The 43729-nt window shown below is 36.3% G+C and carries 39 protein-coding genes; 9 read left to right on the forward strand and 30 right to left on the reverse strand.

Going from position 1 to position 43729, the window contains the following annotated elements; genetic code table 11:
* On the reverse strand, positions 1-210 hold a 210-nt coding region (locus tag BMX83_RS04600), incomplete at its 3' end, for a transposase (protein ID WP_177170498.1).
* A 161-nt stretch (positions 211-371) separates the two neighbouring features.
* Between BMX83_RS04600 and BMX83_RS04605 the strand changes: the two genes are divergently transcribed.
* From BMX83_RS04605 to BMX83_RS04615, 3 genes are read left to right on the forward strand one after another with little or no spacing between them, the layout of a single operon-like run.
* Entirely contained in the window at positions 372-1235 is an 864-nt protein-coding gene (locus tag BMX83_RS04605; RefSeq protein WP_091634009.1) for an efflux RND transporter periplasmic adaptor subunit, read from the forward strand.
* Between the two features lie 14 nt (positions 1236-1249).
* Positions 1250-1957 carry an ABC transporter ATP-binding protein gene (locus BMX83_RS04610; RefSeq protein WP_091634012.1) on the forward strand — a complete coding sequence of 236 codons (708 nt, stop codon included), beginning with the start codon at positions 1250-1252 and terminating at the stop codon, positions 1955-1957.
* Positions 1958-3178 carry an ABC transporter permease gene (locus BMX83_RS04615; RefSeq protein ID WP_091634015.1) on the forward strand — a complete coding sequence of 407 codons (1221 nt, stop codon included), beginning with the start codon at positions 1958-1960 and terminating at the stop codon, positions 3176-3178.
* Positions 3179-3326: 148 nt separating this feature from the next.
* On the opposite strand, the gene gorA is transcribed toward BMX83_RS04615, so the two are convergent.
* Positions 3327-4688 (reverse strand): glutathione-disulfide reductase, encoded by a 1362-nt coding sequence (gorA, locus tag BMX83_RS04620; RefSeq protein ID WP_091634018.1) that lies wholly within the window; start codon positions 4686-4688, stop codon positions 3327-3329.
* Complete coding sequence (locus BMX83_RS04625; protein WP_091634021.1) at positions 4685-5548, reverse strand: glycosyltransferase family 8 protein; 864 nt, start codon at positions 5546-5548, stop codon at positions 4685-4687. The genes gorA and BMX83_RS04625 overlap by 4 nt, the downstream gene beginning before the upstream one ends.
* Positions 5549-5713: 165 nt before the next feature.
* Here BMX83_RS04625 and BMX83_RS04630 point away from each other — a divergent pair, with 165 nt between their 5' ends.
* The 3 genes from BMX83_RS04630 (at position 5714) to BMX83_RS04640 (ending at position 7680) form a co-directional block, all read left to right on the forward strand.
* On the forward strand, positions 5714-6298 hold the full coding sequence (locus BMX83_RS04630) for a chromate transporter (protein WP_336622032.1): 585 nt from the start codon (positions 5714-5716) through the stop codon (positions 6296-6298).
* Positions 6295-6858: a chromate transporter gene (locus BMX83_RS04635; RefSeq protein ID WP_091634024.1), complete on the forward strand. Its 564-nt coding sequence runs from the start codon at positions 6295-6297 to the stop codon at positions 6856-6858. The genes BMX83_RS04630 and BMX83_RS04635 overlap by 4 nt, the downstream gene beginning before the upstream one ends.
* Positions 6859-6966: 108 nt before the next feature.
* Positions 6967-7680 (forward strand): MgtC/SapB family protein, encoded by a 714-nt coding sequence (locus BMX83_RS04640; protein WP_177170499.1) that lies wholly within the window; start codon positions 6967-6969, stop codon positions 7678-7680.
* 40 nt (positions 7681-7720) lie between these two features.
* Here the strand turns inward: BMX83_RS04640 and whiA are convergent, their stop codons facing one another.
* The 22 genes from whiA to BMX83_RS04750 form a co-directional block, all read right to left on the reverse strand.
* A complete protein-coding gene (whiA, locus tag BMX83_RS04645) occupies positions 7721-8674 on the reverse strand; it encodes a DNA-binding protein WhiA (protein ID WP_091634029.1) in 954 nt (317 codons plus the stop codon).
* Between the two features lie 49 nt (positions 8675-8723).
* Positions 8724-9740 carry a gluconeogenesis factor YvcK family protein gene (locus BMX83_RS04650; RefSeq protein WP_091634031.1) on the reverse strand — a complete coding sequence of 339 codons (1017 nt, stop codon included), beginning with the start codon at positions 9738-9740 and terminating at the stop codon, positions 8724-8726.
* Positions 9737-10624: an RNase adapter RapZ gene (gene rapZ / locus BMX83_RS04655; protein ID WP_091634034.1), complete on the reverse strand. Its 888-nt coding sequence runs from the start codon at positions 10622-10624 to the stop codon at positions 9737-9739. Before rapZ ends, BMX83_RS04650 begins: the two co-directional genes overlap by 4 nt.
* A 172-nt stretch (positions 10625-10796) precedes the next feature.
* A complete protein-coding gene (locus tag BMX83_RS04660) occupies positions 10797-12521 on the reverse strand; it encodes a phospho-sugar mutase (protein WP_091634037.1) in 1725 nt (574 codons plus the stop codon).
* A gap of 331 nt (positions 12522-12852) precedes the next feature.
* Positions 12853-13797: a thioredoxin-disulfide reductase gene (gene trxB / locus BMX83_RS04665; protein ID WP_091634040.1), complete on the reverse strand. Its 945-nt coding sequence runs from the start codon at positions 13795-13797 to the stop codon at positions 12853-12855.
* A gap of 228 nt (positions 13798-14025) precedes the next feature.
* Positions 14026-15027, reverse strand: coding sequence for an NAD(P)H-dependent glycerol-3-phosphate dehydrogenase (locus BMX83_RS04670; protein ID WP_091634042.1), 1002 nt, complete (start codon positions 15025-15027; stop codon positions 14026-14028).
* A gap of 39 nt (positions 15028-15066) precedes the next feature.
* Complete coding sequence (lgt, locus tag BMX83_RS04675; protein WP_091634045.1) at positions 15067-15942, reverse strand: prolipoprotein diacylglyceryl transferase; 876 nt, start codon at positions 15940-15942, stop codon at positions 15067-15069.
* A 15-nt stretch (positions 15943-15957) separates the two neighbouring features.
* Positions 15958-16896 (reverse strand): HPr(Ser) kinase/phosphatase, encoded by a 939-nt coding sequence (gene hprK / locus BMX83_RS04680; protein WP_091634046.1) that lies wholly within the window; start codon positions 16894-16896, stop codon positions 15958-15960.
* A 283-nt stretch (positions 16897-17179) separates the two neighbouring features.
* A complete protein-coding gene (locus BMX83_RS04685) occupies positions 17180-17515 on the reverse strand; it encodes a phage holin family protein (protein WP_091634049.1) in 336 nt (111 codons plus the stop codon).
* A gap of 3 nt (positions 17516-17518) precedes the next feature.
* Positions 17519-17812 carry a PspC domain-containing protein gene (locus BMX83_RS04690; protein ID WP_091634052.1) on the reverse strand — a complete coding sequence of 98 codons (294 nt, stop codon included), beginning with the start codon at positions 17810-17812 and terminating at the stop codon, positions 17519-17521.
* Positions 17813-17823: 11 nt separating this feature from the next.
* Entirely contained in the window at positions 17824-19536 is a 1713-nt protein-coding gene (gene liaX / locus BMX83_RS04695; protein WP_091634054.1) for a daptomycin-sensing surface protein LiaX, read from the reverse strand.
* Between the two features lie 150 nt (positions 19537-19686).
* On the reverse strand, positions 19687-22524 hold the full coding sequence (uvrA, locus tag BMX83_RS04700; protein ID WP_091634057.1) for an excinuclease ABC subunit UvrA: 2838 nt from the start codon (positions 22522-22524) through the stop codon (positions 19687-19689).
* 150 nt (positions 22525-22674) lie between these two features.
* The gene (locus BMX83_RS04705) at positions 22675-23340 is read right to left on the reverse strand and encodes an HD domain-containing protein (protein ID WP_091634060.1); all 666 of its coding nucleotides are present in this window, start codon (positions 23338-23340) and stop codon (positions 22675-22677) included.
* Between the two features lie 220 nt (positions 23341-23560).
* Positions 23561-24757 (reverse strand): S1C family serine protease, encoded by a 1197-nt coding sequence (locus BMX83_RS04710; RefSeq protein WP_091634062.1) that lies wholly within the window; start codon positions 24755-24757, stop codon positions 23561-23563.
* 164 nt (positions 24758-24921) lie between these two features.
* Positions 24922-25812: a permease-like cell division protein FtsX gene (gene ftsX / locus BMX83_RS04715; protein ID WP_091634065.1), complete on the reverse strand. Its 891-nt coding sequence runs from the start codon at positions 25810-25812 to the stop codon at positions 24922-24924.
* The gene (gene ftsE, locus BMX83_RS04720; protein WP_091634067.1) at positions 25802-26488 is read right to left on the reverse strand and encodes a cell division ATP-binding protein FtsE; all 687 of its coding nucleotides are present in this window, start codon (positions 26486-26488) and stop codon (positions 25802-25804) included. Before ftsE ends, ftsX begins: the two co-directional genes overlap by 11 nt.
* A 398-nt stretch (positions 26489-26886) precedes the next feature.
* Positions 26887-27991, reverse strand: a protein-coding gene (gene prfB / locus BMX83_RS04725; protein ID WP_177170500.1) for a peptide chain release factor 2 whose coding sequence is annotated in 2 segments (ribosomal slippage) — positions 26887-27927 and positions 27929-27991 — 1104 coding nt in all. Because the reading frame shifts where the segments join, the coding sequence is not laid out codon by codon here.
* Between the two features lie 190 nt (positions 27992-28181).
* Complete coding sequence (gene secA, locus BMX83_RS04730) at positions 28182-30644, reverse strand: preprotein translocase subunit SecA (protein WP_091634072.1); 2463 nt, start codon at positions 30642-30644, stop codon at positions 28182-28184.
* 267 nt (positions 30645-30911) lie between these two features.
* Positions 30912-31481, reverse strand: coding sequence for a ribosome hibernation-promoting factor, HPF/YfiA family (gene hpf, locus BMX83_RS04735; protein ID WP_091634075.1), 570 nt, complete (start codon positions 31479-31481; stop codon positions 30912-30914).
* A 151-nt stretch (positions 31482-31632) separates the two neighbouring features.
* Complete coding sequence (locus BMX83_RS04740) at positions 31633-32325, reverse strand: ComF family protein (protein WP_177170501.1); 693 nt, start codon at positions 32323-32325, stop codon at positions 31633-31635.
* The gene (locus tag BMX83_RS04745; RefSeq protein WP_091634081.1) at positions 32322-33671 is read right to left on the reverse strand and encodes an ATP-dependent helicase ComFA; all 1350 of its coding nucleotides are present in this window, start codon (positions 33669-33671) and stop codon (positions 32322-32324) included. Before BMX83_RS04745 ends, BMX83_RS04740 begins: the two co-directional genes overlap by 4 nt.
* A 125-nt stretch (positions 33672-33796) precedes the next feature.
* Entirely contained in the window at positions 33797-34654 is an 858-nt protein-coding gene (locus tag BMX83_RS04750; RefSeq protein WP_091634084.1) for a DegV family protein, read from the reverse strand.
* A gap of 105 nt (positions 34655-34759) precedes the next feature.
* Here BMX83_RS04750 and BMX83_RS04755 point away from each other — a divergent pair, with 105 nt between their 5' ends.
* Both BMX83_RS04755 and BMX83_RS04760 read left to right on the forward strand, forming a co-directional pair.
* A complete protein-coding gene (locus BMX83_RS04755) occupies positions 34760-35395 on the forward strand; it encodes a YigZ family protein (RefSeq protein ID WP_091634085.1) in 636 nt (211 codons plus the stop codon).
* Positions 35396-35546: 151 nt separating this feature from the next.
* Positions 35547-36608: an LCP family protein gene (locus BMX83_RS04760; RefSeq protein ID WP_091634088.1), complete on the forward strand. Its 1062-nt coding sequence runs from the start codon at positions 35547-35549 to the stop codon at positions 36606-36608.
* Positions 36609-36649: 41 nt separating this feature from the next.
* Here the strand turns inward: BMX83_RS04760 and BMX83_RS04765 are convergent, their stop codons facing one another.
* The gene (locus BMX83_RS04765; protein ID WP_245746630.1) at positions 36650-37738 is read right to left on the reverse strand and encodes a glycosyltransferase family 4 protein; all 1089 of its coding nucleotides are present in this window, start codon (positions 37736-37738) and stop codon (positions 36650-36652) included.
* A gap of 138 nt (positions 37739-37876) precedes the next feature.
* Here BMX83_RS04765 and BMX83_RS04770 point away from each other — a divergent pair, with 138 nt between their 5' ends.
* Positions 37877-38899 (forward strand): LCP family protein, encoded by a 1023-nt coding sequence (locus tag BMX83_RS04770; RefSeq protein ID WP_091634091.1) that lies wholly within the window; start codon positions 37877-37879, stop codon positions 38897-38899.
* Positions 38900-39088: 189 nt separating this feature from the next.
* Here BMX83_RS04770 and BMX83_RS04775 read toward each other — a convergent pair whose 3' ends face one another.
* The 4 genes from BMX83_RS04775 to BMX83_RS04790 form a co-directional block, all read right to left on the reverse strand.
* Positions 39089-39811: a glucosamine-6-phosphate deaminase gene (locus tag BMX83_RS04775; RefSeq protein ID WP_281242043.1), complete on the reverse strand. Its 723-nt coding sequence runs from the start codon at positions 39809-39811 to the stop codon at positions 39089-39091.
* Positions 39798-40934 carry an N-acetylglucosamine-6-phosphate deacetylase gene (nagA, locus tag BMX83_RS04780; protein ID WP_091634094.1) on the reverse strand — a complete coding sequence of 379 codons (1137 nt, stop codon included), beginning with the start codon at positions 40932-40934 and terminating at the stop codon, positions 39798-39800. Before nagA ends, BMX83_RS04775 begins: the two co-directional genes overlap by 14 nt.
* A gap of 91 nt (positions 40935-41025) precedes the next feature.
* Positions 41026-41853, reverse strand: coding sequence for an ammonia-dependent NAD(+) synthetase (gene nadE / locus BMX83_RS04785; protein ID WP_091634108.1), 828 nt, complete (start codon positions 41851-41853; stop codon positions 41026-41028).
* A 40-nt stretch (positions 41854-41893) separates the two neighbouring features.
* The gene (locus BMX83_RS04790) at positions 41894-43375 is read right to left on the reverse strand and encodes a nicotinate phosphoribosyltransferase (RefSeq protein WP_091634097.1); all 1482 of its coding nucleotides are present in this window, start codon (positions 43373-43375) and stop codon (positions 41894-41896) included.
* Positions 43376-43729 lie beyond the last annotated feature (354 nt).

Genomic DNA, 43729 nt, shown 5'->3' on the forward strand with positions numbered 1-43729 from the left:
CGTATAATCGCGTTCATAATAGCCATTTCGTTGACTTTGACGTGTAGTTGATCGCTCATATTCATCAGCTTGAATGTATTCTGACCGTTGGTCTTCCATGAGCTGATTAAAAATGGTGGTTAAAATATCTTTCGCTAAATCATCTTTTACAGAATCATTAATTATCTTTTGTATCTCATCAGTATTCAATGTAAAATGTACTTGGGTCATATAAAGTCCTCCTAGGTATGTTTTTGTCGATAAAAACATTGTACCGTAAAAGGAGCTTTATATGGCCTTTTATCTTTTACACAATTATATGGACTTTATCTACTTAAGGAGTTAGTATATTTGTTTGATAATAATATGAATAGAGAAAGGGCGCTTTAGATATGAAAGGGAAAAAATGGATTGGATTAATACTCTTTTTAGCTTTTATTGGTTTTGTAAGTTATAGCATTTACAGTAGCCAGCAAGAAGAAGTAACAGCTACCGTTCGCACCGCCGAGGTTAAAAAGGAGGATATCACAGAAAAGATAGTTACCACTGGGATTATAGAACCAAGTGAATCGCAACAAGTCTTTGGTCAAGGGATCGTCTCTGAGTTAGCTGTCTCTGTAGGAGACTCGGTAACTGAAGGTGATACATTAGTATCATATGTAAATGGCACCTCGTTTGAAGCTGAATTTAATGGAACAGTGACTGAAGTAAACATAAAAGAAGAGTCTAACGATACGAGTGCGCAGCAAGGACGTGCATCTATTGTAGTTGAGAACTTAAATGACTTGCAAGTTGCTCTTCAATTGTCACGTTCAGATGCTGGCGAGGTTCAAGTGGATCAAAATGTCACTATGACTTATAATGACACTGAATTTGAAGGTCTTGTATCTAAAATCGATCCTGTTGCTACTCAGCAGCAAACACAAACGGGAGCTGCTACGTTACTAGGCGCAACAGTTACTTTTGATTCCGACACGTCAGAATTGATTGCCGGCTTTGAAATCGACGTTGATATCATTGTTGATTCACAAAAGAGCGTTATGGTTATTCCGGTAGAAACTCTAAACTATAATGAAAACAATGAGCCCTATGTATACATCGTAAATGAAGGTATCGCAGAGCGTAAAGATATAAAAACTGGTATCCAGTCAGAAGCTATTATTGAAGTTCAAGAGGGATTATCTGATGGCGATAAAGTTATTCTATCTCCAAGCTCTGATGTAAAAGATGGACTTGAAGTGGAACTGGACAATTAAAAGGAGGATATCTTGTGATAGAAATTACCGATATAGAAAAAATATATCGTTTGGGTGGAGAAACTATCAAAGCACTGGATAAAGTTACTCTCTCAATTAAAGAAGGAGAGTTCACCTCCATTATGGGTCCTAGTGGGTCCGGGAAATCCACCCTTATGAATATTTTAGGTTTGCTTGATCGATTTGATAATGGAAAATATATGCTTAATGGGACAGATGTCACCGAGCTATCTGATGATCAACTAGCTGGCGTAAGAAATAAAGAAATTGGTTTTGTTTTTCAATCATTTAACCTAATGGCACGTATGAATGTACTTGAGAATGTCATGCTTCCCCTTGTTTATGCCAAGGTCCCTGCTGACGAACGTAAAAAACGTGCAACTGAGGCCTTAGAAAAAGTTGGACTTGGTGATAGACTTTATCACTTGACCAATGAAATATCTGGTGGTCAAAAACAACGTGTGGCTATTGCGCGTTCCATTGTCAACCGTCCTTCTGTTCTTATGGCTGATGAGCCTACAGGGAATTTGGACTCTAAAACGACGGAAGATATTATGCGTATATTTCAGGATTTAAATGATGAGGGTACAACAATCGTAATGGTTACACATGAACCAGAAATGGCTGCATACACAAAACGTATCGTTCACTTCCGTGATGGACAAATTACCGAAGATGAAACAGTAACACCTAAACAACTCTCAAAAGCGGAGGTGGATTAAGTGTTCATTAAAGAGAATTTCAAAATGGCTTTAGACAGTATTTTCGCTAATAAAATGCGTTCGTTCCTGACTATGTTAGGTATTATTATCGGCATTGCTTCAGTCATTGCTATTTTAGCAGTGGGTAACGGTGCTGCCAAAGAAATCACTGGTACATTTAGTGACCTGGGTGCAACCACAATAAATCTTACCGCTAATGATTCTGATGACTCAAATGCTGCATTGGAACAAGAGGATTTAGTCGTTTTAAAGGATTCTATAGAAGAAATTCAATATATTTCTCCTAATCAGCAGATATCAGGTACAGCTTCTACTGAAATGGATTCCCGCCAGGCTGTTGTCTCTTATGGTACGCCAGATTTACAATATCTCAGTCAAACAATGAGTTCTAATCTGATTCATGGTCGCTATTTTAACCAGATAGATTTTGATGAGAATAACAGTGTCGTTGTTATTGATACAGATGGTGCTGAAGCATTATTTGGTCGAACTGATGTTGTAGGGGAAACTCTTTCAGTAAATATCACTCAAACTCGCTTGGATCTTCGTATCGTTGGCGTGGTTGAAGGTTCCTTTGCTGATATGCAAGGTGCTTTTGATGCCGATCAAATCCCTTTGTTCATGGCTATGCCTCAATCAACCGTTGGTCAACAAGTTCCGCAATTAGCTGGGATGAATTCAGTCATTATCGAAGTTGAGGATACAGAACAAATCGAACCCATTTCTAATCAAATCGTTCGATTACTGGAACTGCGCAATGATGCTGTTGGTGAAAACATATATAATGCTAGAAACTTTCTCCAAGCTCTTGACCAAGTAAACAATGTTCTAAGTCTGTTTATTAACTTCATTGCTGCCGTAGCTGGAATTGCCCTACTTGTTGGCGGTATAGGCGTTATGAATATTATGCTTGTATCTGTAACAGAACGAACAAGAGAAATCGGAACGCGTAAGGCTCTCGGAGCAACGACTAAAACGATATTGATTCAGTTTTTAATGGAAGCTGTCATTCTTAGTCTAATCGGCGGAATGATTGGTCTAACTTTAGGTATATTACTCTCAAATGTGATTGCCAGTGCTTTAAATATCGTTCCTATATATACACTAGGTAGTGTTGGGCTCGTGCTTGCCTTCTCGACCGCAGTAGGCGTCTTCTTCGGCATTTATCCTGCACGTAAGGCTGCAAAACTAACCCCAATCGATGCTTTAAGATTTGAATAAATCAAAATGTAAATAAAATAGGGAGACTTGAAATCAGTTTTACTGATTTCAAGTCTCCCTATTTATATATCTTAAATTACTGCCAGTTTAAATTTTCTGTTCGTTTGTAATCAACTAAATTAAGAGTAAAGGAATTTATAGATGACATTTAACGCATAGTAACAAATTCTTCAGCAGCAGTTGGATGTATCGCTACCGTGCGATCAAAATCTTTTTTGGTTGCCCCCATTTGAATCGCCACTGAAAATCCTTGCAGCATTTCATCCATACCTTTTCCAATACCATGTAGACCAACAACTTTTTCATTCTCACCTACACAAACTAATTTCATATATGCCTTCTGCCTATTTTCGGTAATAGAGCTATGCATTGATGTGAATGTAGATTTGTATATCTTGACTTTATCTTCAGGATATTCTTCCTTCGCTTGCTTTTCAGTCATTCCTACTGTTCCAATTGGAGGATGAGTAAAAATCACCGTTGGAATATGTTTATAGTCGAAATGCTCCTCAGTTTTCCCGTTAAATAACCTTTCTGACAGAGCACGCCCAGCTGCGATGGCTACAGGCGTCAACTCAGCTCGTCCAGTAACATCTCCAATGGAATAGATATTTTTGGCTGTTGTATTTTGATATTTATCCACCTCAACATAGCCACCTGGATAAAGATTTACTCCAGTTGCTTCAATATTCAAGTTATTTGTATTAGGTGTTCTACCAGTTGCCCACAGTATTTCCTCGGTTTCATGTGTTGTCCCATCCTCAAAATGCAGCACATAAGAATGTTCATTTTTTTCTTCCACACTTACAATGGTTTTATCCACATGAATTTGCTGTCCGCTTCCCTCGGTTAATGCTTGATATCCCTCACAGATGATCGAGTCAAAATTATAAAGCGGGGTTGGTTTTCTGACAAACATATGTGTTTCCACGCCAAATGCATTCAAAATGCCACTCATTTCAACACTAATGTACCCTCCACCAATAATCGCGATACTCTTTGGTAATTCTTCAAGATAGAATACATCGTCTGACACAATACCAAATTCGCCTCCTGGTATATCCAGTCGCTTAGGTTGACCCCCAGTTGCAATTAAAATATGCTCAGCAGTTATTTTTTTATTATTCACTTCTACTGTCGCGTCATCAACAAAGGTTGCTCTTCCTTCGATATGAGTAACGTCGTTAGAATCGAGTCCTCTTTTATAAACAGTATGCAAATATGAAATATATTGTTTCCTGTTTTCTCTCATTTTTTTATAATGAAAAATTGGATCTTCTTTAAATTCTATACCGTAATCGTTCCCGTATAGCTCCATTGATTCTATCATTTCTGCAACATGCCACATGACCTTCTTGGGTACACAGCCAAGATTTACACATGTTCCTCCCAGTGCATCTTCTTCAATCAAAGCCACACGAGCTCCATGCATCGCTGCACGATTAGCTGAGGCAATACCGCCACTTCCTCCGCCTATTACTAAATAATCATAATCAAATTCCTTAGTCATTCTTTATTCCCCTTATTTGCATAATCTGTTTCACTATACGTTTTACGTTCAGCCTCAAAATAATATTTCCCTAATGCATATTTATATTTTTCTCGTTTATCCCAAGGTTTATTTTTTCCCAAATAATGAATAAATACAACCTTATCGTCAATCATCTGAAAATTATATCTATTGGGAAAAATTACTTTCAGTTTTTCATAAACCTTTGGATTCATATTATAAATACGCCAGTCTTCCTCCTTGATATCATTATGATAAAGCATATTAAAGATGTCTTGGTCTGGTAATATAAGGATCGATTTATTTTCTCTAATCGCTTCTACTAGCTGGTCAGGATCTGCTACTTGCCTTAACTTTTTCATGTTCATCATCACAACACCTGAATTGAAATAATTTTCAGATTCAAAATTTCTAAGCCTCAAATTATTAAAAGGTTGAACCCACTTGGTTTTATATTTATAATTCGTCGCAATAAATGAATGGCCCTCGAAAGATTGATTGTATAAAGAACGAATATCTCCCACGTTAATTATATCCGGATCTAAATATAGAATACGATCAATATCAGAAGGTAGAATAGACGGGGCAAACATCCAAAGATACATTTCCAGAGCATAATAACGTGTTATAGCTAATTCATCCGACTCTTTAAAAAAATCTTTACAATAAATATCAATCAGTTCATGATTGCCCTCTCTTTTAAGGTTTGTTTCTAGCTCCTTTAATGTCTCACTTTTAATACCAGCGTGCAGTAGATACATACGAAACGATTCATTCGGATGATTTTCAATAAGCGAATGAATCAGAACCTTTAATGGATATATATAATTTTCATCCAAAGAAAATAATACATTAATCATATCCTTAACTCCAATCCTATAGCTTCATATTTTTATTATACCTATTCTTTTATAAAAAAACACGTGAAGGGTATTTTAAATATATCGAAGCAAAGAACCCTTTTCCTTTTAAACACTTCTTAATTCTATTATAATTAAAGTTAATACGCAAAGAGGAGAAATCTAATGGAAGAGATGTCAAAGAAAACTTTATATACAGAACTCTTTAAATCTACTTTTTTCTTAAGTATGTTTACTTTCGGCGGTGGCTATGTCATTGTTCCTTTGATGGAAAAAAAGTTCGTTAAAGAACTTGGATGGATTAATGAAGACGAAATGCTCGATTTAATAGCTTTAGGACAGTCGTCTCCTGGACCTATTGCTGTCAATACATCGATTCTTGTAGGTTACCGAATGGCTGGCGTCAAAGGAGCAATGGTAACTGTTTTAGGAACAATCATCCCTCCTCTACTGATTATGACAGCTTTAGCCTATATATATATAGCTGTTAGAGATAACGCGATTGTTAATAATGTATTACTGGGAATGCAAGCAGGTGTTGCTGCGATAATTGTTAACGTCGTTTATAACATGGGAAAGCGAATTGTTGTTAAGAAAAAAATCATTCCAATACTAGTCATGATAGCCGCTTTAATCGCTGGTATTGTTTATCAAGTTAATATTTTATGGTTGCTATTCTTTTCTGGAATAATTGGTGCATTAACAACATTCTGGGAACTTCGACAAAAAGATGAGGGCGATACACAATGATATATTTAAATCTACTTTTCAGTTTCTTTCAAATAGGATTGCTCAGTTTTGGAGGAGGATATGCAGCCTTGCCCCTTATCGAGCAAGAGCTTATCCATAACCAGGGATGGATTACTAATCAACAATTTATCGATGTCCTAACCCTTTCAGAGATGACCCCAGGACCTATCGCTATTAATGCAGCTACTTTTTCCGGGAATCAAATAGCTGGTGTTTTGGGCGGAGTCGTCGCCACTGTTGGTGTCACCCTCCCTTCTGTAATTATCGTGCAATTGCTGGCTTATTTTTATTTCAAATACAAAAACATAGAAATTGTTCAAGGAATTATTCAAGGTTTACGACCCGCAGTTGTTGCTTTAATCGCATCTGCTGGACTCACCATTTTTCTAACTGCAATGTTTGGTCAGAGTGACTTACCGGTAGATTTAAGCACGCTAAATTATGTATCTATTATATTCTTTGCTCTTGGTGTTTTCTTGATGAGGAAGTTTAAGGCAAGCCCCATTCATGTCATCATACTAACAGGTATTCTCGGTGGGATAGTGTACTCAATAATATAAAAAATGTAAATGGGTCGATATCTTGTTTTGTCTAACATATCGATCTATTTTTTTAGAATTTTATAGTGTGTTTGAACGTTTATAAATAAAATTATAGGAGGGTTCATAGTGGCTATAGACCAATGGGAGACACTAACACGCCTACTTCTAGCAGCACTGGCAGGAGGTTTGATAGGGTTTGAAAGAGAATTAAAAGGGCGGGATGCAGGTATACGTACGCACATGCTTGTTAGCTTAGGTGCAGCAATCATCACAATGATACAATTAGAAGCAAGCAACTGGCTACTTGATTTCTCAAGAAATAATCCTGAGTTAGCTAATGTGTTGACATCTGATATAACCCGACTAACTGCTCAAATAGTGAATGGCATTGGATTTCTTGGTGCTGGAACAATTATTGTTAGTAAACGCACGGTCACTGGTTTAACAACAGCAGCTTCTATATGGGCGGTTGCAAGTCTTGGTATTGCAGTGGGAATGGGATATTATTTCATAGCTATCGTTGGCGCATTTATTATGCTCATTGTTTTGCGCTTATTAAAGACCTTATTTAAAATAGACCGTACCAAACAGCTAGAAATTAAATATAAGCATAGAAGAGAAACCTTGAATTATTTAGAAAAAAGCTTCAATGAACATGAAATTTCTGTAGTTAATACTGATCATTCCATTACCTATATGGAAGATGGAACGAGCCAGTGCGAGGATCTTTACACTCTGCATTTACCTAATAATTTCAATACTATGGAATATATTTCCAAAGTTGGCTCTCATCCAAATATATTAAAGATCAATACAATTAAAACTAACTTTGATAATTAGTAAAACTATATACACAAAAAAAGGAGATTTAAACTTTCGTCTAAATCTCCTTTTTCTGTACGCTTGTTTCTTGGTTAATTTCTTCGGCTATTTGATTTAACTTCCTCAGTCTATGGTTTACCCCAGATTTAGAGACACCACCATTCGGTAATAGCTCTCCCAACTCCTTGAGACTGACATCTGGATGATTTAATCTGATTCGTGCCATTTCCTTTAATTTTTCAGGCAATGTATCTAAACCTCTTGCTTGTTCTATTACTTTTATATTCTCTATTTGTTTCGAAGCTGCATCAATGGTCTTATTTAAATTTGCGTTTTCACAGTTTACCAAACGATTCACTGAATTTCGCATATCTCGGACAATACGTACATCCTCAAATTTAAACATACTACCCGTTGCTCCTATCAAGGCTAAAAAGTCCGCGATCTTCTCGGATTCTTTCAAATAAACGATATAACCATTTCTACGTTCATGAATACGAGCATTCATATCAAAAAGCTGCATCATTTCACAAATATCATTGTTGTGTTCTTCGTAACTTGAATGAATTTCCAGGTGGTAACGACTTGTGTCTGGGCTATTTACGGAGCCTCCTGCTAAAAAGGCCCCTCTTAAATACGATTTTACTTTCTGCTTATTGTTTTTAATTTCATTCTGAACATGACCGTGATAAAGCATTCCGTCCATTATTCCTAATTCCTTTAAAACAATTTTACAACCACTTTTCAGCCGAACAATGTATACATTATTCTTTTTGAGTTTCATCTTTTTTCTGACAAGCAGTTCTGATTCGACATCAAAGTTATCTTTGATTAGAGTATAAATTCTTCTTGCTATAGCTGCATTTTCAGTTTGAACATTTAATAAAAAATCATGATCAAGTATGCTCAGTGTCCCATTCATTCTTATTAAGGCAGCTAATTCTGCTTTTGCATGTTCTGGATGCACTTCTAACATGGTTAATTCTTTTTTCACTTCAAACGCAAACGACATGACTTTCACTTCCTCTTAAAATACAAGCCCGTTTTATACAGTACTTATTTTATAAATATTTTTTTATTTTTCGCTGACTATTAAATGCCGTTTTGAAAATTTCTTCTGCTACTTTTTCGCCGTTATGATAAACACTTTTTTCGGTTAGCAATAAGAAATCGTCGGATATAACCATCGGTACTTCTGCTTTTAGTCCTTTAAAATCATGCTCAACTTGCAATAAGTATTCTTCATTAATCTCTTGCTCAATGTAATCTTCCGGCACTATACCAATATTAGTTAAGGCGATATCAACAAATTTTCCCCCAACATGCTTATGCAACACTCTGACATGATCAGCATCGTTCAACTCTTCCGTTTCTCCTAATTGCGTCATTATATTGGATATATACACTACCTTTGCTTCTGTTTCAATTAACGCATCACCAATATCTGGAATCATAATATTAGGTAATATACTTGTAAACAAGCTCCCCGGGCCTAAAACAACCAAATCTGCATTCATTATAGCTGATATAACTTTTCTACTAGCTTTGACAGGACGTTCTTTTTCAACGCAAGTCACAGAGACCTTATCGATTTTTTTGCCTTTTTTAGGAATTTTCGATTCTCCTGTCTGAGTCGAACCGTCCACATATTGTGCATGTAGATTTAAGGGTTCTTCTGCTGCTGGAAAAACATGACCTCTGACACGCATGAGTTTAGTTAAGAGTTGAATCGCTTCATAAATATTTCCGTGCATATCTGTCATAGCTGATATAATCAGGTTACCTATAGTATGGCCATCTAAGTTTCTGTCATCAGATTTAAACCGGTACTGAAATATTTCACGTTGTAGTTCTGGAATCTCAGATAGAGCTGTTAGCACATTTCTTAAATCACCTGGTGGAACAGCATTAAAGCTTCTGCGTAGAACCCCACTACTTCCACCATCATCAGCAACTGTCACAATAGCTGTAATATCTGCATCTTTTTCTTTTAAACTTTTCAGTATAACGGGTAAACCTGTCCCGCCACCTATAACAACGATTTTAGGCTTTCTTTTTTTAAACGTTTCCTCTCTCATGATCGCACAGTAGACTCCTTTGCTTTATCTTTATCGCGATGAGAAACATTTACATGATACCCATCAGCCTTGATTTTATTTGCTATACGTTCAACTAAAGCAACTGATCGGTGCTTTCCGCCGGTACAGCCAATAGCAATAGTTACATTGCTTTTTCCCTCTTTTTTATAACCTGGGAGTGTAAAATCAACTAAATCAATAAATTTTTTATAAAATGATTCTGTTTCAGTTTGCTGCATTACATAATCATAAACTTCTTTATCAAGTCCCGTCTGGGATCTTAATTCTTCTATATAATATGGATTTGGGAGAAATCTGACATCCATGACTATATCAGAATCTATTGGTAGGCCATATTTAAATCCAAATGATACAATTTCCACTCGAAACATATTTTTTTCTTTTTCTTTAAACTCTTTGATTAGTTTTTTTCTAAGTTCGCGAGGAGTTAACGTTGTTGTATCTATAACTAATTGCGCGCGCAATTTAATATCATTCAATAAATGGCGTTCTTTTTTTATACCTTCTATCGTACGATCATCTTTTGCTAAAGGATGAGAGCGTCTTGTTTCTTTATATCGAGTAACTAGTTCTTCATCTGTTGCTTCAAGGAAAACAATACGTGTGGTGATGTGAGGAGTGTTGTCCATAGTCACAAGCACTTGGCTTATCTCTTCAAAAAAGTCTTTCATTCTTAAATCCATAACGAGAGCAATTTTACTAAATTGTCCAGTTTCCCTAACGAGTTTCCAAAAAGTTGGCAAGAGATTGGGGGGCATATTGTCTATACAATAATAGCCCATATCTTCAAAACTCTGCATAGCAACTGTTTTACCTGCACCACTCATCCCGGTTATTATTACAAGTTCAAGTTTTTCATTCATAACACTCACTCCTGTTTGCTCTATAGATTAATTATACTCTATTGTTTGCTTATCCAACCCATTATAACATTCCTGGTGTGTCATTACTAGCTTATAAAATATACATTTTTATGAAAACAAAAAAGCCGATACTATACTTTTAATATAGTATCGACTCTTCATTTTTTTGAACTTAAAGATCAACCCTTGAACGTATATCTGCTTCAAAGGCTTCCAATTTTTCGGAAACAATGACACCGGAATCATCGCGTGCTGAGATATAAAATTTAATTTTTGGCTCAGTCCCAGATGGTCGTACAGCAATCCAACTTGAATCAGCTAGTGTATATTTCAATACGTTAGCTGGTGGTAAGTCCATGGATTCCTTAGTATCAGCTGTCTGTCTTGTTTGTTCCTTGAAGTCTTCTATCACGGAAACTTCTACCCCACCAAAACTTTCAGGTGTCGCTGATCGGAACTCATTCATAATAGCATTTATTTTTTCTGTTCCTTCCATTCCATCCATTTTCACAGAAATGGTTTTTTCTTTATAGTGACCATATTCGTGATAAATTTCATGGATAGTATCAAACAAGCTATACCCTTGTTCTTTATAATAAGCGGTCATTTCTGCCACCATAACGAGCGCTTGGATAGCATCCTTATCTCTAACGAAAGGCTGAACAAGATATCCATAACTTTCTTCAAATCCATACATGAAAACTTTGGAACGATCAGCTTCGAAAGCTTTGATTTTTTCAGCTATAAATTTGAATCCTGTGAGTACATTTATTGTTTCCACACCGTATTTATCACCAATAACACTTGGCAACTCACTTGATACAATGGATTTCAGCATGACACTGTTTCTTGGCAAGGTTTCATTGGTTGAGAGTGCTTTAAATATATATTCAACCATCAACGCTGCAATTTGATTTCCTGTTAGGACTTCGTAATGTCCTTTAGCGGTTCTTACAGCCACTCCTAAGCGGTCAGCATCAGGGTCTGTAGCTATGAGGACATCCGCATCCACTTCTTTCCCTTTTTCTATAGCCAACTCAAAAGCAGCAGGATCTTCAGGATTAGGAGACTTTACTGTTGTGAAGTCAGGGTCAGGTTTGGACTGTTCTTCTACAAATGAAACATTTTTAAATCCAATTTGTCTTAAAGCTTTTTCACCCAGCATTTGCCCAGTACCATGAAGCGGTGTAAAAACAATTTTCAACTCTCTGCCTTGTCTATCTGTTAAGTCTTGATTAATGGTAACTGTTTTAATTGCTTCAAGGTAAAACTTATCTATGTCTTTCCCAACAAATTTAAGTAAACCTTTTGTCTCTGCTTCTTTTTGTTTCATTGCTTTAATGGATAAAATATCTTCAACACTTCTTACAAATGTTGTTAATTCATCAGCTTCTTTTGGAGGTAATTGCCCTCCATCGTCACCGTATACCTTATATCCATTGTATTCAGGTGGATTATGGCTAGCTGTTATCATAATTCCTGCAGCTGCTTTAAGATGTCTAACAGCAAAAGATAATTCAGGCGTTGGACGCAACTCTTCAAATACATATGCTTTTATACCATGGTGCGCTAAAGTCAAGGCAGCTTCTACTGCAAACGCTTTAGACATATGTCGAGAATCATACGCAATAGCGACACCTCGCTCCTTCATTTGCTTACCCTGATTTTCTATGAATAAAGCCAAACCTTCAGTCGCTTGCCTGACTGTATAGATGTTCATGCGGTTTGTTCCTGCACCGATAATCCCTCGCATACCTGCTGTTCCAAATTCTAATGATGTATAAAAAGCATCTTCTAGCTTGGATTCATCATTTTTATATTTTTGCAAATCTTGTTTTAATGATTCATCTAGATTCTCATACTCAAGCCATGTTTGATATTTTTCTTTCCAGTTCATTACAATCCCTCGTCTCTAATTTGATATTTTTCAGTTATCTCTTATAATTAATTGTATCATTTTTACCTTCATCTTGCATGAAAAAAGAGTATACATATAGAGATTAATAATATTTGCACAGTTAATGGCTTGAATTATTAGATAATTATTTTATTCGTTCAAAAAGAGTGTGGCGTAAAAAGTGTTTAACCCTTTACTACGTCAGGTTATCCAGTATTATTTGTGTAAGTGTTCGGCACCTTTACTTTTGAGCGCATTTTTTTAAAAAAATCAAAAAAAAGAAAGAGGCTAAGATTTTTCAGCCTCTTTCAACTCTATTTATTTAACTCTTTTACTTTTCCATTGCTTCTTTCAACTCTTCAACATACTGATATGCAGCATTTCCAGCGATTGATCCGTCTCCTACTGCTGTTGCTACTTGTCTGAGTACGGTCTCTCTAACATCTCCTACAGCAAAAATGCCTGGGATTTGAGTCATCATATTTGCATCAGTTTCAATCCAACCTTCTTCATTTGTGATTGGTAAAGACATAAATGATTCCGAATTGGGTAGCAGGCCAATATAGATGAACGCACCGTCTGTTCTCACAAGGCTTGTTTCGCCATTTTTCACATTTTTAACTTCAACACCGGTGACACTTTCTTCTCCTACGATTTCTTCAACAACTGTATCCCAAATAAAATCAATTTTTTTATTTTTATACGCACGGTCCTGAAGTATTTTCTGTGCTCTTAATTCATCTCTACGATGTATAATTGTTACTTTGTCAGCAAATTGAGTCAAGTAAGCACCTTCCTCAACAGCTGAATCTCCACCACCAACAACAATAATTTCTTTATTTCTGAAAAATGCCCCATCACAAACGGCGCAGTAAGACACGCCTCGTCCGTTAAACTCAGCTTCGCCTTTAACACCTAGTTTTTTATGCTCTGCACCTGTAGCAATTATAACTGATCTTGTCTGATACGTTTTATCAGACGTAATAACTTCTTTTACAGTCTCTTTATCCGCAATTTCACGTACGTCTCCATAGACATGTTCTGCACCAAACTGTGTCGCTCCTTCAAGCATTTTCATTGATAAATCAGGTCCAGTGACACTCTTAAATCCAGAATAATTTTCTATTTCCGCTGTGTTATTTAGCTGTCCTCCTGGTATACCCTTTTCAAGTATCAATGTTTTCAAATTTGAACGGGATGCATATAATGCAGCAGTTAAACCGCCTGGTCCTGCTCCTATAATAATGACATCATATATTGTTTTATTCTCTTCCATGTAATTAAATTCCTTTCAATAAATAGTTGGTTAAAATTATTTTTATTTAACTTACTTTTTGTAAGCATCAAGCGTTTATAGTGTACCAAATACCTGAAAATTGTCAAGCAAAAGCTCCCTTTATGATCAACAGGTGTTATTCATTCTGTTTGTGTAAAAGGAGCTTCCGAAACTATTATTTTATTAACTTCATATTTTAAACGGTAATTATTGTGTCAAATACACTAGCTACTCAGCTTTTCCCTCACGCTGCATCAAATGAGATATAACTTGTTTAACTTCAGCATCATTATATAACACATCATAAATTGCCTCTGTTATGGGCATTTCTATTGCGTGCTCTTTCGCCAATTCGAAAGCAGCTTGAGTAGTTGATACGCCTTCTACAACCATTCCCATATTTGAAAGAACAGTTTTAATTGCTTTTCCTTCACCTAATTGATGTCCGGCTCGCCAGTTTCTTGAGTGTGGACTTGTACATGTAACAATCAAATCTCCCACTCCGCTGAGTCCCATAAAAGTTAAAGGATCCGCGCCCATTTCTACACCTAGACGACTGATTTCCGCTAGGCCTCGTGTCACAAGGCCAGCCTTAGCATTATCGCCATAACCTAGTCCAGCGATAACACCTGCACCTATAGCTATAATGTTTTTTAATGCTGCCCCAATTTCAACACCTATAATATCCGGATTAGTATATACTCTAAAATAGTCATTGAGAAATAATTTTTGGACAAACTTTGCACGTTCTAGATTCAATGAAGCGGCAGTAATAGTAGTCAAGTCGTGATTAATAACTTCCTCAGCATGACTGGGACCTGATAGGGCAACAATTCCTTCAGTCTTTTTGGCTGATAATTCTTCATTTAAAATCACCGATATCCGCTTATGGGTTTCTCGTTCTAACCCTTTAGATGCATGAATAATAGTTACTTTACGGTCAAGTGTATCGTTTAATTTTCGAGCCAGTTGACGTATACCGTTTGTTGGTATAACGACAAGGATGGCTTCTGCGTTCATAACCGCTTGCTTTAAATCTGTCGTTGCAACCAATTCATCTGGAAATTTAAATTCCGGTAAATAATGCTCATTCGTATGATTCGTATTTATTTCATTTTTTTGTTTCTCTTCTCTCGTCCAAATGTTTACTTGGTGACCATTTTCTACTAGAACATTGGCTAAAGCACTACCCCATGACCCAGCACCTAAAACAGCTACTTTGCTACTCACTTGAGTTCCTCCTTAATCACTGCTGAAAATGATAGAGATCTATTTTTTTCGGTTCTCATATTTTTTCTTTTTTTCTTGAAATTCTTTTTCTGGCTTAATACCTTGTGTGTAATAAGCAGGTTTGGGATAGGTGTAAAAACGTCTGTATACAATCAGACCAATACTTGCTATTAAAAGAATTAAAGAAAACACCTGTGAAACACGGAAAATCCCAATATACAAACTGTCTGTTCTCATTCCTTCAATGAAAAAGCGTCCCAGTCCATACCAAGCGAGATATCCTAAAAAGACTTCTCCTCTTAGCATCAACCCTTTTTTAGCCCTTAGTAGCATTAGGACAACAAATCCAACGACATTCCAAACTGATTCATATAAAAATGTGGGATGATAATAACTTCCGTTAATATTCATTTGCTCAATAATAAAATTAGGTAGTTGCAGTTTTTCTAAAAATTGTCTACTTACCTCGCCGCCATGGGCTTCTTGATTTATGAAATTACCCCAACGTCCAATAGCTTGCGCAATCATTACATGAGGAGCTAGAATATCTACTAAAAGCCAAACTGGCACATCATTCTTTTTACTGTACCAATACATTGTAATGAAACCAAGTATTAGACCTCCATAAATCGCTATACCACCTTCCCATATAAAGAAAATACGCAAAGGATCAGCTAAATATGTTGGTAGTTCAAATAACACATAATATATACGGGCACCAATCAAACCAAAAGGTATGATCCAAAAAGAAAGATCTACAATAAAATCTTCTCTAATTCCTAATTTATCCGCTTCTTGTATGCTTAGCCAAACTGCTAAAAACATGCCTGTTACAATAATAATTCCATACCAGGCTACTTCTATCGGTCCTAAGTTAAAAGCAATCGGATCGATACTTCCTAAAATGCTTTGCATCTATGAATCTCCTATCTATTCTTCCCTTGTATTCTTTTCAATTAATTTGTTTAGATTATTTTCAAACGTTTTTGTAGCGTCATATCCCATTTCTTTGGCACGAATATTCATTGTAGCAATTTCAATAATTATTGATAAATTCCGTCCTACCCTTACTGGTATAGATAGCTTAGGAATATCGACATTAAAAATACTCATTTTATCCAAGTTATAACCAAGTCGGTCATATTTTTTATTTCGATCCCAATGTTCGAGGTTGATTATTAAGTCCACTCTCTTTTTGGTACGTATGGATCCCACACCAAATAAATTCACAACATCAATAACCCCAACGCCTCTTATTTCAATTAAATTCCTTAATATCTCTGGTGGTTCACCGATAATACGTCTTTCATCCATCATATATAGTTCAACTCTGTCATCGGCAACTAAACGATGCCCGCGCTGAATAAGCTCAAGTGCGGTTTCAGATTTCCCTATACCTGAGCCACCAATAATCAAGACTCCCATACCGTACATATCTACAAGTACACCATGTTGAGAAATACGTTCAGCTAAATGTTCTTCTAAAAAATTTGTCACATTTGAAGACAAACGTGTAGTGGAGCGTTTTGATAGAAGAACTGGGATTCCTTTTTCTTCTGCAGCTTTCAAAAGCTCTTTAGGTGGTTCTTGATTTCTTGATACTAAGAAGGCCGGTGTTTCAGCCTGACACATACGTTTCATGACAATATAACGTTCGTCACTTGTCATTTTCTCTGTAAATGATAACTCTGTTTTACCTAATAATTGTACGCGATCTATAGGATAAAAATTAAAGTAACCTGTTAATTCAAGAGCGGGTCTTGATAGATCACTAACTAGAATTTCTCTATCCAGGTTCTCTTCACCAACAACGACACGTATGTCATCCATTGACTCGACCAATTCATGTATTTTAACGGAAGTAGCCATTGATTATCTCCTTTATTCATTGATATAAACATACCTTCATCATATCACATCTAACAATATCATAGTAGAAATTTTAAATAGACTCTTTGATATAAATAAAGAACAGCCGTGATTTCTCTCACCGTTTTATATCTACTATTGTTCCCAAAATTTTCGAAGAAGGTCTCCGCCTGTTTTTTCTGCAGTAGTCCTACATTTTTATATTTAAATAGTCTCTTGTCTTTCATGTTTTGAGACTAAAAAAACGCGATTGCAAATAATTTGCAACCACGTTTCTTCTTCTCTAATCATTAGCATTATTGAAATACGCATTTAATGCTGATACGATTACGGCCACTACCAACGCTAGGAAAAATGAACTGAAACCAAAACCGCTGACTAAAACTGCCGTTAACCATAACATCAAGCCATTGATAATCAAGTAAAACAATCCCAGTGTCATAATCGTTATTGGGAATGATAAAATAACTAATATTGGTTTGACAAGAACATTCAATACTCCAAACACAACAGCAGCTACGAGCGCTGTTGTCCACGAGGTAATCATGAAGCCATCAAGAAAACCTGCTAATGCCAAGAAAATCAATGTATTAGCTAAGATTCGTTGCCACCATTTCATTGATTAAAAGTCACTCCAATCGTCTTCTTCAACTTTTTCAGCTTCTTTTCTCTTGGTTTTTCCGTTGTATTGTCCGAAAGGCGAACGCCCTTTGTTCGTTGGACGCGATACTTGTTCACCATCGGGCATCACTAATGCCAATAGTAGATATATTGGAACCGTAGAACCTACACCGATAAAGGTCAATACAACGACAACGACTCGAAGTAAGACTGGATCAATGTTAAAATATTCTCCTAGTCCACCTATCACACCAAATATTACTTCATTGTTCTTTGATTTTGTTAATTTTTTCATTTCTTTATCCCTCATTCCCTTTCAGATGTTTTTTCTATATCTTTTAATAATACATTACCAGTTGTCGTCGAAAGATTAAAGTCAAGCGACACCTTATCGTTAATTCGTTTAAATTTTTTAGTTTTTTCTGATTGCTCATCTATTTCAGTATTACTCAGACGACTCTTAATTTCTCCAAAAGTCGTTTTGGCCTCACCATCAATGGCCATCGAGTCTGGAATAGCTAATTTCACGTTACCATTCACGGAAGAGGCTTTGAGGCGCTTTATCCCTGTTTCCTTGAAAGAAATTTTTACATCACCATTGGTTGTAGTTAAATTCCCACTTTCAAGTTCTCCCTCATACACGACGGAGCCATTCACAGTATTAGCTAGCAAATCTTTTAACTGACTCTTTTTAACGGTTATAGAACCATTAGATCCTTTAGCCTCAAGCATTGTTCCTTTTAAATGATTAAAGACAATTGATCCATTTGTCGATTTAACAAAGACATCTTGCACATTCAAATCATCCACTTGAATTTTACCATTCAGTGTATTGATTGAAAGATAATCGTACGCAATTTCAGGTAGTGTTATTTTCAAGTCAACGTATACACGTTTATTGGGGACATGAACCCGCATTTTATCATCATCAACACTTACAGTACTGCGCGCCTCAAACGATTCTTTCGGCGTATTTTCACTCATTTTTCCATAAAGCTTTCCCTTAGCTGATATAGAAACGGAATCAGTCTGCCCTTTTTCTATCAGAATTTTACCATTTGCTACTTTGACATCTACAATCGTCGCCTTGAAATCATTTAGCGTCCATTCCTTGTGATAGCTTTGCGTCGCTAGTGTAGGAAACTTCAAGTTAACATTTTTCCAATCAAAATTATCTAGAACGTTATCAACAGAAGAACGGATTGATTCTCTCACCTTGCCATCAGAAGCCTGGTCAACCTTCTTTTTAAATATTGAAGATATTTCTTTCCCAGCTTCTTCGATTTTTTTACTCGCTTTTGATATTTCTTCATTTGTTTCTTTTTTCCAATTATCAGGCATTTCAAATCTAGCTGTTGCTTGTTTGGCTTTCAATGTCCACTGCTTAACTTTTGAACGATTTAATTCCTTAGCTATTTTTTCTTTTTCCTTTTTTAGTTCATCTTTTTCTTTTTCCAAAGCATTTATCTTATTTTTAACATTCTGCTTTTTACTATCGTTTTCAGTTTGTTCTTCTGTTATTTCTACTTGATCTAATTGCTCGGATAGTTGGTCAATTTTATTACGAAGTGATATAATTTCTTCGGTATTATCTACTTCATCCAGTTGTTTAATCAATTCTAATTCTTTTTTGACAAAAGAAATTTCTTCAAGTATGACTTCTTTACTATCTTTAATTACGTTTTTATCATCTTCCATCAGACGTTCTAATTCAGCTTTTTCCTCATCTAATTCAGAATTAACCTCAGAAAGTTGCTGATTTAATGTATCTAATTTAACTGATGCTGCGTTTATTTCTTTAACTAGTTCTTCTATTTCAATTTCAGCTTTATCTTTGTCTTGTTCTGCTTCATTTTCAGCTGATTCTACTTTTGGATCCTCGTATACGTCCGCCGTAAACTCTTCTTCTTCAACTTTCTTACCTTCGGCATTGATTGTATTCTCAAGCAGGTCAAGACCTTCTTCAGTTGATAATATTCCTTTTTTCATTAAGTCTATTATGCGTTCTTTTTCACTCATGTTATAGCCCTCCTATATAAGCTTATGAATTGTTGCACCATACTAATTACTATCTATATTAATTATGCAACAATTCTTAGCTATTGTCATAGGTCTTACGACTGATTTTCCGCTAGAACTTACTACGTCACTTACCTTTACTCTATTGCTTTATTTTTTCACCTTATGCTTTTCAAGAATTCCCTTTAAATAGTAGCCTGTATAGCTCTCTTCGCATTTAGCAACATCTTCTGGTGTCCCTGTTGTAATAACCGTTCCTCCGCCTTCGCCACCTTCTGGACCAAGGTCTATAACGTGATCAGCCACTTTAATAACATCAAGATTGTGTTCAATTACTAGAACAGTATTTCCTGCTTCTACCAAACGATCAAGTACTTTTAGTAGTCTGTCAATATCATCTGCATGTAAGCCGGTTGTTGGTTCATCCAAGATATAGAAGTTATGACCGTTTTGTCTTTTGTGTAATTCACTAGCCAATTTCATACGCTGGGCTTCCCCGCCAGAGAGTGTCGTTGCTGGTTGCCCAAGCGTCATATAACCCAGACCGACATCAATAATTGTCTGAAGTTTACGTGAGATTTTTGGAACGTTAGAAAAGAAGGTAACGGCTTCTTCTATCGTCATACCCAGAACATCAGCTATATTAGCCCCTTTATATTTCACTTCTAGCGTCTCTGAATTATATCGTGTCCCGTGACAGACTTCACATGGGACGTAGACGTCAGGTAAAAAGTGCATTTCTATTTTCAATATACCATCGCCTTTACACGCTTCACACCTTCCACCCTTTACGTTGAAACTAAAGCGCCCTTTTTTATATCCGCGCATTTTCGCTTCGTTTGTTTTGGCAAACAAATCACGAACATCGTCAAAAACACTGGTATAAGTTGCTGGGTTACTTCTAGGCGTTCGACCAATAGGGCTCTGATCAATATCAATAACTTTTTCTAATCGCTCATACCCCTCGATTGATTTAAACTTTCCTGGTCTTTTTTTAGATTTACCTACTTCTCTCGCAAGTGCTTTACGCAAGATTTCATTAACTAGCGAGCTTTTTCCAGAGCCAGAAACACCTGTCACTGCGATAAATTTACCCAGCGGGAAATCTACATCAATATTCTTGAGGTTATTTTCTTCTGCTCCTTTAATTTTAATGTATCCATCTTTATTCATTCGTCTTTCTTCGGGTATGGGAATTTCTTTTTTCCCTGATAGATAAGCACCTGTAATAGAATTAGGATTAGATTTGATGTCAGCTGGTGAACCTACAGCAACCACTTCTCCTCCTTGTTCTCCAGCCCCTGGTCCAATATCTACAATGTAATCAGCGGCCCGCATAGTGTCTTCATCATGCTCAACAACAATCAGCGTATTGCCTAAATCTCTCATTTTCTTAAGTGATTCTATTAAGCGATTATTATCTCTTTGGTGTAAACCAATTGATGGCTCATCAAGAATATAAAGCACACCAGACAGATTTGAGCCAATCTGGGTAGCTAATCGAATCCTCTGTGCTTCGCCACCAGAAAGAGTGCCCGCTTTACGATTCAAAGTTAAATAGTCCAAGCCTACGTTTCTTAAAAACGAGAGCCTATCGTTAATTTCCTTTCTTATCGGTTTAGCTATCGCTGTATCATTAGTCGACAAATCCATTGTTTCAAAGAAATCACTGGCATTTTCAATTGATAGTTGATTAATTTCACCCAGATCTCGCCCTTCGATTTTAACGGACAGAGCCTCTCTATTTAGACGCTTTCCATGACAAACCGGGCATTCCAATTCAGTCATGTACTGCTGCATTGTTCTGCGAGTATAATCACTACTGGTTTCATGGTAGCGTCGTTTAACATTCGGCATAACCCCTTCAAAAGGTAGCATTGTGTCTCTAACGCTTCCATAATCATTTTTATAGTGAAAATGAAATTTCTTCTTTTTAGAACCATGTAGTACAATATTTTTATGCTTTTTCGGTAATTTTTCAAAGGGGACATTCATATCTATATCAAAGGCTTCACACGCTTGGGCGAGCATTTGCGGATAATACTTGGAACTAATCGGTTCCCAAGGTAATAGCGCGCCTTCTTTTAAGGTTAATGATTTGTCTGGAACAACTAAATCTATGTCTACTTCTAATTTCGTACCTAAACCATCACATTCAGGGCATGCGCCAAATGGTGCGTTAAATGAAAACAATCGCGGCTCCAAAGGGGGTAATGTGAAACCACATACAGGACAAGCATAGTGCTCACTGAAAAGGACTTCCTCATCACCAATAATATCTGCTATAACGTAACCGTCCCCTAGCTGGAGTGCTGCTTCTAAAGAATCAAACAAGCGGGCACGAATGCCTTCCTTCAGAGCAATACGATCTATAATTACATCAATTGAATGATTGATGTTCTTATCTAATTCAATCTCTTGATCAATATCAACGAGTTCACCATCAATGCGCAACCTTACGTATCCTTCACTTTTAATTCTTTCCAAAACTTTTTTGTGTTGTCCCTTTTTTTCTTTAATTACAGGAGCAAGTATTTGAAGACGTGTACGTTCTGGATATTCCAAAATACGATCAACCATTTGTTCAACCGTTTGGCTTTTTATTTCTGTTCCGTCATTCGGACAAATGGGTGTCCCTATTCTTGCATACATTAATCTTAAAAAGTCATTTATTTCTGTAACTGTGCCGACAGTTGACCGCGGATTATTACTGGTCGTTTTTTGATCGATTGATATGGCAGGACTAAGCCCTTCGATACTATCCACATCTGGTTTATCCATTTGTCCCAGAAACTGCCTTGCATAAGAAGAAAGAGACTCCACATATCGACGCTGCCCCTCTGCATAGAGAGTATCGAATGCCAGTGAACTTTTCCCTGAACCAGACAACCCAGTCATAACTACTAATTTATCTCTTGGAATTGTAATGTCTATATTTTTTAGATTATGAGAACGTGCGCCACGCACCTCAATTTTATCATTAGCCATATTTTCACCCTATCTTTTTTTATACATCATTACTTTTACAAACGACTACTTCTTTTAACTGTTTTACTTTTTAAAGGTCCATAAAAAGTACTAAAAGAGAGAAAAAAGTAAGCACTCTTTCCTCTCTCCCCACATTCTATTTTACCATATTTATTCATCTATAGCGAATGTCTGTTCTATCTTGTGATTGTTTAATATATTGTGTGTTATTTTTTCAAGTTCTGATTGATTTGTGAACTCTCCACGTATTAGATCAGGTAAGATTTCAGCTAAAAAATACTGAACACTATCTAATTCTTTAAATTCTAGTATTGTATCTAATGATTCTTGGTATATTTCATTAAATAAGGGTTCCGGGTTCCCTTTTTGTATTTCACCAAATGATTCATATAAAAGATCCACTTTATCGGCCACTGATAGTATTTTCCCTTCCATTGACTCGTCTTTTCCTTCTTTTAGACGTTCATGGTAAATAGCCTGGAATTCTTCCGGGAACTCTGCCTCTATAAAGTGCTGCGTCATCGATTCTTCAACATGAGCCAGACGCCCTCTTAGATCTGGATCAGCATACTTAACAGGTGTTTTTATATCTCCAATAAAAATTTCAGCGTAATCATGGTTCAACGCTTTTTCATACAACGCTTTCCAGTTTATATCGTTCCCTCTATTTTCTTCAACCGTTCCCAAAAACTGTGCAATTTTAGTTACTTTAAAAGAATGTTCCGCTACGGAGTGTTCCTCGTACTTGAACTTTCCCGGACAACGATAAATCTTTTCCAAATCACTTAAACTCTTGAAATATTCATGTACACCCATCTTCTTCTCCCCTTTTTTTATAAAAGTTACCTTATGTTATCAGATTTTCGTTATGGTTTCCAATTTTTAGTTTTTTTAATTCAAACGTATTGACCTTTAACTCTTTGCAAAACTGTAAAGACTTCCCTATTAATTTATTCTATATTATATACAAAACCCCAGAAAACAGCTTTAGAAGCGTTACCTTCTATCGCCATCTTCTGGGGATGAACGTTTTATTTTAGTAAGTGGTGTCTTCTAATAAAACTAATCCTAAATCGTGTGCATCTTCTTCATAAATTGGTGTTTCAGTTATAATAAGTTCTCCATCTAACCGTTTTACTTTTAGTTTGCTATAAGAACGATTATTAAATAATGATTCAGTCAAATCTTCAACTGAATGTAAAGGTGCTTCATTTGATTCTACCAATACATTACCCACTTCGATTGCCATTCGCTCTGCTGGACTATTAGGTCTGACCGCTACGACACGCAGTCCGTCTTGATCAGGCCCAAATTTAAATGTCCATTTTCTTTCTCTTTGTCTATGTCTATATAATACATAAACGCCTCCGGCTGAAAGAACTACTAGACCTAATGCACTAAATTCATCAAGCCAGAATGACAGACCAAAAATTATGGTGTTTATTATAGCAAGAACAGTAAAATCCTTTGATAGTGCTTTTTTTGCTAGTGAAGGCAGTTGAGCTTGAACTGTATATCTAAATCCTAAGAGTACAGGAATCACTAAGAAAGAGTAAGTTTTGTTACCTATTGAAAAAACAGGCCACCATTCAAAAAGAGCTGTTATTGTATCTCCTGGCACAACTACAACTAATGGTATAAGCCATAAAGGTGTCATTCTATAGCGGGCAACCAATTTACCACGTTTAGTTTTCAAAAATCTTGGTATAAATTTATCCAATTTCTTTTTAGTTAAGATGCCAACTGTGCTCAGCAGCATAAGTATGGCTAGTAAATAGATAACTTGAGTACTCTCATAATCCATTGGTGTTTGACTAAACACTGGGCTGTTCCATTGCTTTAAAATTTCTCCAAACAAGGACGTCTCAGTTACAAACATGTTGAGTAGCAATACAGCTAAACCAGATAGGCTGAAGGTGAATATGGGATGAATAAAGCGATAGCCTAATCCCAAAAATAGTATGGTAATGATTTGATAGCTAATTAACCAGTCGATAGTCACTGTCATTCCTACAAAAACAGATAATAAAGACAGCACAACGCCTGGTATAATTCCCCAAGTCAGTAATCGCTTGATTTCATAATTCTCCTTATAAATTACCGTTCGCAATTGATATCTGGAATGTTTGAAGCGTCTACTTTTAGCTAAAAGTGCTAAAAAAAACCCTATAATAAATGTAGGCTGTAATACAAATAATAAAAGAGCTAATAATAAATTCTCTAATAGTGTCATAATATTCATCCTTTAAATCCATATTTACTTTATTTTATCACATAAATGCTTAACTTACTTTGTTTAGGCAAAAAAACAGCTCTTAATGCGAGTAAAAGATTCACATTAAGAGCTATTATCGCTACAACGTCACCATTTAGTATGATTAACATCGATGCAATATTTTATATTTTCAAGAATTTTCGTATGGATAGCGCTGATCCAATACTTCCAATAACTACTCCAATCGTTAAGAGCAGTCCTACGATTTGAATAAGGAATGGATTAGGCGGTAGTAAACTGAAATATGTGCCTGATAAGAAGTTCATAATCGTATCAAAACCGCTGATATATATATAAGAAATGATTGAAACAGGTATCAACGCTCCAACGAATCCTATAAGGGCACCTTCAATCAAGAATGGCCATCTAATAAACCAGTTTGTTGCTCCAACCAGTTTCATTATTTCTATTTCTGTTCTTCTAGAGAAGATAGTAATTCTTATGGTATTGGAAATCAGGAATATTGCAGTGAAAATAAGGGCACCAATAATTATTGCACCGACATTTCGTACAGTATCCATAATTTCAAATAACCGATCTGCTTCTGCCCCACCGTAATTGACATCATCCACTATGGGACCAATTTCTTCAGCTTCTGCTGCAACTTCTGAGGTGAATTCAGGTTCAGACGTATTCAAAACAAACACATCATGTAAAGGATTGTCATCGCCTTCGAACAAACCGAACTCTTCGCCGTAACTACCCATAACATCATCAAGTTCTTTTTCTCTACTTCTAAATTCTATGTCTTCAACATTCTCAATTTTTTCAAGATCACTTTCAAGTGCATCTCTTTCTTCTTTTTCTGATCCTGTCGCAATATAGACTCTGACACTTACATCTTCTTCAACGTCTGAGGCTAATTTATTTACGTTCATTAATAGGGCAATCAAACTTCCCACTAGTAGTAAAGTGATTGCTACAGCACTGACTGCGGCAAAAGTCATCCAGCCATTACGAATAATGCTTTTGAAGGACTCTTTAATATGTCTTCCTATTGTTCTAATTCTCATAACCGTACTCCCCTCTTTCTTGGTCACGGGCTATGCGGCCATTCTCAACGGCTAAAACACGGTGTCTTACACGGTTAACAATTTCGCTATTATGTGTGGCCATGATTATTGTTGTTCCATGGCTGTTGATTTCTTCTAGTAAATCCATGATCCCTTCAGCTGTTTCCGGATCCAGATTACCCGTAGGCTCATCCGCAATCAACACACGCGGCATGTTAGCTATGGCTCTAGCTATGGCTACACGTTGTTGTTCTCCACCTGACAGTTCATTTGGGAACATACGAACTTTATGTTTTAATCCAACTAAGTCCAAAACCTCTAATGAGCGCTTTTCTATTTGTCTAGGGTTTTTATTCACAACTTGCATAGCATACGCAACATTTTCATATACAGTTAAGCGTGGCAAGAGCTTGAAGTCTTGGAAGACCACACCGACATGTCTTCTGAGGTAAGGAATTTTCTTATTTTTTAAATTCATTAAATCAAATTCACCGACTTTTACTGTTCCTTTTGTCGGAAGTTCTTCGCGGTAAATCATTTTAATAAATGTTGATTTCCCTGCTCCACTCGGACCTACAACATAGACAAAATCACCTTGTTCAATCGTAACATCTAAGCCATTGATAGCTGTGATGCCGTTAGGATATTTTTTATAGACATTCTTCATCTCTATCATTTAATTATCACCTATCTATTATATATTGTTATTCATTCTGGTAAGCAATCTTAAGCATTTCATTTGCTTTTTGTAACCTTACTTATTATATCATCATTTTCACCGATGTCTGTTTTAAAAAAATTACAATTTTATTTCAATGCATAATGAAGTAAAGCCGTCTATTAATTAAACATTCCTTAATTCCTTGGTTTTATAACAGCAGACTTCTAGCTATAGATAGTATAATAACAAGCATTATCTCAGATTCACCTTTATGAAAATTAACGATATGAACATAGCCTTCACTTCTGTTTTATATTACAGCGATATGAATTATTGTCTAAAATGTGACAGAATCAGATTCTCAAACAAATACAGACTTCCTAAAAAGGAAGCCTGTATTTGTTTAATATACTTTACCTGCTCATTGTTAATCTTAAATAGGCATCGATAAATTGATCGATATCACCATCCATAACAGCATCCACATTTCCTGTTTCTGTATCTGTACGGTGGTCTTTAACCATAGAATAGGGGTGGAAAACATAAGAACGAATTTGAGATCCCCAGCCTATTTCTTTTTGTTCTCCTCTTATATCATCCATTTCCTTTTCCTTTTCTTCGCGCTCTTTTTGATACAATTTTGCCTTCATCATGTTCATTGCTTGTTCTTTATTCGCCATCTGTGAACGCCCGGCTTGACTGGAAGTTACAAACCCTGTTTCTTTGTGGGTGATTCGAACAGCTGAGTCTGTTTTATTGACATGCTGTCCTCCCGCGCCGCTTGCGCGAAACGTATCAACGCGGATTTCATCAGGATTTATTTCTATATCGATGTCATCATTTATTTCTGGTATCACGTCAATTGATACAAAAGAGGTGTGACGTCTTCCACTCGAATCAAAGGGGGATATACGCACAAGTCGATGTACCCCTTTTTCTGCCTTCAACAAGCCATATGCATTCATTCCCGTTACCAAGAGGGTGACACTTTTTATGCCTGCCTCATCTCCACTTTGATAATCTAGAACTTTATAAGAAAAACCTTTTTTCTCCACCCAACGTGTATACATACGGTAGAGCATTTCACCCCAATCCTGAGATTCAGTCCCCCCAGCTCCAGGGTGCAATTCTACTATAGCATTATTTTTGTCATAAGGTTCATTTAACAACATATCTAACTCAAATTGATTAACTACCTGAGCAAGTTCAGCTAAATCCGTCTCAATTTCAGCTCGGATATCTTGATCCTCTTCTTCCCGTAACATATCCAATAAAATAGTTATTTCCTCAATCAGGTCTTCCATTTTATTAAAGGTTTGAAAGACTTCTTTCTTCTCATTGGCTTCTTTTATAACTTTTTGAGCTTTTTCTTGATTATCCCAAAAGCTAGGATCCGCCATCATATGATCAAACTCAGCAATATCTGTTTCCAGCTTTTCTAAGTCAAAGAGACCCCCTAAAGTTATCAACATTATTTCTTGCTTCATTTAATTTATTTATCATTTCGCTTGTTTCCATAATTAACCCCCATTTTATATAAAAGACTGCTTTTTTGTCAACCTCATTTGAACTTAAGTTTTTTAAACATCTTTTAAAAAAGCAGACCCGCCATCTACGTCACGGCTACTACTTAACAATCAAAAATCATCAAGTAATAGCCGCTCCAGTGATACGGGTCTGAACACTTTTTATCCCACGCCTTATCTTGTTAGCCTAATCGTGTTTGTACTTTTTCATTATCGGATTGCTTCATTTTATCTGATTTTCGTCTGACACGTTTTTTGTCGCTACTTGGTTTTGCTTGTTCTCTTTCAAGATTCTGTCTAATTTGAGATTTCATCAATAAACGTGTTACGTCGTGCTCGATTTCACCAATCATTTCTTCAAATAGTGTGAAACCTTCTTGTTGGTATTCCGTAAGTGGGTTGAATTGACCATAAGAACGTAAGCCAATGCCTTGTCTTAGTTGATCCATCTGATCAATGTGATCTGTCCACTTTCTATCCACAACTCTTAGTACTACAACTTTTTCAAATTCAAGTACTTGTTCCTTACCATTTAGTTCAGATGTTTTTGCTTCATAATTTGCCAATGATAAATCTACAAGTAATTTTTCAATTTCCCCTGCATTTTTCCCTTCAAGATCTTCTACACTTAGATCTTCTGGATGAACAAGCGTTGTATGCGCAAAATCCTCAATATGGTCGAGATTCCATTGCGACGCGTCTTCTTGTTGTGTATTTAATTCAACATAACGTTTGATTGTTCGTTTGATCATAGGAATAGTCACATAGTTCAACGAATCATTTTCTAAAATAACTTCTTGTCTTTGAGAATAAATAACTTCACGTTGTTCACGCATAACATCATCATATTTTAGAACATTACGTCGTGTATCATAGTTATTTCCTTCGACACGTTTTTGAGCAGATTCAACTTGTCGACTAATCATGCGACTTTGAATAACTGCATTATCTTCAGCAATCTTTAATTGCTCAAGAACCATACGAATACGCTCAGAACCAAAACGTTTCATCAAGTCATCTTCTAAGGAAAGGTAGAATTGTGAAACACCTGGGTCTCCTTGACGGCCCGAACGTCCTCGAAGCTGATTATCAATACGTCTAGATTCATGTCGTTCTGTTCCGATAACAGATAAGCCGCCTAATTCTTTTACGCCAGGACCTAATTTGATGTCTGTTCCACGTCCAGCCATGTTGGTAGCAATAGTTACCGCTCCAGGCTGCCCGGCATTAATAACGATTTCAGCTTCACGGAAGTTATTTTTAGCATTCAAAATTTCATGTGGAATGCCCGCTTTTTTCAGTAAATCACTAATCAATTCAGATGTTTCAACCGCTACAGTTCCGACTAAAATCGGCTGACCTTTTGCATGACGCTCTTTGATATCAGCTACGACAGCTTTAAACTTACTTTCTAATGTTGGGTAAAGAAGGTCATCACGGTCGTCACGAATCAACGGTCTGTTTGTCGGTATAGCTATAACATTCATATTATAAATTTCACGGAACTCTTCTTCTTCTGTTTTAGCTGTACCGGTCATACCTGACAGCTTTTTATACATACGGAAGTAGTTTTGGAAAGTAATCGTCGCCATAGTTTTAGATTCTTTTTGAATCTCAACATTTTCTTTTGCTTCAATTGCTTGATGTAGTCCATCTGAATAACGACGGCCTTCCATAATTCTTCCAGTGAACTGGTCAACAATTTTCACTGCGTTATCATCAACAACATAATCGATGTCCAATAGCATGATATAATTCGCACGTAGAGATTGATCCAAGTGATGTACAAGTGCTTGGTTTTCAATGTCATATAAATTATCTACATGGAATGTTCCTTCTGCTTTCTCGATACCTTCCTCAGTTAATGATATGGATTTAGATTGTAAATCAATTGTATAATCTTCTTCTTCTTTCAAACCTTTTACAAAGAAGTCACAACGTGTGTAGAAAGATGTGGACTTGTTTGCTTGTCCAGAAATAATTAAAGGTGTACGCGCCTCATCAATTAAAATAGAGTCGACCTCATCTAAAATAGCAAAATTTAAAGGACGCTGTACCATCTGTTCTTTATATACAACCATATTATCTCTTAAATAATCAAAACCAAGTTCGTTGTTGGTAGAATACGTTATATCGCAAAGATACGCTTCTCTTTTTTCAGCTGACGTTTTAGCATTTAGGTTCAAGCCAACAGTCAAGCCCATCCAACGGTATAACTCACCCATCTCTTCAGCATCACGCGTCGCTAAATAATCGTTAACCGTGACAACATGAGCCCCTTCGCCAGCAATGGCATTCAAGTAAACTGGCATTGTAGCCGTCAGAGTTTTACCTTCACCCGTCTTCATTTCAGAAATATTACCTTCATGGAGGGATACCCCACCCATTAATTGTACTCTAAAGGGATATAAGCCAAGTACACGTCGTGCCGCTTCTCTTACCGTAGCAAAAGCTTCGACTAGCATGTCATCAAGACTTTCTCCTTTAGCATAGCGATTTTTAAATTCTTCTGTCTTTGCTTTTAATTCTTCATCGGATAGTGCTTCCATTGTGCCACTTAGTGCTTCAATTTTATCTGCAATTTTTCCATATCTTTTTAAAACTTTATTATCATTTTCAAATATTCTTTTTAATAAATGAGCCATGAATGTAAATCTCCTCTATTATTCATTTCTACTACTATACTTCTACTCGTTCTCATACTGTATTATCATATCATTATTAGACGGCAAATAAAAGACCTGTAAAAACATATATGTACAAGGATAACTTGAAATTTCAGTTCGTTCTGTTTACATAGCAAACGGTTACATTTTTTGGCTGTTATCACCTCAAAAAAAGACGACCGCCGCTTTATTAAATAAAGCGGCGGTCGTCTTTTTAACTTTCAATTATACGTAGATAAATTCAAATTAGTCTGTTTCGATTAATCCGTATTTGCCATCTTTTCGTTTATAGACGATACTTGTTCCATTTGTATCTGCATCTTCAAAAATAAAGAAATTATGGCCTAACATATCCATCTGTAGGACAGCTTCTTCTGCATCCATTGGTTTAAGACTTAAACGTTTTGTTCTAACAATTGCTGCACTCAAGTCTTCTTCGCCGTCTTCGTCTACATTCAATTCCGCCCATAGATCGTTATCAACTGGTTGTGGTGCATTGACACCTTGTGAACGGCGATTTTTTCTATTTATTTTTGTTTTATATTTTCTCATTTGTCGCTCTAGTTTATCAACAACTAGGTCAACGCTTCCGTATAAATCTGGGGAAGTTTCCTCTGCACGTAATACCACGTAAGGCAGTGGAATAGTGACTTCTACTTTTGCCGTTTTATCAGAGTATGTTTTCAAGTTAACATGTGCGTTAGCTTCCGGCACATCGTTAAAATATTTCTCTATTTTTCCTACCTTTTTTTCTACGTACTCTCTTATGGCTTGAGTCACCTCAATGTTTTCTCCTCTAACATTGTATCTAAGCATAATACTTCACCCTTCCAAATCTAGTATAGCCTCGTCCTCATAACTAAGTATCAAGGCCATCATTTAGCAATTCATTTATGATTGCTTAATATTATTATACCCGATAGCGTTTACTTTCTCAATCAAAGTACACCTTTTTCATAAACTTAAATTACCTAAACAATGAGAATGTCTTTATGCTAGCTGGAAAACAGTTTTTCAAAGAATCAGCGGCATGGAATAATGTCCGACCTGTTGTGTATAAGTCATCCACGAGTATAACGTTCTTCCCTTTTAATTGTGACTCTACACCATTTTTCAGTACAAAAGGTTGTTTCATTTCCATGCGTTCTTTTTTATTTTTCTTTGCTTGTTTTTCTTCCTCACTTATATTTTCTAGAGCCCTAATGTAGGATATGCCAGCATTTTCAAGCAATAATTCCACTTGATTGAATCCCCTAACAGTTAAACTTTTCCCACTTATAGGAATAGGTATAAAGACAGAGTCTTTTAAACGAGACTTAAAACAGTTATTAAGCTGACTAGAAAACAAAAGAGCAAGTTCACAATCACCCATTATTTTATACTTTTCCATGTACTCTTTGGCAAAGTGGTTATAATAAAACAGGCTCCGATGCTTAAAGTCATAATCTGGATATATCTTTTTCCATTTGAGACAATCTTGACATTGCTTGTCTTTAGACGGCTTACAGCATGTACCACATTGATCGTGTTTATTTGACACTGGTTCTAAACGATTCATGCATGTATTACAGATATATTCTTTTTTTGCCTTTTCTAAAAATAACCCAGAAAAGGTTAATGCTATTTCAATTTTCTCTTCACACCACAAACACTGAGTCATTGGATTAATCCTCGACTGCGAGCTATTCGATTCATTCGCTTTACTTGTCTTATTGCTCGTTTCATCGCTCTTGTCCATCCTTCGTGATAAAACGTAACGTTACCTTTTGGATACTTACTTGACCGTCCTACTCTACCTGCAATTTGGACTAGCGCGGCTTCGGTAAAAACGGAGTGATCTGAATGCCATACGAGCACATCAATATTAGCAAAGGTAACACCGCGTTCTAAAATGGTTGTGGTTACTAAAAAATCCAAATTTTCTTTACGCATGTCTAGAACCTTCTCTTTCCTGAGTGGATCTTTAGAATGAACACATTCAAAGGAGATCTCTAAAAAAAGGGAAGCTAGAAGTGGTTGCAATTTTTCCATCAATGTAATGGTGGGAACAAAGAGTAGAAATTTCTTCTTTTGATTGATTAACCTTTTCATGTGCTTAATAAGGCGTGTTTTTTCAATGTTTTTATTCATCCTCAAACTATTTTTTTGATACTGTGCTTGTGGTACAGGTAACATAAAGCCATGATAACGTGCTGGAAGTATGACTGCCTCTATCTTTTTATTTTTTATTCGGCTTTGCATCTTTTTATCAGGAGTTGCTGTCAAGTAGACCAGACTTGATATCTTTTTACGTGACTTTTCTGCCGCAAATAAGAGAGGCTTATTCATATGAAACGGATAAGCATCTACTTCATCAATAATTAAAAGATCAAACGCATCTTGAAAACGATAAAGTTGGTGGGTTGTCGCAATAACAAACTGCGTATATTTGAATGCTTCCTCTACACCGCCATATAAAACAACCAAGGATACTTCAGGAAAGACCTTCTGCATTCTTGGTGCAAGCTCCAAACAAACATCAACTCTTGGAGACGCTATACATACACGTTTGTTGTTTTCTAGAGCCATCTGTATCCCTTTAAATAGTATCTCTGTTTTCCCAGCACCAGCCACAGCCCAAAGAATGGTTTCCTTTTGGTTACGTATATTTTCATTGATTTGATTTGATGCCATTCTTTGCTGCTCTGAAAGTTCTCCTTTCCAAGACAAACAAGGTATATCAAAAGGCTTAAACACACATGGATCAGGTATAGAATATAAGGACGCACATTCTCTTACTTTACCCATATTAATGCATTCACGACAATAGAGACAGGTTGATCCACAGACACATGGATACCTTTTGGATAGGTTTAATTGCGTGGAACATCTGGTACATATTTTCTTATCCCCTTTGGTTGTGATAGCTGATTTGATATTCAACTGCTTTTCAATATCTTTCGTCAGTAAAAAAGGAATGTCTTCCTTCAACAGACTTCTGCCATATAACACTGATTCATCCATCATATTTATCACTCCTAAACGTTTTCTTACTATATATATTTACCAACGCTTAAAAAAGTGACTTTTTTTCATCAAAAAAAGACATCAGAATTCTGATGTCTTTCATTTATATTAAAAATAATAGCAAATTATAGTCTGTTGATATCCATGGTCCAAGACATTCCGATAGCTCCTTCGCCAATGTGAACACCGACGACAGGTCCTAAAAAGCTGAAATTAAATCTAACTTCTGGAAATTTACTTTCCATTTTTCCTTTGAAAACAAGGGCTTCCTCTTTAGAATAGGAGTGCACCACAGTTGCTTCAATGGGATAATCTTTTTCTTTTGTGGATTCTTCAAGCAGTGTTTCAATTTTTTTCAAGGCTTTCTTCTTGGTTCTAATTTTATCCCAGACGACAATTTCTCCGCCTTTAAAAGTTAGCACAGGTTTAATTTTTAGAGCTGTTGCCACTCCTCCTGCTGTTCGGGATAAGCGTCCACCTTTTATAAGGTTAGTTAAATCATCAACAATAAAATAAATTTCTGTTTCTTTTTTTATTTCATCTAGTTTTTCGATTATTTCATTTACTGTTCGTTTTTCTTTAGCTAATTTCGCAGCGGCCTTTACTAAAAACGCTTGTCCTGCGGCAGCCATCTCAGAATCATATGGATAAACATTAATATTATTCATACTATTCGCTACGCTATAAACATTTTGAAACGTTCCTGATATTCGACTAGATAGGTGTATACTAATAATTGCATCATATTCTTCTTCCAAGCTCTGATATAGTTTAGTCAGATCCCCAACAGTTGGCTGAGAACTTGTTGGTAATTGCTTGACTTGCCTCACCTTTTCAAAAAAATACTCCGGTGTAATATCAACTTCTTCTTTAAATACTTCATCCTTAAATATGACAGATAGGGGTACAAAGTAGATGTTATCCTCTTCATATTCTTTCTTGTTTAAGTAGGCAGTACTATCTGTTACAATAGCTATACGCATTTTTTCACCTCGTTTTTATAAAAATCAATCTGATAATCACCTTTACACTATAGCATGTTTCTGTCTATTCTCCAACAAAAAGACTATTTCGAAAGGGACTTATAAATGGAAAATCACCGAACAATTAAACAATACGGCTCTCATGAATTAATCATAAAAAAATCTCGTTTTATTTGTACGTTAGCGCGTACAGAAACAGAAGATGAAGCTCAAACCTTCATTGAACGTATCAAAAAAGAGCATTGGAAAGCAACGCACAATTGTTCAGCCTATCTCATTAATGGACAAACCTTGATTCAACGTGCCTCTGATGATGGTGAACCTAGTGGTACAGCTGGGGTTCCTATACTAGAAGTACTGAAAAAACAAAAATTACAAAATGTGACTGCTGTCGTCACTCGTTATTTTGGTGGAATTAAACTGGGGGCTGGGGGGCTGATTAGGGCGTATGGAAAAGCTACAAGTGGTGCGCTCTTGGAAGTAGGTATTGTTGAAAAACAGCTTCATCAATTTATCTCATTATCTGTTTCCTATCCTGTCAGTGGAAAACTCCAAAATATCCTTGAAGAATCTAAGTATATGGTTCACTCTGTCGACTATACAGACGTTGTGTCTTTTCACTGCGTAATACCTGTTCAAGAAACCGAGTATTTTAAAGAAGAAGCAACCAACTGGACAAATGGAAACGTAACGTTTCAGAACGGAAAACAAGCTTGGATAGAGGTGCCTGTAGAAAATTAATGATTCTTTTAAGTGCTCTTTTTATTCGGACGCTTTTATATTCCTTGGTAAACGGTTAAATTTTCACTTGTAGATTGACATATATAGCATTTAGCATAATAATAGTAATGAAATAATTAATGAGCCATTTTTATTTGAAGGAGCAACTCAAGTGTCCAAACAAAATAAACAAGCCCGTTCAACACGCATTCAAACAATAAATAAAAAAAAGAAAAGAACCCAGCGTATTATTCTCAGTATTTTGATCCCATTGTTCACCGTAATCCTTATTGGCGCTATATATATTGCCAAACTGTTTGCAACGGTTGAAAATGAAATCGATGCTTCTTTTGCAGAAATCGATCGACATACTCCTGTTGAAAAAGTAAATCCTATTGATGAGCCTGTCTCTTTCCTATTTATGGGCGTAGATAACAACGATGATCGCCAGCTCGGTTCGACTCGAGCTGATTCAATTATTTACGCAACTCTAAACCCAACAACACATGAGATGAACATGGTATCTATTCCAAGAGACACTTACGTTCCAATTATCAATAAAGGAACAACCTTGCGATACGATAGAATAAATTCAGCTTATGCGGTTGGAGAAGAAAGTGCTATGGTTGAAACCGTTGAAGCTTGGCTGGATTTGCCTATTCACTATTATGCAACCTTTAATTTCGCCGCCTTTTTAAATATCATAGATGAACTCGGTGGCATAGAAATGGATGTCCCCGTCGCTATTAATGAAATGAATTCGAATGATCAATCGGGATCTATTCAACTAGATGAAGGCTTTCAGTTATTAAATGGCGAAGAAGCTCTGGCCTTAGCACGTACGAGGAAAATTGATAATGATGTCGCGCGTGGCGGTCGTCAGCAGATGATTATTGAAGCTATTATAAAGAAAGCTCTGAATTTTAAATCCATTTCAAAATACACACGTATTGCTGAAACGGTTGGAAGTAATATGCAAACAGATATGAGAATGAATGACATGCTAGCAATCGCTCAAACGGGATTAAATGATTCCTTTTCCATCTCAACACATATTTTTGAGTGGTCAAGCTTTACTGAACGTGGCATGGATCTTGTTCGTATAAATTCCGATAGTCTTTTATCCATCCAAAACGAATTAAGTGATTCACTAAATAAAGTAGAAAACTCTTCAAATACATCCGCGACAAACGAAGATGAACTTACCACAATTAAAGATACCACCGAAAACTAAAAACCACTTGAATCGTTTAGTGCTGAACGATTCAAGTGGTTTTATTTATTTGTTTTTCTTACAAAACGTTTAATTACAGTGAGTATAGGCCGTCTATTCTCATCAACAAGACCTATAAGCTCCACAAATAATAACACACCGACAAAAACAAAAATGGTTAACAAGACAGACCCGATAAGTGTTGAGAAATTATAAAGCAATGCTATAATTGAAAAAATAGCTGAAACACTGTAAATAGCTAATACAGTCTGACGATGCGAGAGGCCAAGTGTCATTAATCGATGATGGATATGACTTTTATCCGCTACAACGATTGACTGTTTCTTCACTTTTCTTCTCACCATAGCGAAAAGGGTATCCGTAATGGGAATTCCCATAATAATAACTGGAAGAACCAAAGATATAAGGGTTGCATTTTTAAGACCTTGAAGAGAAAATACACCAATCATGAATCCTAAAAATAAAGCCCCGGTATCGCCAAGAAAAATGCTGGCAGGCTGAAAATTGTATGGCCAGAAACCAGCAATAGCTGCAACCAATATAAATATCATGATAGAAACCGATACTTCTTCTATAGTGAGAAAGAAAAATCCGATGATTCCCATTGTTGTTAGGGCAATCATTGAAATACCACTCGCTAAACCATCTAGGCCATCAACTAAATTAATAGCATTCGTAAAACTTACAATCCATAAAAGGGTAAAGGGTAACTTTAATGATCCAAATGCCAGAGTCCCAATATAGGGAAAGGTCATTGTCTCAAGAGCAACATCTCCGTAAAAATAAATCACTGTTGCTGCTGCAAGGGTTCCAAGTAATTTTATTAATGCAGATAATTCAAATAAGTCATCAACTATACCTATTAAAACAATCAGCGTCGAAGCAAGAAACAAAGGAATCAATTGCCCTCTAGGTATGGGTAATAGAAAAAAAACTGCTATATAAAAGGAGACATAAATAATTACTCCGCCCATTGTGGGCATTCTTTTTTTGTGAACCCTTCGTTCTTTTGACTCTGGATCATCTGTAATACCAATTTTAATCGCCATGTGTGTGAACAGAGGGGTCAATATTAGCGACGTTATCATAGTAAATATACTGACAAGAAGTACGACAAACATATCAAACATAATCATTCTCTTTTCATGCTAATTTGTCATCATTATAGCATTCTAAACTTTCAAAATACAATTGCAATTCCCTTTAAACTACATTAAACTTATAAGAAGATAACAGACATTCGTTTATTCTTTGGAAAAGAGGTCCTCATGAGATCAGACAAACATAAAAACAAGCGCAAATGGTTAAAGCGTTCTGTCCTTATTTTAAGCCTACTTATCATTACGACAATAGGAATTATCGCAGGATATTATGCAAATGAAGTGAGAGAATTTTTAAACGATGTGAATAAAGATACACCTGAAGAATTACAAGATACAAGCATACAAGATAAAACGCTACGCGATCTTCAACCTATTTCTTTCCTGATTGCCGGTTTGGATGCTGAAGGTTCTGGCGAATCAAGACGCTCAGATTCTATTATTATCGCTACAGTTAATCCTGAGAAAGAATCAACAAAATTGCTTTCTATTCCCAGGGATACTTTAGTCACACTACCTGAGAGTAAAATACAGGAGAAATTTAATGCGGTATACCCAGAAGTTGGTATTTCAGGTCTGATAACTTTCGTACAAGATTATCTTGATATTCCTATTTCGTTTTACACCACTTTAAATTTTGAAGGACTCGTTGATCTGGTAGACTCAGTTGGTGGTATTACAGTGAATGCGCCTTTTGCTTTTACAGTGCAAGATAGCAATGAAACATCAGATGCCATTATTATAGAGGAAGGTTTTCAAAAGTTAAATGGGGAAGAAGCTTTAGGTTATGCCCGTATGAGAAAGCAAGACCCTAGAGGCGATTTTGGCAGACAGGAAAGACAGCGTGAAGTGATTGCAGCAGTCGTGGATGAATTAGTGTCATTAAACTCAGTTGCAAATTTCACAGATATTTTAAACGCTATACGTCCAAACTTACAAACAAATATGTCAGGCCAACAAATGATAACATTCGCTTCTAATTATATGTCCGCTGCTAATAATATCGAGTCAGTCACCCTTTCTGGAGAAGCCTCGTATGAGTATATTGAAAGATATAATCGGGAACTCTATGTTTGGAATCCATATGAAGAATCATTAAAAGAAGCACAACACACTTTACGTGAACATCTTAACCTTGACTCAAATGTTAATGAGGAGGATATTGAAAATCCTGATGAGTTAATTGAATAAATAGAATTAACACAAGCAGTGTTCAATAACCAATAAATACTGCACAATTATTTTTATCTAGTAAAAAAAGGTCACTTCCATATTAGAACGACTACAGAGTCGTTTCATATCGAAGTGACCTTTTTTATTCTAGCCAATTATTTTTCAAAATAGGAAATTAATATTCTATTTTGAAATTACATTCTATTTTTATAGAAGACTTGCTGCGGCTTCATCTACGATTAATGTAACATCTGGATGATTCTGTAAAATACTAGCTGGGACCTCTTCTGTAACAGGGCCATTAACTGTTTTGCTAATTGCTTCTGCTTTATTTTCTCCATAGGCCATTAAAATGATTTTTTTAGCGGCCATTATCGATGCAATCCCCATTGAGTAAGCGTGCTTAGGTACCTCGTCTTTGGAGTCGAAATAACGTTTATTAGCTTCGATGGTATCATCAGTCAACATCACTTTGTGTGTTTTGGTTTCAAAAGATGTACCTGGTTCATTAAATCCAATATGTGCATTCGTACCAATACCTAAAATTTGTACATCAACAGGATTTTCATCCAAAATAGTATTATAACGATCCACTTCAGTCTCTTCCGGTGCTAAACCGTCTGGTATATGTGTTTCTTTAAATGGTTTTTCAGCAAAAAGCTGTTCTTTCATAAAGAAAGCATAGCTTTGTGGGTGATCTCTTCCTATGCCGATATATTCATCAAGATTGACTGCTACCTTATCAGAAAAATCTAAGTCACTCTTTCTAATTTCTTTATATAGTGGTTCTGGAGTGCTCCCTGTTGCCAAACCAAAAACATCAGCACCTTTTTCTATTTCTTTTTTTATATGGTTATATGCGGCTTCTCCTCCCTTATCCTTATTTTTTACGATTTCAATTTTTATATTAGATGGATTAGTCGATGTCATTTACTTCTCCTCCTAGAATAGTCTGTTTAAGTGTATAATTTTTATCCAACATTATCATATCTGCATCAAAATTTGGTTTCAGTTCTCCCTTAGAAGAAAGATTAAATTCTTTTGCTTGATTATATGAACTCATTTTCACTGCCTCTTTTATTGAACAGCCAGTGAAGGCTATCATATTTTTAAATGCATCTATAAATGTTAGTACACTCCCTGCCAAAGAGCCATTGCTTAAACGTGCTTGTTTATCTTTAACTATTACTTTTTGACCACCTAATTCGCTTTCCCCTTCAGGGCTTCCTTTCGCACGCATAGCATCTGTAATCAACTCAATACCATCAGCACCTTTAGCGTTATAAGCGAGTTTCACCATTTCTTCTGTTATATGAAAACCATCAACAATCATTTCAACAGTCACATCATCTTCAAGTAATCCAAATCCACTTACACCAATTTCTCTGTGGTGTAAACCGAGTTGTCCGTTAAACAAATGCGTCACGTGTGTAGCTTTAGACTCCATTAGTTCGTCATATTTAGCACCTGAATGCCCAGCTGATAGAATAATATTGTTCTCTTGGCAGTACTCTTCAAAGTCACTGATATCTCCAGTTTCTGGAGCATAAGTGATCAAACGAATGCGATTCCCGCTTAATTCTTGCCATTTTTTTAGCACGTCAAGTTGTGCAGGTCTAATGTATTCTTCTGGTTGTGCCCCTTTGAAATCTTTAGAGATAAATGGTCCTTCAACATGAATACCTTGTATCATTGGGTTCATTTCAGCAGCTTTATTAATTGCTTTTAGTGCAGCCTCAATATTTTCATCTGACTGTGTCATCGTTGTAGGGAAATAAGTGGTAATCCCTTCAGACAACATCTTATAGGTCATTTCATTAATTTTCTCAGGATCGGCATCCATATTATCTATTCCATAGCCACCATGACTGTGAACATCTATAAATCCAGGCATCAGATACTGTCCTTTAGCATCTATTTCTTCATCTTCAGCTTGCTTTTCATACTGACTCATCGAGCCCACATCAATAATCTTTTCCGTAAACCGAAGAAAGCCATCCTCAATTTCGTCTTCACCTGTAAAAACATGCGCATTAATGTATACTTTTGTCAATTTAAAGTCTCCTTTCAGTTGATAGCTCACTCTTATTTTCACGTTAATAGCTGGGATGATACCGTTTGTTCAATTTGTACCGTTCGTGATTCTACTTCCAGAAATCATCAAAAATAGTCACTGGCAAATGTCTCTTATGTCGTGTCTTTAGATACCAGTTATCAATCTTTTTGGCTGACTCTTCAGCTATTATTTTTCCTTCTAAATAGTCATCGATCTCATCATATGTTACACCTAAAGCGATCTCATCTGCAATGTTAGGTTTATCACTTTCCAAATCAGCTGTTGGAATCTTATCGATTAAATGTTTGGGTGCCTGTAATTCTCTTAACATTTCTTTGCCTTGCCTTTTATTTAAACGAAATAACGGGTTGATATCTACCCCACCATCACCATGTTTTGTATAAAACCCAGTCACCGATTCAGCAGAGTGATCGGTCCCTAAAACAACACCACTTGTCTCTCCAGCTATTGCATATTGAACAATCATACGCTCACGCGCTTTAATGTTTCCCTTATTGAAGTCACTTAGGGTCAGTTTGTTGGCTTCAATACTTTTTTCAGTTGCATCTACTGTTGGTTTAATATCTACACGCAACATTTTGTCAGGTTTTATCCATTCTATGGCATCCATTGCTTCCGTTTCGTCTGCTTGCTTGCCATATGGCAATCTGACAGCTATAAATAGATAATCCTGATGATGAGTTTCCTGTCTTAATTCTTCGACAGCCATCTGCGCTAATTTCCCAAGCAATGTAGAGTCTTGTCCGCCAGAAATCCCCAAAACGAGTGATTTAAAAAACGAATGCTTTCGCATATATGCCTTCATAAAGTCAATGGTTCGTCGAATCTCCTTTTGTGGGTCGATGGTAGGGGAAACCCTCATCCTGTCTACTATTTCTTTTTGCATCTGAGACATCATTTTTACTTACCTCCTTTATTGTTCTAATAAAGAGCAATTAAAACTGAGAGTGTTCAGCAGGCTCATTTTTAGCGTGCTTTTCAAACATTTTAATTGTTTCTACTTTTGAATCGTAGAGTTTTTGAGAAAGGTCAACGGGATAAGGCTCGGGATTTAATAAGCGTTTATGCTCTTCCCACTGTTCTGAAAGGCTTTTTTTAGCATATTCTTTAATTTCTTCCAATGTTGGCATGTCATAAACACGCTGTCCATCAACAATAATGTCATGGAGTAAGGGGCGCGCACTAAAGTCATCTAGTGTTTTGTTGATATACGTATATTGTGGATGGAACATGAATAATTCATCCTGCGTGTCAGGCCTTTCTTCATGCAGCGCCACGTAGTCTCCTTCTGGTTTCAAGCCATCGTAGGAACGTATGCGCCATACTTGTTTTTTCCCAGGTGTTGTTATCTTGGAGGCATTGGCTGTCAGTTTCAAAGTAGGATACATTCTCTGATCATCCCCTTCAACAGCAACTATCTTGTAAACAGCCCCTAAAGCTGGCTGATCAAAGGCTGTGATCATTTTGGTTCCAACACCCCAGACATCTATTTTAGCACCCTGCATTTTAAGATTCAAAATCGTTTCTGCATTCAGATCATTGGAAACATAAATTTTAGCTTCGGGATAACCTGCCTCATCTAGTTGACGTCTGACTCTTTTTGATAAATATGAAAGGTCTCCGGAATCAAGTCTTACACCAAGAAAGTTAATTTTATCTCCCATTTCATTGGCTACTTTTATAGCATTCGGCACGCCTGAATCAAGCGTATGATAGGTGTCTACTAAGAATACACAATCTTTATGTGTTTCAGCATAGGATTTAAAGGCTTGGTATTCGTTCCTGTAGGCTTGAACGAGCGCATGTGCATGTGTCCCAGAAGCTGGTATACCAAATACTTTTCCTGCTCTCGTGTTACTAGTTGCGTCACAGCCGCCGATGTAGGTAGCACGTGCGCCCCACAATGAAGCGTCAAATTCATGAGCACGTCTTGCCCCGAACTCTAATACTGGATCATCACCGGCAGCACTCTTTATTTGAGAAGCTTTCGTGGCAATAAGCGTTTGAAAATTAACAATATTTAAGAGAGCCGTTTCTATTAACTGACAGTCGGCAATCGGTCCTTCTACTTGAATCAATGGCTCATTAGCAAAGGCTACTTCTCCTTCATTAAAAGCACGAAGCGTCCCATTAAATTTCCACTCTTTTAGATACGTTAAAAATGCCTCAGGAAAATCTTGGGTTTCTCTTAAATAATTAATATCTGACTCACTAAAAGAGAGATTTTCTATATATTGAACGACTCTTTCCAAGCCAGCAAATATTGTATACCCTATCCCAAAAGGATTACTTCGATAATACACCTCAAAAACCGCCTTATTCAAATGGTTTTTCTTTTTCCAGTATGTGTATATCATGTTTAGTTCGTAAAAATCAGTATGTAGTGCTAAGCTGTCATCCGCATAGGTTTTAGTCATCTTTTTTCCTCCTCATATATAAAGTTTCACATATAACAGTATATCACAACTCACACGTTCTTGCGCTTATTCCGGTTCCTCAGTATGTGTAAAGTTATTGTCGGAAAGTTATTCTAGAAATAATTAACACTCATTTTATTTAACTCTTTCTCAATCGTTTCGTCGCTCTGCGAGCGCCTTTAACGATTGAGAAAGAGAGCTTAATTGAATAATTTTTGTAATTGACCCATGGGGCTTGATGTAGAGCCATAATTAGCTATTCTTCCAAATTTAACACCAATCGAGGCTTGAGGTTTAACTTTTTTCAAAGCCGCCTTCACTGCGCCTTTAAACTCCGGCTGGAGTTTCGTTGAA

Source organism: Alkalibacterium gilvum (assembly GCF_900109085.1).
GTDB classification, from domain to species: Bacteria; Bacillota; Bacilli; order Lactobacillales; family Carnobacteriaceae_A; genus Alkalibacterium; species Alkalibacterium gilvum.

What these genes read in the sequence shown, in the direction of transcription:
- BMX83_RS04605 (WP_091634009.1), top strand. Translation starts at nt 372, where the DNA reads ATGAAAGGGAAAAAATGGATTGGATTAATACTCTTTTTAGCTTTTATT.
- gorA (WP_091634018.1), bottom strand. Translation starts at nt 4,688, where the DNA reads ATGACTAAGGAATTTGATTATGATTATTTAGTAATAGGCGGAGGAAGT.
- BMX83_RS04625 (WP_091634021.1), bottom strand. Translation starts at nt 5,548, where the DNA reads ATGATTAATGTATTATTTTCTTTGGATGAAAATTATATATATCCATTA.
- BMX83_RS04630 (WP_336622032.1), top strand. Translation starts at nt 5,714, where the DNA reads ATGGAAGAGATGTCAAAGAAAACTTTATATACAGAACTCTTTAAATCT.
- BMX83_RS04635 (WP_091634024.1), top strand. Translation starts at nt 6,295, where the DNA reads ATGATATATTTAAATCTACTTTTCAGTTTCTTTCAAATAGGATTGCTC.
- whiA (WP_091634029.1), bottom strand. Translation starts at nt 8,674, where the DNA reads ATGTCGTTTGCGTTTGAAGTGAAAAAAGAATTAACCATGTTAGAAGTG.
- BMX83_RS04650 (WP_091634031.1), bottom strand. Translation starts at nt 9,740, where the DNA reads ATGAGAGAGGAAACGTTTAAAAAAAGAAAGCCTAAAATCGTTGTTATA.
- rapZ (WP_091634034.1), bottom strand. Translation starts at nt 10,624, where the DNA reads ATGAATGAAAAACTTGAACTTGTAATAATAACCGGGATGAGTGGTGCA.
- BMX83_RS04660 (WP_091634037.1), bottom strand. Translation starts at nt 12,521, where the DNA reads ATGAACTGGAAAGAAAAATATCAAACATGGCTTGAGTATGAGAATCTA.
- trxB (WP_091634040.1), bottom strand. Translation starts at nt 13,797, where the DNA reads ATGGAAGAGAATAAAACAATATATGATGTCATTATTATAGGAGCAGGA.
- lgt (WP_091634045.1), bottom strand. Translation starts at nt 15,942, where the DNA reads ATGCAAAGCATTTTAGGAAGTATCGATCCGATTGCTTTTAACTTAGGA.
- hprK (WP_091634046.1), bottom strand. Translation starts at nt 16,896, where the DNA reads ATGGCTACTTCCGTTAAAATACATGAATTGGTCGAGTCAATGGATGAC.
- BMX83_RS04685 (WP_091634049.1), bottom strand. Translation starts at nt 17,515, where the DNA reads ATGAAATGGTGGCAACGAATCTTAGCTAATACATTGATTTTCTTGGCA.
- BMX83_RS04690 (WP_091634052.1), bottom strand. Translation starts at nt 17,812, where the DNA reads ATGAAAAAATTAACAAAATCAAAGAACAATGAAGTAATATTTGGTGTG.
- liaX (WP_091634054.1), bottom strand. Translation starts at nt 19,536, where the DNA reads ATGAGTGAAAAAGAACGCATAATAGACTTAATGAAAAAAGGAATATTA.
- uvrA (WP_091634057.1), bottom strand. Translation starts at nt 22,524, where the DNA reads ATGGCTAATGATAAAATTGAGGTGCGTGGCGCACGTTCTCATAATCTA.
- BMX83_RS04705 (WP_091634060.1), bottom strand. Translation starts at nt 23,340, where the DNA reads ATGGGTGTACATGAATATTTCAAGAGTTTAAGTGATTTGGAAAAGATT.
- BMX83_RS04710 (WP_091634062.1), bottom strand. Translation starts at nt 24,757, where the DNA reads ATGACACTATTAGAGAATTTATTATTAGCTCTTTTATTATTTGTATTA.
- ftsX (WP_091634065.1), bottom strand. Translation starts at nt 25,812, where the DNA reads ATGAGAATTAGAACAATAGGAAGACATATTAAAGAGTCCTTCAAAAGC.
- ftsE (WP_091634067.1), bottom strand. Translation starts at nt 26,488, where the DNA reads ATGATAGAGATGAAGAATGTCTATAAAAAATATCCTAACGGCATCACA.
- secA (WP_091634072.1), bottom strand. Translation starts at nt 30,644, where the DNA reads ATGGCTCATTTATTAAAAAGAATATTTGAAAATGATAATAAAGTTTTA.
- hpf (WP_091634075.1), bottom strand. Translation starts at nt 31,481, where the DNA reads ATGCTTAGATACAATGTTAGAGGAGAAAACATTGAGGTGACTCAAGCC.
- BMX83_RS04740 (WP_177170501.1), bottom strand. Translation starts at nt 32,325, where the DNA reads ATGACTCAGTGTTTGTGGTGTGAAGAGAAAATTGAAATAGCATTAACC.
- BMX83_RS04745 (WP_091634081.1), bottom strand. Translation starts at nt 33,671, where the DNA reads ATGATGGATGAATCAGTGTTATATGGCAGAAGTCTGTTGAAGGAAGAC.
- BMX83_RS04750 (WP_091634084.1), bottom strand. Translation starts at nt 34,654, where the DNA reads ATGCGTATAGCTATTGTAACAGATAGTACTGCCTACTTAAACAAGAAA.
- BMX83_RS04755 (WP_091634085.1), top strand. Translation starts at nt 34,760, where the DNA reads ATGGAAAATCACCGAACAATTAAACAATACGGCTCTCATGAATTAATC.
- BMX83_RS04765 (WP_245746630.1), bottom strand. Translation starts at nt 37,738, where the DNA reads ATGTTTGATATGTTTGTCGTACTTCTTGTCAGTATATTTACTATGATA.
- BMX83_RS04770 (WP_091634091.1), top strand. Translation starts at nt 37,877, where the DNA reads ATGAGATCAGACAAACATAAAAACAAGCGCAAATGGTTAAAGCGTTCT.
- BMX83_RS04775 (WP_281242043.1), bottom strand. Translation starts at nt 39,811, where the DNA reads ATGACATCGACTAATCCATCTAATATAAAAATTGAAATCGTAAAAAAT.
- nadE (WP_091634108.1), bottom strand. Translation starts at nt 41,853, where the DNA reads ATGTCTCAGATGCAAAAAGAAATAGTAGACAGGATGAGGGTTTCCCCT.
- BMX83_RS04790 (WP_091634097.1), bottom strand. Translation starts at nt 43,375, where the DNA reads ATGACTAAAACCTATGCGGATGACAGCTTAGCACTACATACTGATTTT.